We start from the raw sequence: 57,671 nt of genomic DNA, 5'->3' as shown, positions 1-57,671 counted from the left end.
CAATGACATCACATGATTTTCACGCAGTGAATCTATAGGAGGGTTAGTCACTTGTGCAAATTGTTGTCTAAAATAGTCATACATAGTTCGTACTTTAGATGACATAACTGCCATTGGCGTATCATCACCCATGGAGCCGACTGCCTCTTGACCATCTTTAGCCAAGACTTTGATGACCTGCTGCATTTCTTCATAGCTATAGTTAAAGAGCTTATGATAAGTATCCATCTTTTTGTCATCAAATACGCGTACACCAATTTCAACAGCGTCACATTCTTCAATCGGCTTCAGCCTTTCGATATGCTCCTCTAGCCATTTAGAGTAAGGGTGACGGCATTTCAGTTCATCATCTATTTCTGTAGAGCGCCATATTTTTCCAGTGTGAGTGTCGACCGCAAGCATTTCGCCCGGCCCAACTCGTCCTTTCTCCAGCACATCTTCGTCTGCATAATCCCAAATACCAATTTCAGACGCGAGTGTAATAAAGCCATTTTTAGTCATTACGTAACGAGCTGGACGCAAACCATTACGATCCAAGTTACACGCCACATGGCGGCCGTTTGTCATCACAATGCCAGCAGGGCCATCCCAAGGTTCCATATGCATCGAGTTAAACTCGTAAAATGCGCGTAACTCTGGGTCCATGGTGTCATTATTTTGATAAGCGGGCGGCACTAGCAAACGCATAGCTCTGTAAATATCCATACCACCGGCTAAGAACAGTTCTAACATATTATCCAAGGAACTAGAATCAGACCCTTGCAGATTGACATAAGGTGCGGCTTGTTTAAGGTCGGGTATAAGAGGGGTGGCAAATTTACTTGTACGTGCTATTGCCCATTCTCTATTTCCTTTGATTGTATTTATTTCACCATTATGGGCTAAAAATCTAAAAGGTTGTGCCAGTGGCCATTTAGGCAGAGTATTGGTAGAAAAACGTTGGTGAAAAACACAAATAGACGAAGTTAAGTCTGGGTTTGCTAAATCCAAATAGAATTTAGGCAAATCACGTGGCATAACTAGCCCTTTATATATCGTCACAAAGTTAGATAAACAAGCAACATAAAAGTCTTCGTCAGCTTCTAATTCTTTTTCAACTCGACGCCTCGCCATATACAATCGGCGTTCTAAGTCAGGTGCAGACCAACCACTTGGGCAATTAACAAACACTTGTTCTATTTGTGGCACGCCTGTTTTAGCAAGGTCGCCCAAAACACTGTGGTCTACCGGCACAACGCGCCAACCCAAAACTGATAGCATCTCTTGTTCTAATGATTGTGCGAGTGCTTCACGTGATTGTTGAGCTTTAATCGGATCTTGCGATAAAAACACCATACCAACAGCATAGTTGGTGCTTAAACTCCAACCATTTTCGTTCGCTACTTTTTTAAAGAAGTCGTCGGGTTTTTGTAATAACAGACCGCAACCATCACCGGTTTTGCCATCGGAAGCGACACCGCCTCGGTGCTGCATTCTATCAAGGCCTTCAATGGCAGTGCTGACCAACTGATGGCTGGATTGCCCCTCGGTGTGCGCTATTAGGCCAAAGCCACAATTGTCTTTTGAATCAGATGAATGGTAAAGACCCATGCATTACTCCTTCTCTACGTAGTTGCCGTCACGCAGGTATTTATCGCCCAGATAACCTTAGGCATTGTTGTGCAAAATATGCGTTAATGTATTTGGTGGCTAATAAGTAAAAACACTGTTTAATGGTTAGCCCCTCATTTTATTATTATTATGTCGTTAGCTGACTGTCGATACTCGGTCTAATGCCTTTTTACATATCGAATGTTTATTCATTTCACTAAGCGGGGTACTGAAGGTACATATTTATGGGTCAGAAATCAATTATCAGTTTGGCGAATATTGCCATTCATTAAATCAATGGCATATAACTTATTGTTTATTAATAATTTATTTTTTTCGCGTTTACACTGTTATTCAGAGTAATTTTTTAGCCGAGCGTTAAGCATCTGTAAAATTTAGTTGTTTTCGCAACCAATATTGCAAATTTGATGCAATGTATTGGCATAAATAAGCATTTTTTTGATTTAAAAGTGTCCTTCAAAGAATAAGTCTCTTTTGAGGAAGCTAAAATCCTGATAGCATGCGCTGTTCTTACAAAACCATCATACGTCAGTTATTTATCCAATGTTTTAACGGGAGCATACTTTGATAAAAACACCACCTGAATCTTGGGCCATAAAATTTGCAAAATTTGTGGATAAAATTGGTCCAATTAAAGTTAGTGTTCTTTTTGTATTGTTTACTTTATTTGTTACAACTGCAGGCTCTTTTGGTGTGCGCATTGCGTTAGGACGTGAATTTGAATCGGAAGACTTTATCAGTTCGATTGTACTAGTGTTAATAACGGCTCCTTGGGTCCTTTATTTCTTTAGTGAATTAATTAAGCAATTAGAGCATTCGCGCACTAATTTAGGTGAAGCTGTTGAGCAACTCGAAAGACTCCGGCGTCACGATGTTATTCTTAACCGCGAGCTACAAAATAATATTCGGCAATTAAATTACGAAATTGAGCAACGCAAAAATGCCCAACTCGAACGGGAGTCAATGTTTGCCAAGTTAGAACAAGAAATCAAAGAAAAATCTGAACAAGAAATACAAGCTAGACGTTTGTCAACTCTGACAAGGTCTATCATCGATGCGTCTCCCGATTTGATTTATTACCGCAACGAAGAAGGGCGGTTTGCAGGTTGCAACACAGTGGCAGAAGATCTTGTTGGGCGATCTGAAGAAGAACTGCTAGGCCTAACGCCTCACGAAGTATATGAAGAGGATCTGGCCAGTCAGGTAGCAGCCTCTGATCATGAAGTATTGGAAACAAATGCGCCTATTACAGAAGAGTTATGGTTGAAATTTGCTGATGGTAGAAGACGCTATTTTGAGATGCGAAAAGTGCCATTTTTCGATAAAGACGGACATCGTCTGGGGTTATTGGCGTTTGGTCGAGATATGACCGAACGTAAACAGTCACAGCTTGCAGTTGAACAAGCGAGTAAAGACAAGACTAAATTTATTGCTACGATATCTCACGAATTACGAACTCCTCTAAACGGCATAGTAGGGTTGTCGCGAATGCTCCGTGATACGAACCTAAATAAAGAACAACATGAATGGATCAGCACCATATATGCAAGTGCCATTACCTTAGGTAATATTTTTAACGATATCATTGATTTGGATAAACTTGATCGTGAAAAAGTAGAAATTCAAATAAAAACTGTTACCACGATGAGTTTTATCAATGAAATATCGAGCATTATTAAGCTACTAGCGTCTGATAAAGGTTTAACATTTAATTACAAAGTGATCGAACCGGTACCGGTAACTTTTGAGGCTGACGGCACTCGTTTGCGACAAGTCCTATGGAATATGTTGTTTAACGCAGTAAAATTTACACCTAAAGGTTCTGTGTCGTTGACAATGAGTTCTGTTATTCATAGTGAAAGCCAAGCCGAAATTACATTTACCATCCAAGACACTGGAATAGGCATTGAAAGTGCTCAATTAGACAAGATTTTTGCTATGTATTATCAAGTACAAAGAGAAGATTTTCAGGCCGCAACCGGCACAGGTATTGGCTTAGCGATTTGTAAGCAAATGGTGGATAAGATGGGCGGTGAAATCAACGTAAACAGTGTTTTGAATGAAGGCACTTGTTTTGAGATTAAGCTTCCCGTTACTGTGACTAACAAAAGTCCCGATGTGGAAGAGTTAAGAGTAACCGGCCTTAATGTATTATTAGTAGAAGATATTGAATTGAATGTAATGGTAGCAAAAGCCTTACTTGAAAAATTAGGTCAGCATGTATCGGTAGCAATGACCGGTCAAGAAGCCATAGATATGGTAAAAGAAACCACTTACGACTTAATACTACTCGATATTCAATTACCCGACATGTCGGGATTTGATGTGGCAAAAACCCTATTAGAAGCTGACTTAGTATTAAGTACCCCCATTGTTGCACTAACCGCTAATGTGATTAAAAAGCATGACGAATATATTCGCAATGGAATGGACGATGTTATTGCAAAGCCTGTTAAGAAAAGCCGCATGATACGCGTATTTAACGAACTGTTCGCCAATGATATTTTGGTTGATGAAAGCATTGAAAATGAGCCACAAGCGATGAGCCCTGTAGTAATTGGTAAAGTGGAAAAAGATGTTTTGGATGCTGACCTATTGACCATGCTTGTTGAAACTATTGGTGAAGGTATGATTGCGGCTAGCCTACAGGTCTTTGAACAAAAAATACCCGAATATATGGAACTATTAAATGTCGCTTTAGCCGCCGACGACAAAGATGAAGTATGTTCTCAGGCACACAAAATTAAAGGAGCTGCAGGGTCGGTTGGCTTATCGCGAGTGCAGTCGACGGCGAATTCTATTCAACAAGGTGATCACCCCGCGTGGTGGGAAAATGTGCATGAGTGGGTTGAACAACTTAACCAAGCAATAGATCAAGACGTACTTGCCTTACACGAGTGGATTAATCAGAATAAAATTGAAGATTAAATTAGAAATAGGGTGGCGGTGCCTAAAAAGGCAAAAATACCGACGACATCGGTAATAGTGGTTAGGATAACGCTACCCGCTAGCGCAGGATCTATCTTCATTCTTTTCATAATAATTGGCAGAGTTGCTCCTGCTAACCCCGCTGCAATCATATTCATCATCATGGCAAATGCAATGACCGCTCCCAGCATATAATCCTGTTTCCAAATAGCAATAACAGAAGCTATAAGTGCTGCCCAAATGAGTCCATTAAAAAAGCCGATGGCTAACTCTTTTCTTACTAACCAAATAGAGTTTGTAGTGGAAACGTGACCCAAAGCCATGCCTCTTATGACTAGTGTTAAGGTTTGGTTGCCGGCGACGCCACCCATACTAGGCACGATTGTATTGAGTATTGCTAAAACAGCTAATTGACTTAGCGTTGCCTCAAACATATCACTTACCGCGGCAGCCAAAAGGGCGGTTATCAAATTTACCCCTAACCAAACAGAACGGCGTTTAGTCGATTGACCTACTGGCGCAAACGTATCTTCTTCGTCATCTAAACCAGCCATGCTCATCATTGAGTGTTCTGCGTCTTCGCGGATGATGTCTACAACATCATCTATGGTGATTCGGCCTTGCAAAATACCCTCATTGTTTACAACTGGTGCTGATAACCAATCGTAGCGTTCAAACATGCTAGCAACTTCGCTTTCTTGCATGTCTACTTTTATAGAAATAGGTTCATCATCCATAATTTCTTCAACACTCACATCGGGGCTTGAGGTGAGTAGTCGAGCTAAAGAAACGGTTCCGATTAATAAGTCTTGGCGATTGACTACATATAAGGTATCGGTGTTTTCCGGTAACTCCGACTTTAAACGAAGATATCGAATGACAACATCAACCGACACCTCGTGCCTAAGAGTAATCGTGTCGGTATTCATAATGAAACCAGCAGTTTCTTCGCCGTACGACAAGGCTTTTTCAGCACGCAAACGGTCTTGAGTGTCCATAGACTTAAGAATACTGTTGAGTACATCTTCGGGTAGGGTACTGAGAGTCTCTGCTAAGTCATCAGTATCCATGTCTTCAAGGGCATCGACCACACTTGAAGGCATCATTTTGCCAATAATGCCGTTTCTTACGTCTTCACTGAGCTCTTCTAGCACATCAGAATGAAAATCTGCATCTAGCATTTGCCATAAATCATCACGTGTTTTAGTGACTGAAGATTCAAGCAACAATGCAACATCGCCAGCAGGAATATCGTGCAGGAGCTTGCGCACTCGCACGAATGCACCAGCGTTTAGATACCTGTTGATAGATAACAAGCGTGTTTGTGTATCTGAATTGTCGATAATTTCTGACATTGGATTAAACCCAACAGTAACCATAAACATGGAAATTTGGCTAAATAGTATAACACTAAGTCGTCAATAATTCAGTGAATTCTTGTTAATTCAGTGGCTTATTCACCTTCGTCGAATTTATTGGCGATTAGATTTTCGATTTCAGACATTGCGTTTTCAGCATCCACCCCACTGCATTCAACCGTTACTTGTTTACCTTTTCCACTGCCCAGCATCAATAAAGCAATCACACTATTTGCCGGTGCTGCTTGGTCATCTTGCGAAATAATAATGTCACTTTGATACTTTGAAGCAAGTTCCACGAGTTTAGTGGCTGCTCTCGCATGCAAACCAAGCTTATTGAGAATGGTTAAGGTTTTAGTAATCTTCACGCTTTTTGTCACATTTTTAGTCGTTATTATTGATAGGTTTAAAATTGCTTACAGTGGTATCGTCATTAAGCAGATTTTGAGTACTAGGCGTGTTTTCTATTTTGGGTGTAATTCGTTTTAATTCTCTGTGCTTAACTTGTGCATCACCATGACTATTTTTAAAAGCTTCATAGAGGGCCTGTGCCACATAAACTGACCTATGTTGCCCACCCGTACATCCAATAGCAATAGTGACATAGCTTCTGTTATTGCGCTCCAAATGTGGTAGCCAAGTTGTGACAAAGCTTTGTACTTGCCAAATGAGCTTCATTACCAGGGGTTGCCCAGATAAAAATAGCTCGACGGGTCCATCTAAGCCGGTTAAAGGGCGTAAGTCAGGTTCCCAATGTGGATTGGGCAAAAAGCGGACATCAAATACATAGTCACTGTCTTTTGGCAGGCCATATTTAAATCCAAATGATTCGAATACAATGACCAAATCAGAGCTTTTTTTACCCAAAACACGTTCTCTAACTAGTTCGGCTAAATCGTGGACTGATAATTGATCAGTATTGATATGAAGGTCGGCTTTCTCAGCTACAGGAACCAGAATTTCTTGCTCGGCGCTAATAGCATCAATCAAGGAGTTACTTTGTTTAAAAAGAGGGTGTAGTCGCCGAGTTTCACTATAACGCTTAATCAGTACGTCATCGCTGGCGTCTAAAAATATAATAGTGATATCCCAAAATTCAGGGAGATATTCGAGTAACTCACTAATTTCATTTTCTGTTTCGGGCATGTTTCTAACATCAATACTAACCGCAACAAGCTCGTGCTGTTCAACTACTGTATGTGTTAGCGTGGGCAAGAGTGAAACCGGAATATTATCAACACAATAATAGCTCAAGTCTTCTAAAGCTCTTAAAGCGATTGACTTTCCAGAACCTGAACGCCCACTTATTATTAACAGTTTCATGATGTTTATTATGCCAAAGCTGCCACTATTTGGTTTTTAGTTTCTGCTTTTCGGATGGCTTTTACAATATCTTTATTACTTAATTTGCGCGCGATACCTGAAAGCGCTTGTAAATGTTGGTCTGTTTGCTCGTCTGGTACCAAGATAGCAAAGAAGATATCGACTGGATGACCATCTATGGCATCAAATTCAATTGGGTGATTGCTTGTCACAATTACAGCTATCATATTGGCCAGGCCTTTTATCCTGCCATGCGGTAACGCGATGCCATTGCCTATGCCAGTACTGCCCATTTTTTCGCGGCTAATTAAGCTACTTAACACTTCAAGTTGGTCTAATTCAGGAGATTGTTTCACAGCAATTTGAGAAATGATTTCAAAGATGCGTTTCTTACTGTTGCACTCAACCGAACATTGAGTCCGGTCGAGTGAAATGATGTCGTTTATTATCATTGATATTTCTTAACGATGGTTAGTATATCGTTTATTCTTAAAGGAGCTTAAAAGTATAGAGCTGGCATTTGAGTCGCTCTAGTTAATGTCGTTTTAACTTTTCTTTATGCTTAATAACCTGTCGGTCTAGCTTGTCTATCAAGCCGTCAATGGCTGCATACATATCGGTATGTTCATTGTTGGCGAAAACTTCACCACCGTTTAAATGCATTGTAGCTTCAGCTTTTTGACTCAATTTCTCGATGTTTAAAATTACATGTACGTTGTTGATATGATCAAAGTGCCTCTCTAATTTTTCAAACTTTGTATCAACATAGTTGCGTAATGAATCGGTGATTTCTACATGATGACCTGTCAGGTTAATTTGCATATAAATAATCCTCTTTTGCTCGTTTACACGAGACTTTTTCGCTGATTGGAAGGGGGAATGTTTAAAGACTCCCGATATTTTGCAATTGTTCGCCTAGCAACGTTTATGCCTTGCTCAGCGAGCATTTGTGCAATTTTGCTGTCACTTAATGGTTTATGGGATGGTTCGTCAGCGACCATTTTCTTAATAAAGGCTCTAATAGCAGTAGACGAACAGTTTTCACCTGAGTCTGTTGACACATGAGAAGAGAAAAAGTATTTCAGCTCAAATATTCCCCTAGGGGTATGCATATATTTTTGTGTGGTGACTCGAGAAATGGTCGACTCGTGCATATCTACCATTTCAGCAACATCATTGAGTACCATGGGCTGCATTTTTTCTGGACCTTGCTCAAAAAATTCTCGTTGCTTTGCGACAATACAATGCGACACTTTGAGTAATGTTTCGTTACGACTTTCTAAACTCTTTATAAACCATTTTGCCTCTTGTAAGTGAGACTTGATATATTGAGAATCGTTCGGATTTTTTGTCGTTTTTGACAACTGAGCGTAAGTTTCGTTTACGGATAAAGCCGGCAATGCTTCATTATTTAATTCTACCGTCCAAATTCCTTTTTTCTTGTAAACGTTGACATCGGGTATGACATATTCAGGTTCTCTCGCAGAAACAACGCTACCAGGACGGGGATTTAGGGTTTTTAGTAAACGCATGACTTCGCGTAATTGGTCTTCTTTAAGCCGTGTTTTACGCATCAACGTACGGTAGTCTTTGCTGCTAATTAAATCGCTATGTTCTTCAATTAAAGAGCGTGCTTGTTCCAACCATGGTGTATTCTCGTCAAACTGTTGCAATTGTACTAACAAGCATTCTTGTACCGAGCGAGCTGCAGCGCCTACTGGGTCAAAACGTTGAATTCGTTTGAGCACGCATTCTACTTCGTCAAGTTCAATTTCGGCGTCATCTAAGCTCTCTAGTATCTCTTCTGCACTCACTGTCAGGTAACCTGATTCATCCACTGAATCAATAATAGCGATGGCGATAGATTTATCTGTTTCACTAAAGTGGGTCATTTCTGTTTGCCACATTAGATGGTCTTGAATGCTCTCAACAGTTTCACCTTGATAAATAAAATCGTCATCGGGATTGGTGCCCACCATTTTAGTAGGCGCTGAACTGGAGCCTAGGTATTCGTCCCAAGAGGTATCTACTGGCAGGTCGTCGGGCAATTCTTTATTTTCTAAAGCCTCATGACTGTCCATTTGATCAGAGCCATCTTTCTCGCCATTGATTTGTGTTTCGGTATTTTCTGATGCACTTGCCGACGCGCCCGCTGTTTCAGAATCGGATTCGCTTTGGTTGCGGTCATCACGACTCTCGTTTTCGAGTGACTCTAACAAGGGGTTAGAATCGAGGGCTTCTTGAATTTCTTGTTGTAAGTCTAATGTGGAGAGTTGCAACAACTTAATCGCCTGCTGCAACTGTGGCGTCATTGTTAGCTGTTGACTAAATTTAAGCTGTAAAGAAGGTTTCATTACATTCCTATCACTACAAACGATTCACACATATTAGCTATAATCACCTATAAAATTAATTTGTTTAACAGTCTCGTATCGCCTTGCTTATTCTCAATATAACATATTCTTTTAATGTACTTATATTAAGTGTTCCTCAATTACTACATCGACAAACACCGTCCATTCTTTTGCATGATTATTTAAATAATCGAATAAAGTTTACTCAAAATAACTACAAAGAAAATTGCTCACCTAAGTATACATCTCTTACTGTTTGATTTGATAGTACTTCTTGCGCATTTCCAGAAGCAATTAATTCGCCATGACTAACAATATAGGCTGTTTCACATACATCTAGGGTTTCTTTGACATTATGGTCAGTGATCAGTACTCCTATACCGCGCTCTTTTAATTGGTATATTATCTTCTTTATATCATTTACAGAAATTGGGTCAACACCTGCAAATGGTTCGTCTAGTAAAATAAATTTAGGGTTGGCTGCAAGCGCTCTTGCTATTTCCACCCGTCTTCTTTCGCCACCAGACAAGCTCATGCCCAAATTATTACGTATATGATTGATATTAAAGTCGTCGAGTAATTCGTCGGCTATTTGTTCCCTCTGGTTATTTGAAATATCTTTGCGTGTTTGCAAAATAGCCATCAGGTTTTCATAAACACTCAATTTCCTAAAAATGGATGCTTCTTGTGGTAAATAACCAATACCTTGCCTGGCGCGTTCGTGCATTGGTTGCATGCTCACATTTATTTGATCTATAAAAATATTACCTTTGTCTAAGGGAACCAAGCCTACGATCATATAAAAGGTCGTTGTTTTACCCGCGCCATTAGGACCAAGTAAACCAACAATTTGGCCAGTGGAGACTTCAATACTAACGTCTCTAACGACTTGTCTCGATTTATATGATTTTGCTAAGTTTTTTGCGCAAAGTGTACTGTTCACGACTATTCGTCTTCCTCGTTTTCATTCTCTTTACTTTTATCTGAGGGTGTACTATTTGAAAATGCACCAGGGCTCAGTACAGTGGTAACTGGGCCGCTGCTATCTGCTGTACTAGATGCGAGAATTTGTTCCTTTGCCATATCAAAAACGATGGAATCACCAGTAACCTGAATTTCGTTTTGTACAATAGATGCCACACCTTTGAGTGATATTGTACGAGCTCCGACTTCGTATACTATTTCGTTAGCTCGTGCTTCAACCATAGTACCGTCTTCTAAGCGTTGTTTATAGCTGGCAGGGTTGCCGCTGGCCATAATGATTTCTTTGCCTTTACCGGCGGCCGCATCGGCTTCTACTCGTTGTGCCAATATTTCCAAGCTACCTTGTCTAATCACTACATTATCAATAAATATAGAGGTTTTCTTTTTGCCATCGAGTGTTTGACTATTCGATACTAAGGTAACAGGTAAGTTAAAGTCAGTACTGATGGCATCGACTTTTGAGGCTGTAGCACTTTCATCTTGAGCCGTGCTTTGTTGATTTTGCATGGCGTGCGCCACCTGAATTGAAGCTAACAAGACAGATGTCGCGATTATTTTACAAGCTAGGCTTAAATTGTGTTTGTACATGATCTTTTAACTCGTATTGTTGGGTTGTTAAATCCCCAAATAAACCGACACTTACTACAGAATAATCAAGTCCGCTTATTTCGACGATCTGATCGGACATTAAGGTCTTATTTTGCAAATTTATTTCTATATACTCGGTGTTGATTTCACGCACATACTCTTCGGTGCGCAGATTCACAATCTTAACATTCTTTTCTAACTGAATGCGATTATTGTCGTGCAAGGTTGCTTCATTGGCGGTTACTTGCCATGGCTCACCCGAATCTAAATAAAGCGTATAAACAGGGTTGGTGAACACGGCAAAGCCTAACTCTTCATAATGCTCCATTTGTTCTGCAGCCATTTGATGGCTTAGCTTACCCTCTTTGTCATACAATTTGCTATTTAAGTTCACTGCTTTGTAATTGGGAATAAGTGAACCATCTCTATTGTTTTCATTTAATGCGTCCTCTGGTTCCAATAGTGTGGGTAAATAAAGTGCTAACACCGCTGAGAAAATTAGCGCAATACTCCATCCTATTCGGTTCATAAGCTTGCACCATGACTAAATTCTAATTTGTTATTTACTTGCAAAAACAAATCACAAAACTCTCTAACTGCGCCCTTGCCACCGCCTAAACTTGTGATGTAGTTTGCTTCCCTTTTTACCATTGGGTGCGCATCATTTACGCTTGCTTTTATTGCACTGTGAGCAAATAAGCCTAAATCTGGCATATCATCGCCCATACTCGCTATTTGATAAGCTTTAAACCCACTTACTTCCATTAATTCAATCATTGCGGTATTTTTATCTTCGCGCCCCTGAATAATGTAATTCACGTTGAGTGATTGCATTCTCTTTTCGACAATGTTTGACTGTCGGCCAGTAATCACTGCCGTTTGGATGCCGCAACTTGCTAGGGCCTTTATGCCATATCCGTCTTTTGTATTAAATGCTTTGAGTTCTTCACCATTATTACCCATATAAATATTGCCGTCGCTGAAAACGCCGTCAACATCAAATACAACCAGTTTGATGGTTTTACACTTTTCAAAAACCGACGCAGAAACAGTGCCGTAGAGGGTTTTAATTTCAGACATTTACACTACCCCAGCTTTAAGCAGCATATACATATTAAGAGCGCCGATGGGCTGATTTTTTTGGTTTAATACAAACAAAGCGGCTATACGCTTATTTTGCATAAGATTAATTGCATCGATTGCTAAACTATTTTCTAGCAAACTAATACCGCCCTGAGTCATTACATCTCTCACTAAAGCGGTATGGATATCTATTTGTTTATCTAAAGTTCGGCGCAAGTCACCATCACTGAAGATGCCAATAAGTTTATTGTCGCCATCCACAATGCCAGTAATCCCTAGGCCTTTGGACGATATTTCCAGTAGGGCTTGCTTTAATGTGGCGCTGTCGTTAACAATAGGCATGTCTTTTCCGCTTACCATGACATCAGATACTTGCAATAAAAGACGTTTTCCAAGTGCTCCACCCGGGTGAGAAAAAGCGAAGTCCTGTGCAGTAAATCCCTTAGCTTCAAGTAATGCTATGGCAAGTGCATCACCAAGGACGAGCGTCGCGGTGGTACTGGTAGTGGGGGCTAAACCCAATGAGCATGCTTCTTTTTCAACATGTAAATTAAGCACAACTGCTGCAGCTTTGGCCAAGCTACTGGTCATATTATTACTGATTGCGACAATCGGCACGCCAATGCGTTTTATTGACGGTAATAAGCCTATTAACTCGCTCGTTTCGCCAGAATTAGAGATACCAATTAACACGTCATTTTGACTTAACATGCCAAAATCGCCATGGTTGGCTTCGCCTGGGTGCATAAAAAAAGCAGGAGTGCCCGTGCTAGCCAATGTTGCTGCAATTTTATTCGCAATATGACCTGATTTACCCATGCCACACACTACAACTTTTCCTTCGCAATTAAGCAGCAGTTCACATGCTTTTTCGAAGCTTTCATCGAGAGAGCTTGCAAGCGTTTGCAATCCTTTGACTTGAATATCGAATGTATGTTTTGCAGATTGTATATAAGTCATATCAATTCTTTACAGCTAAATTAGGTGAGTCGGGCCAATAACCTTAAACGACAATTTATTGCACCATATTAAAAATGGCTACATCCAAATAGCTAAACTAAAACAGCTAAACAAAATCAGGAAAACAACACAAATTGATAACCAATAAATATGCCTAATAAAATACTGGCTTCTATTCGATTAATGCGTCTAGTCCCTTTTAAGTTAAAACAAAAAATAAATAATAATATTGATAAGCCTAACATAACTAGCGAGTCTCTGTTAGCTGCATTGCCATCAATAACAGAAGGGTTTAATAAGCCAGGCATTGCTAGTACCGCTAAAATATTGAATATGTTTGAGCCAATGATATTTCCCAATGCGAGGTCATCTTCACCTTTTAAAACACCAGCAATACTTGCGGCTAACTCGGGCAAACTAGTACCAATTGCGATAATAGTTAAGCCAATGACAAGGTCGCTTATACCAAAGTGTCTGGCTATATGAACAGCAGATTCGACTAAAAAGTGAGCACTAAGTGGCAACAGAATAATGCCAACAATCACCCAAAAAATCGCGTTTGGCGTGGGTACATCACTAGGTACTTCAGTTTCAGTTTCGGCAATTAGAGGATCGTTTTTTTCCACTGTAAATGACAAAACTGCCATTCCGGCAATCACAAGCACAAAGAGGGTAATTAAAACAACCCCTTCAATTTTTGATAGGTGGCTGTCTGCTAAAAAATAAACGGCTATAAGCGTTACTATTAGCATAAGCGGCAGTTCGCGTTTCAAAGTAGAAGACGATACAAGCAAGGGTTTTATCAATACGGTTATGCCAAGCACTAGAGCGATATTAGTGATATTTGAGCCAAGTGCGTTGCCCACAGCAGTGTCGCTACTGCCTGCTAGTGAAGCCGTTGCAGCCACCACAATTTCAGGCGCGGAGGAGCCCATCGCGACAATAGTGAGGCCAATCATCATAGGTGCGACGCCAATATTCTTGGCTAAAGCTGAGGCACCATAAACAAAACGGTCTGCGCTCCAACTTAGAACGACTAAACCTACTACAAAAATGACAACATTAATCAATAACACAAAGGCTTCTTCTTCTATTAACAACTATAAGGTCGTTTTTCATGGGACAAAGGCACAACCCAATTTTTAATTGAGTTAATATATGCTGACCTTATAACTGGAGCAAATTCTAGCGATTTCAATAGAACAAATCACTTAAAACATAAAATAAATAAGATATATCCACAAAATGTACGTTTTGTTACTTTTTCTTACGTTAAAATCATTGAAAAGGGCTAAACTGTCACTATATTGGTCTGTCGGCATAGAATCGCCTAGTATGAATCTTAATCATTGAAAGTGAAAGATTTGTAATATATTGATCATGGCAACTACCGCCAGAGTAATAATTAAAACAAACAGTTCGTGCTTTAATAAAGTGATTGTTGGAATATATACGCTAATAATTACTGAACTTAAAATGCGGGTAAAGACTCTACTTTGTTTGAGTATGCATGCCGACAAAGTTACACGGTATGTAAGTACAACATTTATAACATGGAAAACCATTAGGTTATGCAAGACAACATCGTATCCATCAGTAACATGCAATTCTCCAGAGGAGAACGCCAAATATACAAAGATATTTCTTTGTCGGTGAAGCGTGGCGGAATTACGGCTGTTATGGGACCTAGTGGTATTGGCAAAACAACCTTATTGAAAATTATAGGTGGACAACTAACTCCATCTGATGGCGAAGTCCTGTTCCAAAATGAAAATGTGCATCAAGTTAGTCGAAATCGTCTATACGAAATGCGCCGAAAAATGAGCATGCTGTTCCAAAGTGGCGCGTTATTTACCAATATTTCGGTATTTGATAACGTTGCGTTTCCGTTAAGAGAACATACCAAGTTGGATGAATCAATCATTCATACTATCGTTATGCTTAAACTTGAAGCCGTTGGTTTGCGTGGTGCAGCTGCGTTAATGCCAAGTGAATTATCAGGTGGTATGGCACGCAGAGCTGCTCTGGCCAGAGCAATTGCACTTGATCCAGATTTGATTATGTATGATGAGCCATTTGCAGGACAAGATCCTATCTCTATGGGTGTTTTAGTGACCTTAATAAAAGCTTTAAATAAGGCGCTTGATTTGACATCAATAGTGGTGACCCACGATGTTTCAGAAGTGTTAGAGATAGCTGATTATGCATACATTTTAGCAAATAAAACAATTATTGGCGCCGGAACACCTGAAGAGATCAAGCAATCGGATTCGGCCCTTGTTCAACAATTTTTGCAAGGTAAAGCTGACGGCCCAGTGCCGTTTCATTTCCCGGCTGATGATTTATCTACACAGTTACTTGGAGCGTCTAAATGAGCCAAGTAGCCAATTATTTTGTCAAGTTAGGTCGTTCTGCGATTGACACTATTGGTGCGGTAGGGCAAGCCTCTTTAATGCTTTTTGGCGCCTTGTTTGCTTTTCCAAAGTGGAAAAACGTTCGTTTAACTATTGCACAAATGTATGTTGTTGGAGTGCAATCTCTTTTAATCATAATGGTGTCGGGATTGTTTATTGGCATGGTTATGGCCTTGCAAGGCTACACTATTTTAGTCAACTATGGTGCAGAAGGCAGTTTAGGGCCAATGGTTGCTTTATCTATACTGAGAGAATTAGGCCCTGTTGTGACCGCTTTGTTGTTTGCCGGACGAGCTGGGTCGGCATTAACTGCCGAAATTGGATTAATGAAAGCGACCGAACAGCTTAGTAGTTTAGAAATGATGGCGATTGATCCGCTAAGACGAATAATATCACCGCGATTTTGGGCAGGTGTAATTAGTATGCCCATGTTAGCTATTATCTTTTCTGCTATCGGGATTTTGGGCGGTCACTTAGTTGGTGTTGATTGGCTTGGGGTAGATTCGGGCAGTTATTGGTCTATTATGCAAGCAACAGTTGACTGGAACCAAGATGTTGTCAACGGGATTATTAAGAGTTTTGTATTTGCTTTGGTTGTAGTGTGGATTGCGCTATTTAAAGGGTATTCTTGCATACCTACCTCCGAAGGTATCAGCCAAGCTACGACACAAACCGTGGTGTTTTCGTCGCTAGCAATATTGGGTTTGGATTTTATTTTGACAGCACTGATGTTTGGTATTAACTAAGTTAATGCAATTAATAGTGTTATTTTTATTTATGGTAGGAACGTAATGACCAGCAGAAAAACAGAATTGTTAGTAGGAATATTTGTTGCCCTTGCAATAGCAGCAACACTTATACTTGCCCTTCAAGTCGCCAACAAGGGTATGAGTGGTGGTGGGGAAACTTATGAACTAACAGCACGTTTTGACAACATCGGCGGGTTAAAGGCGCGCTCTTCTGTGAAAGTCGGTGGCGTTGTTGTAGGACGTGTTGAAAAAATATATTTACATGAGACAGATCTCATACCTGTTGTAGTGTTAAGAATATCTGAAGCGTATAAAAATACTTTTCCTGATACAAGTAGCTTATCTATTCTTACCTCTGGCCTATTAGGCGAACAGTTTATTGGTTTACAGCCTGGTTTTATCTTTCCTGAGGATATCGTGAGAATATCTGAGGATAAAGTTTGTGAAACTACTGATAAATCTGATTGTCCATACCTAACAGATGGCGAAGAAATTATTGATACCAAGTCGGCTCTTGTACTAGAGGACTTGATTGGACAATTTTTATTTAACCAAGGAAGCGAATAATCCATGTTTAAAATTAAATACAAAAGCGTTGCTTTGATCGCCTTATTGGCTGTGTCATCGTTGCCTATAGTTAGCGCTGTGAACGCGCAAGAAACACAAGATTCATTGGGCGCTTCAGTTAAAGTTGCGCAAGATGACCCGTATAAGATGGTTGAACAGGTAGCGAGTAAAACATTTGCTCGGATTAAGCTTGAGCAAGAGAACATTAAAAAAGATCCAGAAATATTTCGGACAATTATGGAAGAGGAATTAATGCCTTACATTGATTACCGCTTTTCAGCCTATAAAGTATTGGGTAAATATACGCGTCAAATTAAGCAAAAAGAATTACTCGAGTTTGTCACCGTTTTTAGGGAATATTTAATAACAAGCTATGCGGTTGCAATGGGCTATTATGACAGCCAATTTGTCGAGTTTGAGCCAGCACGTGAGTTTGCCAATCGAAACGACGTGACAGTAAGGACCGTGATTAAAGATGATGTGCGGCCAGATATTAAAGTGGCTTTTAAAGTAAGAAAAGACAAGCGCTCAGGCGACTGGCAAGCATACGATATGATAGCTGAAGGCATTAGTTTACTGTCGAGCAAACAAACTGAGTTTGAGAGTATATTGCGTAAAGAAGGCATAAATTCTGTTATTGAACGTATGCGAGAAAGCATTAGGCAACCCATCGTATTGCAGAATAAAGAAGCGTAAATAGATGAAGTTGTCCCTGAATAAAGACGCCGATGAGTCCAATACGTTTAAACTTAGTATATCTGGTGAGTTAGACCGTGAGTCGCTAATACATGACTATTGGACAACAGTTTCTGCCTTGGATAAAAAAGCATTGCAATCAGCTATCCAACTTACCATCGATTTGCAGGAAACAAAAAGAGCTGATACGGCAGGTTTGGCATGGCTACTCAATTTAAAGCGTGATTTACTGAAGCATATCAAGACTGTAACCATCATAAACGTGCCGCAAAAATTATTAAATTTAGCCGATTTGAGCGGTGCTCAGTCGCTACTAAAAGAGTAACAAAATGACAAACGAAGAGATTGCAAACTTGTTGAAAACGACATTGTCGTTAACAGACGTAAACGTTAAAAGTGAAGGGACACACTTTCAAATTATTGCAATTGACGATAAATTCGAAGAAATGAGTCGGGTAAAAAAGCAGCAATTTGTATATGCGCCGCTGTCTGACTTAATAGCAGACGGTACAATACATGCAGTCTCAATTAAAACGTTCTCCCAAGCCCAGTGGCAAAGAGAAAAATTGTTTAATTAATCTTATACAGGACAGTCGAGTGGATAAACTGGTCATCAAAGAGAGCCCGCCTTTGTTAGGTACGGTCGTTATTTCGGGCGCTAAAAATGCCGCCTTGCCTGTGTTAATCTCGAGTTTGCTAACAGACGGCGCCTGTACTTTTACCAATGTACCCAAACTCCGTGATATCAATACAACCTTATTGTTGTTAAAGGATTTTGGCGCAAAAATTAATCAAACCGATACCAATAGTGTCGAAATTGACGCGAGTCAATTAGATAGCGTTACAGCTTCTTATGATTTGGTGAGAACCATGCGAGCGTCTATTTTAGTGCTTGGCCCTTTGCTTGCCAAATATGGACGAGCAAATGTATCGTTACCCGGCGGATGTGCCATAGGTGCTCGTCCAGTCAATTTGCACTTGAGTGGCTTAGAAAAAATGGGCGCAAAAGTCGACGTTGAAGAAGGTTACGTCAGGGCATCAGTAAATGGGCGATTGCAAGGCGCCAGAATATTCATGGACATGGTTAGTGTTGGAGCAACTGAAAATTTAATGATGGCCGCTGCACTTGCAGAAGGCACAACGATTATTGAAAATGCTGCCAGAGAGCCAGAAATAGTTGATCTTGCAAATTGTATTAATGCTATGGGCGGAAAAGTGAGTGGCGCTGGTAGTGACAAAGTGACTATTGAAGGCGTTGAAAGCTTATCAGGATGTGAATACAGCATTTTACCCGACCGAATCGAAACCGGTACGTTCTTAGTAGCCGCTGCTGTATCAAAAGGCAGCATAAGGTGTGAAAAAGCCGATCCAACAAGCCTTGATGCTGTGTTAAGTAAGTTAGAGCAGGCGGGGGCCACAATAGAAGTTGGTGAAGATTGGATCAGCCTTGATATGAAAGGCCAAGCTCCTACAGCGGTGAATGTTAAAACCCTGCCACATCCTGGTTTTCCTACCGACATGCAGGCGCAGTTTGTGACTTTAAATGCGGTGGCAAACGGCAATGGGGTTATTACAGAGACAATTTTTGAAAACAGGTTTATGCATGTGCCTGAACTTCAGCGTATGGGCGCAAAAATAGAGCTTGAAGGCAATAACGCCTACACACAGGGCTCTTCGACGCTTAAAGGTGCTCCGGTTATGGCGACTGACTTACGGGCATCAGCTAGCCTTATTATTGCTGGTTTGGTTGCAAAAGGTGAAACGACAGTAAATCGGATATATCACCTAGATCGTGGCTACGAGGCGATAGAATCTAAGTTACAAGCGCTAGGCGCGAATATAGAAAGAGTGAAAGAATAAACACCAAGCGGTAAATGGCGCTAGGAAGTGCTGACTAACTCCCCCACAATAGCGGTTAGTTTCACGAGCTCGTCGTTTCTTTGGACAATGAGTTCCATTTGTGTGCCGGGCTCTGTAGACGCGATGAGTGTAAGTACGGCGCGCCCATCGGTAACTTCTAAGCCATCTACAGCAATGATAACGTCGTTGATTTTAAGACCGGCTTGGTCAGCAGGTCCGTTAATGTCAATGCTTTGCACCACGATCCCTTGACCTTGTGGAAATGCTTCTCCACCAAAGCCCAATTCCCCACGCCTGACGCGGCCATTTTCAATGATTTCATCCATCACACGTTTTGCTAAGGCATAAGGAACGGCAAAGTTGACACCATCAACCGCTTGGAGTCTGCGACGATTGTCCAATGTTTTGAAATTAGCGTTAGTGATGCCAACTAAGTAACCATTAGAATCAACGAGTGCCCCCCCAGAATTACCTTGGTTCAATACCGCATCGGTTTGAATAAAATCAAAATAGTTAGCCAAATTGTTTCGACTAATTCGACTGACAATGCCTGAAGTTACGGTTTGACCTAAGTCTAAGGGATTGCCAATGGCCATGACCATATCTCCCACCCGCAAATCTGGCTCTGGAATTTGGGGTATCACTGGTAGGTTATCGTTAAATACTCTTAATACAGCTAAATCGGTCTCTTCATCAAAACCGACAAGTTGTGCTTGCACTAACACACTGTCTTGAGAGGCAACAAAAATGCTGTCAGCATTGCGAATAACGTGGTAACAAGTGAGTATGTACCCGTCATCACGCATTATAACACCTGAACCAAGGCTAGAGCGCTCTCTGCGAGACCTAAATAAACTGTTTGAGTCTTCTACAATTAAACTGTAAATATTGACGACCGCAGGCGCACTTTTACTCAATGCATCGTAATAACTCAAGCGTTCAGGTACTTGTTCTTGTTGATTTAGCCAAGATAAATTTAAACCTTTACCCTCTCTAAATTCAGGAAAAAACAATAACAACATGCCAGCAACGACAATACCCAAAATGATTGGCTTGAGCAATGCTATGAACAATTTGGAGAAAAATGACATGTGTAGTGACTTCCTTAATAAGCGTAAGGATCATAGCAAAGATAAGAGGGTAAGCAATAGCAGATGTGCTAAAAATAAAAACAGCCAAGATACTTTCGCATCTTGGCTGTTGAATTAGAGCTATTTAACGGTAGTAAACGCTATCTTATAATTACAAATAAATCGCTATTACCACGCTGGATACTAATTGCTATCACATCTTTTGAGGCTTCGACCGCTTCCGTCAACTGTGCAATATTAGCCACTCTTTTGCGGTTTACGCCAACGATAACGTCACCTTCTCTAAAGCCAACTCTTGCCGCTGGTGAATTTTCAGCTACCTCGTTAACTTCAATGGCATCATTACCTCTGCGGCTTCTACCATTGGATAAGTCTGCGCCTTCCAAAGCCGGGTGTATGTCTTTTTCTTCAATAGTGACTGAACCATCTGAATCGAGCACTACATTCACACTTTGCTTTTTACCATTACGTATAATGCTTAACTCAACTTCTGCACCAGCGCCCTTGCTGGCCACTTTTGCACGCAATTCATTAAACGAGCTGATTTCATTGTCGTCAATGGCAACAATAATATCGCCGGCATCAATCCCCGCCTTTTCTGCAGCCGAATCAGGCACTACCTCATTTACAAAAGCACCATAATTAATGTCAGAATTTACCGCTTCTGCCAATCCAGCATCAACGTCGCCCCCTATAATACCAAGCAAACCACGACGCACTTCACCAAACTCACTGATTTGGTCGACGAGGTTTTTCATCATATTGGAGGGAATAGCAAAGCCAATGCCTACATTGCCGCCATTGGGGCCAAAAATAGCGGTGTTTATACCGACTAGTTCACCGCGTAAATTAACCAATGCACCACCTGAATTACCCCTGTTGATGGAAGCATCGGTTTGAATGAAATCTTCATAGCCGCCAATATTCAGACCTGAGCGCCCCAGTGCACTAACTATGCCCGAGGTAACTGTTTGGCTCAAACCAAAAGGGTTACCAATAGCGACTACAAAATCACCTACACGGACTTTGTCAGAATTGGCTAATTTTACTTGGGTTAAATTATCAGGTTCGATTTTTAGTAACGCGATATCGCTTTGTGCGTCGGCACCAAGTTTTTCAGCCTCAAATTCACGGCCATCCGACATTTTGACTAAAATAGAATCTGCATTGTCGACCACATGATTATTAGTAACGATATAGCCTTTTTCTGCATCAATAATTACGCCCGAACCCAAGCCTCTAAATTCACGTTCGCGCGGCTGTTGATTAGGATTGCCAAAAAAGTATCGAAACATTTCGGGTACTTCTTGGCGAGATGTGGTTTGTGTGCCTTTGACCGCTATACTCACAATGGCTGGGGTGGTTTCTTCTAACATGGGCGCTAGAGATGGCATCTCATCATCTGAAAAGAAAGGTATTCCCGCAGATGCTGAAGAAGCTCCTATCATTGCAGAAAAAACAGCTGCAATAAAGACAACACCCATTCTAGAAAAGGATAGTGGTCTAGAGAAAGAACCTTGGCAAATCGCTTTTGTCATGAAATCTAATACTCCTAAATTAAAATACCTAATACAGACCTATATTTAGAGGCAATAGTTCATATCTCAAGTCAATTGCTTGATTTTTCTCCTTCTTTAGAATCATTTGTCACGGTTTGCCCGACAAATAAACCTGAACCATTATTCGCAAAATCTTTAGGTTGTGCATCGGATGACTCTTCTGGAATGTACTTATTGTCACTCTTAGTACTATTACGCAAAAAGACGCCCGCATGTTCACCATAAAATGAAGATTGTGTATCGTCGATATCGTTTACTGTTAATGCGTTTTCGTATTGCGTGACAGATGCTTTTAACAGATTCAACTCTTGCTCTAGTTTTAACACCGACTGCTGCGTCTGTGAAATATGAGAATGTGCTTGTTGAGCGAGCAGGGTTTTAAGCTCGGCTTCGTTGGATGAATTCAGCGCTTGGTTCTCTGTAGAATTTGTTTTGTGCCAGATAACAGCAGCGAACACACCCAATAATATTCCTATAATGACACCAAGCAGTAATGTTATTACGTCCATAAATCAATTCCGACAAAGTTGTTTAATAAACTATGGATATGTTACCACAGAAGATTCGATATATATGAAAATTTATCGTGTTTTGATGTTGTGAACGCCTATTCAATAACGCTATAGCCTTGTATACTTATGCCAAAGATTGAATATTTATCAAGAGATAGAAATTTGTATTGTTTGCACCTATTGCATCAAAAAGAGTTTATCCAATGACTCCTTGGGAAAAATACCAAGACGACCTGTCTTTAATCGATTTCCAGTACGACGAGGCACAAGAAAATGCTGTAAAAGAATTACAGCGTTTGTACGATGAACTCACACAGCCACAAAAAAAGCGTACATGGCGCATGAACCTTAAAGCCAAGTTCAGTCGCAAATCTGCCAATATGAATGCTAATAGTATTCAAGGTATTTATTTTTGGGGAGGGGTCGGCCGCGGCAAAACGTATTTAGTCGATACCTTTTATGATTGTTTGCCTTTTGAGAACAAAATGCGAGTGCATTTTCATCGTTTTATGCATCGTATACACAAAGAAATGCAGGCGCTAAAACAGCAAGAAGATCCTTTAAAAAGCATCGCAAAAAAAATTGCTGCTGAAACGCGTATTATTTGTTTTGATGAGTTTTTTGTATCAGATATAACCGATGCCATGATACTCGGGACGTTAATGCAATATTTGTTTGACCATGGCATTGTACTTGTAGCTACCTCAAACATTGAGCCCGACGGCTTATATAAAAATGGCTTGCAAAGAGCCAGGTTTTTACCGGCAATAGAGCTAATTAATGAGAATACGCGCGTAGTAAACGTCGATAGTGGCAACGATTACCGTCTGCGCACACTAGAACAAGCCGAAATCTATCACTATCCTCTCGATGACGACGCCCAAGCAAATCTTGATCGTTATTTTGATAAACTAGCGGCAGAAAACTTTCAAGAAAATGTTGCCGTTGAAATTGAAGGCAGAGACATCACCTGCATGAAAAAGGCCGATAGTGTCGTTATGTTTGATTTTTTGGCCTTATGTGACGGCCCCCGCAGTCAAAACGATTATATTGAGTTAAGTCGTATTTATCAGAGTGTATTGTTAGCTAATGTAAAGCAAATGGATGCTAGTAAAGATGACATTGCTAGGCGCTTTATCGCCATGGTTGATGAATTTTATGAACGCAAAGTTAAGTTAATTATTTCGGCTGAAGTTGACGCTGAAGAATTATATGTGTCGGGTCGTTTGTCGTTTGAATTTCAGCGTTGCTTGAGTCGTTTACAAGAAATGCAGTCTCGTGAATATTTAGCTTTAGCACACTTAGCTTGAAACGCTTCCAATACTCGCCATTTTCGCGCAGACATAATGCTGTTCGGATAATCGAATCGTCTTTTCTGCAGATGCAGGAATTCCCTAATTCAACAATCGTTGCTCCAGAAATAACCAGATTCCTACCTTCGTAACAAAGACGAAAAAGGCAAAGCAAAAAGAAGCTTATAGTTTATTCTTGAAGCAATATCATTAATCGGGTGCTGAAGTATTAATATTTGGGTACAATAAAAGCAACACGAAAAAACCTTAATACCAAAATAATAAATAAGAGTAAGAAAATGGGAAGAAAATTCGAAGTTCGTAAAGTTTCTATGGCTAAAACAGCCGCCGCTAAAACCAAGGTATACTCAAAGTATGGCAAAGAGCTTTATGTTGTCGCAAAAAATGGTGGCCCCGATCCTGAAGCCAATCTGTCGTTACGACGCTTAATTGAAAAAGCAAAAAAAGACCAAGTGCCGGCTCACGTAATTGAAAAAGCGATAGACAAGGCCGCCGGTGGCGCGGGTGAAGACTTTTCTCCGGCGCGCTATGAAGGATTTGGTCCAGGCAATTGCATGGTGATTGTTGATTGTTTAACTGATAACGTAAACAGAACCATTACTGACGTTAGAAATTGTTTTACTAAAACCGATAGCAAATTAGGCGCGCAAAACTCTGCTGCATTTATGTTTGACCATTTGGCGGTGTTCGGCTTCAAAGGCGATGACGATGAAATTATTCTCGAAACACTTATGGAACAAGACGTTGATGTGAGCGATGTGGAAGTCGAAGACGGTGAAGTCACTGTGTTTGTCCCCCACACTGAATTTTATAAAGCAAAAACAGCCTTGCTCGACGCTTTTCCGTCTTTAGAGTTTGATGTTGAAGAAATTTCATGGGTGCCACAAGACACTATTGAAATCAGCGAAGAAAACATGCCAATGTTCGAAAAATTTATGGACATGCTAAACGACTGTGATGATGTGCAAAACATCTACCATAACGCAAACGCTTAATCATAATGAGCAGGTAATAGCCTCAAGCTTGCCTGCTGATTTCTTTTTGTTTATCACGTCGATGCTCAGCCAGTAATGCGTCAATCTCTCGAAAGTAAAGCTGCTGGCGCAGCTACCACGCCAAGCGAAATAATTGCGCTGTGTTATAAAAATGAATATCCCAAACTTATCGCTACGCTCCTGAAGCTGCTCGGTTCACATCAATTTGCCTTAGCGCAAGACATCGTGCACGACACATTTAATAAGGCTAGCACCAAATGGGTTGACCCTGCGCATGTGCCAACATTGCCAGCAGCTTGGTTGATGACGGTGGCAAAGCGCAGAGCCATTGACCATTTGCGTCAACAGTCTAAATTTGAACATTATCCGAGTTCGCATGATATAGAGGCCTTGGATGATGCTCACAATCAAGTAGACGATACTTATGTCGACGACTCGTCTTTACTACTGTTAAATTGGATTGCGAATAGTGGTTTAAAACCTGAATTATTAATCCCCTTGTTGTTAAAAGTAGTGGTGGGATTAAATAATGAACAAGTATCAAGAGCGCTTGTTATATCTGTTGAAAATGCAAGAAAGCGAATATATCGAGCGACTCAACTTCTGCAAAAATCGGGTATTTGTTTTGAGTCTCTTTACAGCGATGTCTGTGAAAGCGGCAAAGGGCTCAAACACGACGCAGGGTCCAATATAACGTCCAATACGGTGGCAAAAGACTGCGTCCATAAAACACTATATTTACTGTTTAATGAAGGTCTAAATGGCAGTTTGCAAGCATATGAAAAACAAAGTAGTCATGATTTACTATTAGTAGAAGCCTTAAATTTGGCAAAAAGTGTGTATCAAACACCGAGTTTGAAAAGCAATGAGTCGAGTGCGTTGTGTGCAGTCATTTTGTTTGGTTTAGCACGACAAAGCTCACGTATTGATGAAAGCGGTGCCTTGATCCCCATTAATATGCAAGACAGAAGCTTATGGAAAAATCGATATTTGGCCGCAGCGGTAATGTATTTGACAGAAGCGCTAAACGAAATAGACAACGGTGCTATGCCAAGTGAGTATCTATATGAAGCATTAATCGCGAATGAACATCTAAGAGCAAGCGATTTTGTTCATACAAATTGGGCGAATATTTGTCAGCATTATCAAAACTGGTTAGTCCATACGGATTCGGGCATGGTAAAAATTAACTATGCGATTGCCATGGCTCACAACGGAAATATTGACAAGGCTTTAGGTATATTGGCTTCCTTGAGCAACGATAAGCAACTAGCTAAAACACATCATCTGCCTGCAACAATGGCTTTTATCTATGCGCTGGCAAATGATCTACATACTAGTAATGTATTTCTATTGAAAGCCAAACAAAGCGGAGCTAGTGATAGAGAACTTATCAATTTACAAAAACAAATTGAACAGTTCTCTAATAATTAACGCAGTAAGGCATGGTGTAGCTTAATACAGTTCCGTGAGCTACATTGCCAATATTTCTCGTACTTGCACTTTAACTGCGGTATCAAAAAAGATAGGACATGTTTTCGCAATTTCGGTGGCTTCTTGTATAGTGTTGGCGGCAACTATTGAGTAGCCGCTCACTAAATCCTTAAATTCCGCTGCCGCAATATCGGTGGCAGCGCCCGTTACATCTACTCTTACACCACCATTATGCAGGGGGTCGCCACCCGCTACTAGCTGACCCTTTTCGGCCAACCTGCCCATCCATTCTTCCCATTTTGCCATTTGGGCTTGTAAATCTTCTGGTGAGCTTTTTGCGTGCCAATCGGGATCGCCACCTTCGTAAATAAACATAAAATTTTTCATAGTTGTTCCTTTTATTCAATAAAACATCACATGATGCATCTATATGACGAATCTAAATGCTGAAGTGGGACAATTAATGTATATTTTTTTAGCGACATGTGCACACTTAGTTTATACTGCTCGCCTGAGTTGACCAGACAATCGCCGCTTGAACTTTATGTTTGGGGGGAGGAAAGTCCGGGCTCCATAGGGTAAGGTGCCAGATAACGTCTGGGCGGCGTGAGCCGACGACTAGTGCAGCAGAGAGAAGACCGCCTTTTATAACCTTTGGTAATAAAAAGGTAAGGGTGAAAGGGTGCGGTAAGAGCGCACCGCGTTGCTGGTAACAGTAATGGCAAGGTAAACTCCACCTGGAGCAAGACCAAATAGGTTCCCTAATGGCGCGACCCGCGTTGGGAACGGGTAGGTTGCTTGAGCTATTGAGCGATTGATAGCCTAGACGAATGATTGTCATTTCCGTAAGGAAATACAGAACCCGGCTTATGTGGTCAACTCAGACTTTTCTTTTTTTCCGCCTATATCAGTCAACAAATCAATATCTTATTTCATACCTATGTATAAATTTTGCGCTGGGGACTAGATCTTTGGTCTAGTGAGTGGTACTAATAAGGTGTTCTGTTCAGGCGCTAATCGTGTTTCGTAGTGTATAAAATCGCATACTAAACGGTCAGTTAATGATAGGGAAACAGTACGGTCGTATTCGGCGATTAAATTAAATTTGTAAGAAGGAATTATAATAAAATGAGTGCTTATATAAAAAAAAGCATAGGGGCGTTGGGTGTATGTCTAGCTTTAAGCCCACTAGCGACAGCAAGCATACTAGGGGCAGATAACGCAGCTGAAATTGATGCACAGGCTGTTCCAGTGATTGGTGCGGGCAATGGTGATTTTGGTGTATTCAATCGAGCACCTTTGGTACCAGAAGGTGATTTTACTGGTGTAGTAAGTATAGAAATTGCTACACCCGATGGCTTTGGTCTTTGTACCGGCTCAGCGATAAGCAAGCGTCACATTATCACGGCAGCACATTGCGTAGAGGATAACTCAGATACCGGTAGAAAAATCAACATTTCGGAAGATGGATTTGGGGTAAGAACAGTCTTTACAGACGGTGGTAATCTTGTATCTGATTTCGACAGTTCGGTACTTACTGTTTCAGGAATTGATATTCACCCAGATTATAGCGGTTTTGGATTATGTGATGTTGGTGAAGCCTCAGGCTTCAGTGGCGGTTGTTTAAATGACGATATTGCTATTTTAACTCTTGCGGAAGAAATTCCCGACGGAGTAGAAATATATGATTTTTATACGGGTCCACAACTTCAAGAAGGCACTATGCTAACTATGGTTGGTCACGGTACAACAGGTGACGGATTCAACGGATTCGAAGCAAACTCATCGAGTTTTTTCGACAAAAGATTCGGCTTTAACATTATGGAGCTTTTTGACTGTAACGACGGTTTTTCAGGCAATGTAAACGGCCGTAGTGGTGGTTTTAGTGATGCTGACATATGTCAAAACGCCTTTGGACAAGATACCGAAGTTTGGTATGCAGATTTTGACGGTTATGATGCGTTCTTAGATTTGATAGATGGTGCTGGCGACGGTTTTATTGACACGTTTTGTCAGTTTGGTATTTGTGACCGTGGTTTCGGTGATGTTCTAGCAACAGAAGTTGATCCTATTAATGGCTTGTTTGAAGCTGTTATTGGTGGTGGTGATTCTGGTGGTCCATCATTTGTATACGATGCTAATGCAGATCGCTTCTTGTTAGCGGGTAATAACACCTTTGGCCTTCCTGGAACTGGTCCGTTCGGCATCCCTGGTGCGTTTGGTGACATATTTGGTGGGAACTTATATGCGCCTTACATATCTTGGGTTAATGACAACTTCTTAGCAACTCCTGCACCGGCAGGCATTGCCTTAGTGTTAGGCTCAGGCCTTTGGATGGGCTTTAGGCGTCGTCGTTAATCAAACTTTAAATATACTAGTTTGTGTTCAAGCTAGTAGTTAAGAAAACGCTAGTTGATTTTATGTCTTCTAGCGTTTTTTTTTAACTTAAAACTTGACGTATATGCCACTAATGTCGGTAGATCATTTACTGTTTTATTTTATGTAAGTGATTATACTTCTACTCAGTAAAATTTATTCTTGTTCCATATATTTAAAAATCTAGGAAAATACCATGAGTCTGAATCAGGTAGTTGTGTTAAGTGCAGTGCGTTCTGCAATCGGTACATTTAATGGCGGTTTAAAAGGCATTGAGCCATCTGAGTTAGCGGGTCAAGTGCTAGCACAAGGTATTAAGGCATCGGGGATAAGCGCTGACCAATACGAATCGGTGATTGTTGGAAACACTATTCCTACTGAATCACGGTTTCCGTACGTCGCGAGAGTCGCTTCGATTCAAGCTGGAATGTCACTTAATTCTACGGCAATGGCATTAAATAGGTTGTGCAGTTCAGGCCTCCAGGCTGTTGTTAGTTCTGCACAAGGCATTATGCTGGGCGATCACAATTTAGCAATAGGCGGTGGCGTAGAAAACATGTCAAGAGGAGGCTATTTGTCAGCAGCAATGCGTTCAGGTGCACGCATGGGAGACAGCTCAATGGTCGACATGATGGTGGCGGCATTGACCGACCCTTTTGGTGTAGGGCATATGGGCATTACTGCTGAAAACCTTGCTGCAAAATGGGATATATCCCGCGAACAACAAGATGAGTTTGCCGCTCTTTCTCATGCAAGAGCGGCAGCGGCTATTGATGCCGGCTATTTTAATGAGCAAATAGTACCTGTGGAGCTAAAAAGCAGGAAAGGCAGTACATTTTTTGAAACCGACGAACATGTTAAACCGGGCACAACTGCAGAGAAGTTAGCGGGTATGAGAACAGCATTCAAAAAAGATGGCACAGTTACCGCAGGCAATGCTTCAGGTATCAATGACGGTGCGTCTTTCTTAACTTTAGCAAGTGAAAGCTACGCTAATAGTAACAATCTTGCCCCTATTGCAAGAATTGTCTCTTATGCACTTGCTGGTGTGCCAAATGATGTAATGGGTGAGGGTCCAATACCGGCATCTATAGCGGCACTTAAAAAAGCGGGCTTAAAAATTAGTGATATGGACGTCGTCGAATCTAACGAGGCGTTTGCTTCGCAAGCACTAACGGTATCCAAAGGTTTGGATTTGGATCCAAGTAAAACTAACCCCAATGGCGGGGCAATTGCTTTAGGTCACCCAATTGGTGCTTCGGGCGCAGTGATTGCTACAAAAGCAATACACGAGCTACGCCGAATTGGCGGGAAATACGCTCTAGCGACCATGTGTATAGGTGGAGGCCAAGGTATAGCGGTTATTTTTGAACGCCTTTAGATAATTAATTTAAAACAGGTTTTTCCTATTTGCTGAGCGGGCGTCAAGACTAATGGCTCCCGCTCCAAATCCGCTCAATACCATTAAGCCTGCAAAAATCCCAAGGTTCTTAACAAAATTTTGGGTTTCGCGAGCCACATCGCCACCTTCTGGTAAACTCCAAAAATTATGCATGTAAAAATTAATTATTAGGGTCAATATTGCCAAAGAAAAGGCAAATACTTTCACTTTAAATCCGCTAATCAGGGCTAGCCCAGCCACTATTTGCAATACGAGTGTTATAACTAACAACATCTGCGTAAATGGCACTTCATGTCGAGTCATATAGGCTAGCATGGTGTCAAATTGGAGTACCTTTTGGATTCCGGGCAATAAAAAATATAGCCCTAACAATACTCGTCCAATCAATATAGAAATATTTTCTAAGCCGCCATTGTTTGACTGATAAGCCATAATGCTTACCTCCTTTAAGTCTTATTTTTTTACCCTATCATCTATACGTGCAAATTGCTCGTAATAACACTATCGTTATTATTGCAAACTAGCTTGTATGCGAGCTTGCAAGTTATCACTATCTCAAATTTTAGCTAAACTACTATAATACTTATACTCACCTTCATGTTTTTGAATGTTTCGGTATTCAAAACCCTGGGAAGCAAAGGAAAACTAATGACAATAAAGCAAAAAGACACCTTAACCCCACAGCAAATTCCTCAGCAAGCATTCGATTGGTACGATGAATATGCGCACGGCGATATAAACCGCCGTACCTTTTTATCCCGCATAGGCACGCTGTCGGTAACCGGTTTGTCTTTGGGCATGATTTCTAGTTCACTTATTCCAGATTACGCGAAAGCTGAGCAAGTGAGTTTCAATGACCCAGAAATAAAAGCAAGCTACGAAAGTTTTGATTCTCCTAAGGGCCATGGAAAAGGTGAGGGCTATTTAGTCGTGCCGCGCAACCTTTCACATAAAGCGGCTACGGTTTTAGTGGTTCACGAAAACCGAGGATTAAATCCTTACATTAAAGATGTCGCTCGTCGACTTGCAAAAGCCGGCTTTATTGCATTTGCACCCGACGCTTTATTTCCTTTGGGAGGTTATCCGGGGAACGATGATGAAGGCAGGAAAATGCAAAGAAGTTTAGAACGTAATAAAATTGAACAAGACTTTATGGCAGCCGCAGCTTGGTTAAAGGGCATTGACGGCGGTAGTGGTAAATTAGGCGTGGTTGGTTTTTGTTTTGGTGGTTATATTAGTAATTTGTTAGCAGCGGCCATGTCCAAGCAAATTGATGCTGCGGTTCCCTATTATGGTACCCCTGCAAATGCAGACTTACAGCAAAAAGTAAAAGGACCAATAATGATACATTTTGCTGAACAAGATAAAAGGGTTAATGCATCGTGGAGCGCATATGAAGCGGTTTTAAAAGCTAACAATGCGTCATACATTGCACATACTTATGCGGGTGCGCAGCATGGTTTCCACAATGATTCGACAAGTCGCTACAGCCCTAAAGATGCAGAGCTTTCTTGGGAGCGAACACTAACATTTTTTAACAAGCACTTGGCGTAATTGTAAAAACAACGATTTCCATATTATATACGTAGAATCTGCACTTTATCTGCACCTATGTTTAATACTATAGGGCACTCAATCAGCTTATTGGTGTGCCCTATGTTTAGAACTTTTATATTTTCCCTTTTTATTCGACGAACTATCCTATTACTATTGACTGGCTTGTATTTAGCGGGTTGTTCTAGCGATGGTGCTAACTCAGAAATTGAAGAACAAGTTATTGATTCTTCATCCGAAGACAATACAACAATTCAACCGGAAGTAGACCCTTTTGCCTTTGCTAGTGGAGCATTGTTAGATAGTGTGGTTGAAGTGTCTTGCACGCTCAATGATGGTAGCGAAACCAGCTGTTATGAATTTGTGATAGTAGGAGCGCCATCAACCCATGAAGTAGGTAGTTTTTGCCCGGTCGATATTTTTGCAAGTGCAGACGAAGTGGGGATTTGGTTTGATGGGGACGGTGAAGTATATGATATTGACGGTCAGTTTATCCAGAATCTTCCTACGCTATACAATGACAGCAATTGGCAGTTATACGACCCTGATACTGGCTTGGTCAATGTAACCGATACACTTGAAAAGTGTGACGGTGCTGCACGCCCTAATGTAGCAGCTGAGTTGCAAAATCATTGTGTAGAATGTTCTTTAGACTATGTCGATGGAGGCATATCACAAACCTATACAATTCCCATTCAGCCAGTTCTTGCTGAGTCACCAACAAGTATTGGAAGAGATGACGTTGGGCTTAGTCTAAATGGTGTGGCAATTGCTCCCCCAGCCCCAGTTGACGCTATTTTAGGCGCATATACGATTGCTGCATTTGACGACTGTGCAGGTCATATTAATCCAGTTGCGGGTTATCATTATCATGGTTCAGCAGGTTGTAGCGAGATTGAAGCAGAAAGCGATGGGCACGCTGCAAAAATGGGATATGCGCTAGATGGTTTTGGTATTTACGGTATGTTAGACCAACAAGGTAACGAATCATCAGACTTAGACCAATGTCGTGGTCATACTGATGATGTGCGTGGTTATCACTATCATGCGGCCAGTGTTGAAGAAAATATGTTCATTGGGTGTTACAGCGGTAAGTTAGCTAATTAACGCATTTATTAGGAAGCGATCATGAAAAAATTTATATCCTCTACCAACTTATCAAGTAGAAACTCAAGCAATAGATCATGCAGTAAATCATGCAGTAAACTAAGTCTACTTGTTGCCTTATTGCTAGTGTCTGCAGCAGCAGTGTGTCATGACGGCCATCATAATAAGCTTGCATGGCAGGCGTGCGATGAAAAGAAACAACAAGCAAGTTGCAGTTATATTTTGAAAACGAATCGTTTGCATCAAGGCTTTTGTCGTGAAGTAGCAGAAGATCTAATGTGTGTTCGCACTCAACCTATTCGTACCTTGTCTGATAATGAATTAAGTGTGTTCAATCCCACAAAGGGCGTAACCAGCATTGAGCCAAGTAAACTAAAAAACGAAGCTGACACAAAAGCTAATAATTAATACTCACATAATGCCTAATTCAATCGCTTTTAGCACTGCTCGGGTGCGGTCACGCACCCCTAATTTGCTTAAAATACTCGAGACCTGATTTTTGATCGTTCCTTCTGATTTAAATAGACTCTCGGCCATTTCGCGGTTAGAACACCCAGCAGCCATTAGTCTCAAAATTTCAGTCTCTCGCTTACTCAAAGGTTCTGGCATTTCAGACGCTTCAAACTCACCCTTTTTACCTTGTAAACCTTGGATAAGGCGCTCTGTAATTGCTGGTTGTATAAGTGTTTCGCCTTTATGCACAGTTTCAATGCTGTCGACTAGTGTTTCTAAAGACACGTCTTTCAACAAATATCCTTTAGCACCCGCTTTTATCGCCTGCATAACCGATTCGTGATCGTCAAAAGTGGTTAGCATAATAACCGGGATATCTATTTGTTTTTCATTAAGCTCCATGAGTGCTTCAATACCCGTCATACTGGGCATACGAATATCCATAAGAACAAGGTCTATTGCATTTGCGCAGCTTTCATCTTGTTCAAGCAGTATCTCTAAAGCTTGTAAACCATTTTGCGCTTCACCTACTACGGCTACTTGCTCGGATAAGGCCAACAAACTACGAATACCCTGGCGCACTAGCGTTTGGTCGTCGACCAAAAGTACATTAATCATGTTGCATGACCGGAATTTGGATAAGCGTATAAAACTTACCTTGTTTTAAGATAAATTCGACGTTACCTTGAATCGCATTTACGCGCTCTATTATTCCTTTTAAACCATTTCCGAATGTAATTTCTTTTGGCATTTTACCATCATTTTCAATTTCAATATGCAGATTAGTTTGTTTCTCGCTATCAAAATGAATATCCACCTTTACATTTTTACCCTGAGCATGGCGCATTGTATTGGTAATACTTTCTTGAATACTTTTTAATATAGTGTCGGCAATTTGAATATCAGTAATTGCCATATCATCTGGATAAGCCAGTGCAACGTCTAAATCAGGAAGTTTTTCTAGCATTTGTTCAATACTGGCTTTTAAATCAAGTTGGCTCTTTTCACGTATATCACTTACAGCTTCTCGTACATCGCTTAATAACAGTTTTGCCAATTGATGACATTGCTCTACAGACTCTTTGACTTCTCCGCTAGACTTATGTGAAGCAACCTGCAAGTTAATGGTTAGTGCAGTTAAGTGATGCCCCAACAAATCATGAATATTTCGCGCAATTCTCACGCGTTCACTTTGTTTAACTGCTTCGTTTAACAACGATTGCGTAGCTTTCAGTTGGCGGTTAGATAATTCAACCTGCATACGAGCTTCACGCTCTCTAAGCGTGGTATTTACCATGACTAAAGCAAAAATATTGAAGGTCCAAAATAGCATCGCACTTAACAAAGAACCTGATTGTTGCCAGTAAAACTCGAATATTAAAAATTGAGGTAAAGCCCAAAAGGGAGAGAGCATTAATGCACGCTTGATGCTCATATAATAAGGAGTGATAGCACTAAAAATCACCATGAAGATTGCAACAAACGGAAAGGGAACCAAAAAATAAATAAGGATAACGGAGAAAAATAACAATATAGTGCAGGAAAGACGAAACAAGGGTTTAATCGATTCGCTGTGACTAGTAGCAACTAACCACAATGCCATATAAAGGGAGCAAGCGAGAAACGTAAAAAAAGCATATAGTGCACTAAAATTACTATTGCTAACAAGAAAATAAATACTGATACCGGTGACAATTGCCCAGGTTGCGATCGCAGATGAATTCTCTAGTGAAATGATCGACTTTTTATCTTTAGTGCCCATGTTTTATTTCCCTAGAGTTAATACTGTACACATCAATTTGTGTTGGTTTTGTTTGTAAGCTTATCAGTAAACCTCAATTGTGCAATATAGGCCAAAAGTCACTTTTACAAAATGTGACATCTAGCACTAATGCTTTTTTGTATAGTGGTTTAAGATGACCTTAAGTTAAGACTCAGCTCAAAAAAGGTTTAACATGACTTACTTACACTCCAGCTTATTTATTTTACACATTATATTTGGTAGTACCGCTTTAATATTATTTTGGGTACCGATGTATACCAAAAAAGGACAGTTAAACCATAAGAAATTTGGGCGATATTACCGAAATGTTATGTATGCAGTTGCAGGTACAGGTGCCATTATGGCGGCCTTAGTTTTAGCAATACCGTTAACGATTAAGCATGAATATGCAGATCGAGAAAACGCAGCTGAAATAGCCGAAAGTATTCGCTACTTTTGGAGTTTTTTACTTTATTTGGCATTACTCAGTTATACCTCGACAAAACACGGTGATGCGGTTTTGCGGGCCAAAGAGAACCGCGCTAAATTACGGACATTTGCTTATGTTGCGCCAATTGCCTTGTTATTCGCTTGTGGTCCTCTGTTTATTGGTATAGGCATTGTACGCTCTAATATATTACATACTGTATTCGGTATTTTAGGTATGTTAATAGGCGCTGGTATGTTGCACTATATCTACAGAAAATCAGTGGGTGTACGTGCATATATTTTAGAACACGTAGGCAGTATGATAGGTTCAGGTATAGGTGCCTATACTGCGTTTTTGGCCTTTGGTGGTCGCCAATTTTTAGATGCCGCAGGCAGTTACCAAGTGATTTTTTGGATAGCGCCCGGTGTTATTGGGAGCGTGCTCTCTTTTGCACTGTGTAAAAAATACGGAAAAATATTTAAGGTAGGCGATGCTAATTCGGCGGTGTCTGTAGATGCGCAATCGAAACTTGCTAAGCAGTAAGAATCAGTTGCTATACCTAAGAAGCTATACCTAATATGCTTAAGCGACAAGGCCCTTTGCCAAGACTCTATTAGAAAGTAATGATAATAGTTCGAGTTCATCTTCACTTCTGTTACCGTCAACTTGTGTAATAGCCATCGCCATTTCTAGTGCGGTGGCAGGGTCGTGGTTAAGGCCAGCACTTAAACTAAATAAAAACTCTTTTGTTTCATATTGGTCAATAGCTAAACGGCTTTGATGAATAGCGTCGTTTATAAAGGCTTCTAACGAGACTCCGTTATGCCAATCCATGTTGTTGACTAAACTCTCGAAATAATCTTGTTCAGAAAGTGTTACTTTGCCGTCAATTTGATAAAGCAAAACTGCCAGCTTAATCAAGTCCTCATTAAAATTTTGTGCATCTTTCAAGCCTAGTACTCTTCGTTGTTCCATACCATTGTTTTTTGTAGGTGTTTTTTTGGCAGCAACTGCAGCAGTATTTGAATTACTATTAGACTCTAAATCTGACATATTTGCGCTCACTCACATTAATACGAATTGTATAGACGCTACTAGGTGTTATTAGTTCACTTTTTTGGTGTAAAACCCGGTGCCAGTTGAGGGCTCTCGATACTGGCTAAAACTTCGTGATTTTTTAAAGCCAACTGACAGCCTTGATTGAGTATTCGATGTTCAAAAGAACAGTCTACTTGCCAGTATCTAAGCACATAGGCTGCTAAGGCGGCTCGTACTTGCATTACTCGCTCACCGTTTTGCATGCCATAGTCCATCTCAATGGCTTGTGTATGGCTAATATCTGGATGAACCATGAGTATAAGTGATACCAAACGATTGAACTGTTCGTCGCTGCGAGCTAGCTGCTTGGGAAGAGCGGGCGTTTCTGTGCAATTTACTTGAGTAAATCTTGTGCAAACAAAGTCGCGGAATGCCCCAGACTTTTGGTCAAAGGCGCGCACATGCCATCTATGTCCATTATTGATAATAGAGTGAGGTACAATTATGCGAGTACTTTCACCTGAACTGATGGATACATATTTGACTTGGCAGGCAAGCCGATTATGAATAGTCCGCATGAGTGCGGCGATAATATGTACATTAGGATGTATTAACGACACAGCGTCAAAGCAATGTTCAGAAGGTTGTGAAGGAGCAGTAATACCATCACTGAATCCTTTGCTAACCGATTGTAAAATGGATTCTGCGGAAAATTGGAACACGGGTTCAAATTGTGGTGTACGCCAATAATGTTTGGTGCTGTGATCAAGGTTCAAATTGTTTTTGGCAATATCACGATAAGCCGCAAAATCACGTGTACTGGCGGCCAAACCGGTTTTAAAACGACTTATTAAGTCACTTCGTGAGATTTTGCTAAAAAACTGCAGGTTAAAATCAATAAACGCCAAACGTTCTTTCTGAGACGTTGATAAGCTTTCAATAAAAGGTTTTGACTCAGCGTACACTGCACTAATTTTCATAGTAAATATGTTCCGTTATTGGTTAAATAGAGAACTGGTTAAATAGAGAACTACTGTAAATATATACAGATTATAAAGTGTGGTGAGCTATGATGCAATCATTTTGATTGCCAAAGTCAAGGTGAAATGAAATTTATGGTGGCCTAAGGCATTAAATTACCTTAGCGGCCTTAAAAAGTTGTATATGCGCGTCGACTAGAGCATCAATATCTCTTTGGTAACCACCTCCGATAACGGCTGCAATGGGTAATTGTTTTTCTTCGCAAATATCAAAAACCAGTTGGTCACGTTCAAAAACACCTTGAGTTGAAATATCTAAGTGTCCTAAATCGTCGTTGCTATGTATATCAACACCTGCATCATATATTACGGCGTCTGGATTGCAGTAAGTAAACGCTAAGTTAAGTGCCTGCTCTACAAGCTCTAAATAGTCTTTGTCTTGGGTACCTTTTGCTAAGCCAAAGTCGAGATCAGATTGTTGTTTTCTGTAAGGGAAGTTTTTTTCACCATGGATGGATACTGTGTAAACGGCATTATTATTGGCCGCGAGTTTAGCGGTGCCGTCACCTTGGTGTACATCACAATCAAAGATTAATACCTGCTCAATATTGTCGTTTTGCAACATACTTAACGCGGCCAAATATAAATCATTGATCATGCAAAAACCTGAACCAAAATTAGCAAAAGCGTGATGGTATCCACCGGTTAAATTGAGTGCTTTACCGTGCTTTAAGGCTAAATTCGCGGTAAGTACAGTGCCAGATGCAGCGGTTAACGTCCGGTTCACTAATTGTTCTGACCATTCAAAACCGATTCGACGCATTGCTTTACGATCCAAAGTACCGTTTACTAATTGATTAATATACGTAGGGTCATACACTGAGCTAAGTTCTTGCTGCTTGAGTGGAGAGGGTTGATAGAACTGTTTTTCAGATACTCCTTCTGCGATAAGACGATCTTTTATCCCTTGATATTTTTGTATTGGAAAACGATGTTTTGTGGGTAAATCGAGCTGGCTGTATATGGGGTCAAATACTAAAGGAATAGACATATTCAATCTAGACTTAGTAGGCATTTTTGTCTAAGAAGCCTTTGAAAACGGTGGCGATTATAATTTTTAAGTCAAGCCAAACCGACCAGCGATGAATATAATCTAAATCGTATTCTACGCGCTTTACCATCTTATTCACGGTTTCTGTTTCGCCCCTAAAACCATTTACTTGAGCCCAACCTGTAATACCGGGTTTGACTTTATGACGTAGCATATAGCCCTCGATAAGTTTACGGTATTGTTCGTTGTGCGCGACTGCATGTGGTCTTGGTCCAACTATCGACATTCGACCTTGTAATACGTTTATAAATTGAGGTAATTCGTCTAAAGATGTACGCCTTAAAAATCGACCAAAAGGGGTGATGCGCGCATCACCTTTAGTCGCTTGTTTTACATCAGGACCATTGTCTTGAGCGGTCATTGAACGAAATTTGTAAACTTTTATTTTTTTACCGTCGAGGCCATATCTAAACTGCTTAAAAATAACAGGGCCTCTGGACGTGCATTTAATTCCAATGGCAATGCACAACATTGGAATGCTAATAATCAACAAAATCAGACTGCCGAGCACGATGTCTTCAATGCGTTTAATAGTGTTACTGGCTCCTTGAAAGGGTGTATCGAAAACACTCAGCGTTTGCACTGAACCTACCGACTGCCAGCGTGCATTTAATAGGTTATATATGAAAAAGTTAGGGATAATATAAACGTTACAGGTAGTGTCGCTACATTGGTTGAGAATTTCCATAATGCGGGTTTCCGCACTCATAGGCATAGCAATATAAATGTAGTCAATTTTTCCTTCTTTAGCGGCAGCTAGCACATCGGCTATGTTTCCAGCTATTTGATTGTGAAATTCGTGGGGTAAACGGCTTGGCGCACGGTCATCGAATAATCCATACAATTGAATCCCAAGTTGGTCGTTTTCGAGTAATTGCATACATAAATTATATCCGCTTGCGGTAGCGCCAATAACAGCCGCTGAACGACTATTGTGGCCGCGCTTTCGCTGAATGAACAAGATTTCTCTGAAAACCATTCGCCACAGCATTAAAGCTGGCATTACCGCAAATAAAAACAGCCAAAGCGTTTGGTCGTCAAATGTCACTGCACTAGGAAAAAAATAAGCCCATAGCAAAACTGCCAGGCTACTTATACCCCACGTAACAATGGTCATGCGTAATAAAGAGGTATTTGACTGGGTGCGCCAAGACCGATAAAGGTCTAAGGCTTCAGCCAGTATGTTAAATGAAATAATACTCACTAGTAAAGTGAGCATTATTGATTGTTGAATCAATACATCACGCGAGTAGAGCACCAGAAAGAATATTAGCGTAATCGTGACAATATCGACCAATCGATAAAGCGTTGCAAAACTGCTTTTATTCGACTGGATAATACCATTACGATTATCTTGATTAACTCTACTTTTTTTTGCCACTTTTGATTATTGCCTATTGTGTTTGTAGTGAATCGTGCAACTTCAATATTTTACAAACTTCATTATTATTGTTTTTATATTTCGTACTTTATCTGATGTTCAACAAAAACACCAAGTTACTTTTTATTATAAAGCTTAGTTAATGATAAACAAAATTAGAAGTACATAAAGTAATAATTGATAATTTTACGTGGTTTAATAAAAGTTTAATGCAAGATGTGTAAAACTAGTACTTAATTGTAAATTTTATACTAAAAAATCATACTTAAGTGTAAAAATTGTAAGCGATTTTGTTTATGTAAGGCCATAGTGTATAATCGTTTGTAGTTTTTATTTGTGAAAAATGGCGATGTAGCTTGCTTTTTGCCACTCAGCTTTAAAAATCATTGATAACCCCCGTTTGTGTTAGCAAATTGGTGGGTACTCGCTTAATGCTCCTTGGCATAAGTTCTGCTTTGCTAAAGCAATATCACGAAAAGTAAGCGCTTAAGCACTAAGTTTGCGCAAATAAAGGGGCAAACACACAACATTTATGCACTGAAGTAGTGCATTTTGTGTGTGGCTTTAGTAAAATCGCGCACTCGCGAGGCCGCGCCAGCAAGTTAAGCTAATTGGTTAGGATACAAAAACAGGATTTTGAAACATGTTTAAAGTTATTATGGGATACAAGGCAAAAAAAATCACAAGTGCAATAGCATGTTTTTTACTTGTAAGCACGGGCAGTACAAGTGCATTAGCGCAGCAGTTTGACGATGCAGCGAGTGTCCAGTTTGGTGGGTTTGAAGTGATACCAACCGTCGATATTGGCGTAAAGTTTGACGACAATGTGAGCCAACTTGCCAGCGATGAGATTAGCAGTTGGTCAAGAATCGTCTCTCCTCAGGTCAGTATGATTAGCAGCTTGGGTGCTAGCCAAGTCGATTTTGGTTACCGTATCAAGAATGAAGATTTTTTTAGTAGTAAAGAAGACAATTACACTGACCATTTTTTAACGGCCGGTGCTGATGTTGAATTAAGCGCCAGACATCGCGTTAATGCGAGATTAGATTTTGAAGATGGCCATGATGCCAGAGGTTCAGGCTTTTCAATTGGTAATGGTGATTTAATCAATGAACCAGACCAATATAAACAAACTCAATTAGATTTTCTCTATTCTTACGGCGCATTTAATTCACAGGGACGCATTGATGTCAATTTTAATGTAAGAACCCTCGACTATGATGTATCTACCCCAGAATATTTAGTCAGGGATAGACGCATTTCGCGTATTGGTGGTACATACTATCATCGTATTGGCGCAACTACTGATCTGACATTCGATATCATCAGAGAAACCGTCAGTTATAAAACTCCCGCAGTATCAACAAACCCCTTAGACAGTCGCAATATGTCATATTTAGTTGGTCTGAGTTGGGAGGCTACCGCTAATACATCTGGCTTTGCAAAAGTGGGTTACCAAGAAAAACGATTTGACTCAGCTTTGAGAGATGATTTTGATGGTTTTGATTGGGCGGCAGGGGTTCGTTGGGAACCAGTTGAATATGCAAGTGTCGAAATACGAACAAGTGCCGATACAAATGAAACAAACGGTGAAGGTAACTTCATCAGAGGTCGCACTCATACCGCAGTATGGCGTCATGAGTGGTTAGATAGGGTTCGCTCTCGTGCAGCCGTTGTGTGGAATAATAACCGTTACGAAGGCCAGTTGATTGATGGGCTAAGTATACGAAGCGACGACAATTTGGGTTTTCGTGCCTCGGTATATTATCAGTTTAGACGCTGGATAAATTTTGAAGTGGGTTACCGCTTTGACGAGAGAGATAGTAATCGAAATGAAATCGACTTTGATCGGAACCAATTTATTTTTAATGCACTTGTTACCCTGTAATTAAACATTAAAAAGGTAAACGTATTGGAATATTTGAATACTACTATGCAGAAAAACGCGAACAAAAAGCTAAATGTCAGATTCATTTTGAATATGACATGGGTGCTCAGTATGCTCATTGGCTTATTCCCGATGACCGCATATTCGCAATTTGTGGAAGAGCAATATACTTTAGGATCAGGCGACGAAATCAAAATTACGGTGTTCGGACAAGAGGATCTCACTGTCGAAACGAGATTATCGAATATTGGTATTATTCGTTACCCCTTTCTAGGTGATATTGAGTTAGTGGGTAAAACAGTTAACGAAGTTGAGCAACTTATTGATATTGGTTTGCGTGGTGATTATTTAATTAATCCTTCTGTGTCGGTTACCGTTGTTGAGTATCGTCCATTTTTTATAAACGGCGAAGTTAACAAGCCCGGGGGTTACCCTTATCAACCCGGCCTTACTATAGACAAAGCTGCAGCATTGGCCGGTGGTTATACCCAACGCGCAGACAAAAATGACGGAGAGTTCTTAGTTCGCCGAACAGTAAAAGGTTCTGAAGTGAATCTTGAACTCAATGCAACTAGCATTGTTTTGCCAGGCGATATTCTAACCGTTAAACCAACATACTTTTAAGAGTTAATTGATGGTAGACCCAAACTTAGAAAATAGAGAGACCCGGCTTTTTGATACCGATATTATCGATTTTGCCCAGTATTTTAATACCTTAAAGCGCTATTTTTGGCGTATTTTTGGACTAGCGTTCTTTCTTACCATACTTTCTGTTTTGGTTGTTTTAACAATAACTCCGCAGTACATCTCAAAGGTCTCAATTCTTATTGAAGCCGAACAAACAAACGTGCTGTCTATAGAAGAAATTTATGGTCTAGACTCTAGCAGAAAAGAGTACTTTCAAACTCAATACGAGGTTCTTCGTTCCCGGCAAATAGCAGAACGAGTGGTGGATCGCATGAACCTGCAAGAGAATGAGTTTTTTAACCGAGACACTGTGCTAGAAAATAGAAGTGCCCTGACCAAATTTAGCGAAAGTGCAAAAGCATCAATCAAAGAAGCTTTGCCTTTTTTACCGCAAAAAGAAACAAAAACATTTACCGAAGAACAAATTGAAGCAGGTCTTAAAAGGTACGCAACAAGCTTATTAATGCAAGCAGTGATTGTAGAACCAGTTAAAAATACACAAGTTGTCAATGTGATTGTGCAAACCCCTGACCCAATATTAAGCGCTGATATCGCGAACAACATTGCTGATATTTATATCGAAAGTTACCTCGAAGCTAAGTTGGAAATGACGGAAAAAGCGACATTGTGGCTAAACCAGAGCTTGGAAGGTTTGCGCACTAAACTTGATGAAGCGGAAGCAAGATTAGCCGCCTTTTATGAAGAAGAGCAATTAGTCGATATTGATGGCGTAGTGGGGCTTGCTTCTGATGAGTTACAACAATTAAGCGACCAATTGATTAATGCGCAAGTAAGTTTGCAGCGCAATCAGGCTATTTTTGCACAAGTCAACAAGCCTGGTGTTACCTTAAATGAATTATCTTCGGTCCCAGAAGTGTTAAACCATCCTTCTGTACAGCAAGTCAAGCGTGAGGAAGTGCTCGCCGAAAGTAAAGTATCAGAATTGCAAGAAGTCTATGGACCCAAGCATCCGGTAATGATAGCAGCGAATGCTGAATTAAATTCAATACGGTCTAGCTTACGTCGACAAATTAGTAATTTGGTATCAGGGATTACCAGCGAATATCGCACCAATGAAGCTAAGGTACGTGCATTGAGAGTAGACGTGGATCAAGCAAAAGCAAGATTTCGTGAACTTTCAAGTTTAGAAAACAAACGCAAAACCTTCCAAAGGGATGTGGATACCAACCAACAACTCTATGATTCATTTTTTACCCGATTAAAAGAAACCGACCAGTTAGGTGGTTTTGAGTCGGCAAACGCAAGAATATTAGATTCGGCAAAACCGCCTTCTACTGCTGCGAAACCCAAAAAGGGTCTTATTGTCGCGGCGTCTTTTGTCATAAGTTTTGGATTTGGTGCATTTTTAGCACTGTTACTCAACGCACTAAATAGCGGTATTCGCTCAGTAGACGACGTTGAACGTAAGTTAGGTCAGCGTATGTTGGGTATTATTCCTTGGCAGCCGCACAAACGGAAAGAAAATTTACCGCTTCGCCACTTTTTTGACGTCAATCACCATCTGTTTAGCGAATCGGTTAGAACATTGCGAACAAGTTTACAATTGTTAAATATTGATAAGCCTTCACAAACTATATTGGTTACATCTAGCGTGCCAAAAGAAGGAAAAAGTACGGTTTCTTCTAACTTAGCTTTCGCTATTGGCCAATTGAGTAAAGTACTGTTAATTGACGCGGACTTAAGAAAACCAACCATTGCTAAGCGCTTTGAGTTGCCTGGCTTTCAACCCGGATTAGCAAACGCCGTTGCTGGCACCCATACCCTCGAAGAGTGTATTGTAAGTGATGAAGAATCCAACATAGATATTCTTAGTGCAGGAACAATACCTCCTAACCCTCAAGAATTACTTGCTTCAGAAAGCTTTGCTGAGCTTATGGCCGCATTGCGTGGAATTTATGACTATATCATTTTAGATAGTGCTCCTACCCAAGCGGTAAGTGACGCTATTGTGGTATCAAAGCACTGCGATTCATTGGTATATGTTGTCAAATCTGACAGCACTAGTGACAAAGTCATCAAGAATGGGCTAAGTCGCTTCGTTCAAATAGGCCATCGAATAGACGGAATCGTGCTTAATCAAGTTGATCTGAAAAAGGCGAAAAAGTCAGGGGAATATGCAGGTTTTTATGATCAATATGGGTATACTAGTTATTCTGAGGAAAAATGACGATAACCCGTGATTGATTTACACAGCCATATTTTACCGGGTATTGACGACGGCGCAAGAACCGCGGACGATACTGTTGCAATTGCTAAAAATTCATTTGAAGCTGGTGTTACTCACATTATGTGTACCCCACATATCCATTTGGGTATTTTTAATAACAACACCGAAAGCATTGCTAAAGCCTTCTTGATTGCACAAAAAGCAATTACACAAGCGAGCATACCAATTAAGTTATCGGTTGCTTGCGAAGTGCGTATTTGTCCCGAAATTATCCCGCTCGTTCAAAATAACAAATTGCCTTTTATCGGCGAATGGGACGGAAAAAAAGCGTTATTATTAGAATTACCTCATAGTCATGTACCTGCTGGTGCAGAAAACTTAATAAAATGGTTAATAAAAAACGATATTCAACCTGTTATCCCTCATGTTGAAAGAAATCGAGATGTGCTAGCACAGTATAAAAAAGCGGCTTATTTGTTTAAATTAGGATGTCTTTTTCAAGTAACAGCGGGTGCATTTGTAGGTAGGTTTGGCAGTGACGTCGAAGCCACTGCATGGCAATTACTAAATGATGATATGCTATGCTACGCAGCATCAGACACACATAATGTGCATAAGCGTCCAAACGATATGCAAGTGGCATACGAAGCTGTTAAAGAGCGAGTAGGCAAACAAATAGCTGATTCAATGTTTATTAACATGCCAACACTAATTACCCAAAAGGTTAATTGGAAATGAATATATTTTTAAAGTTTCACAGCAAGTTGTCAGAAGGCGGAAAAACAAATCGCGTTCTACTTTTATTTATGATTTTAGTGTGTGTTGTGGGGATTTTTAATGCGTTTCGATTTGGCGCGGCTAATTTAGATTATTATTCGGTTAGAAACTCTATCGATTTATGGAGTGAAAATGGCCAAACGCAAACCAAAGAAGAGTACGAATCAGCAAAGCGGGCTATTAAAACAGCAAGGATCCTGCATTCATCAAATCCATTGTATATTGAGTTGACTGGCCAGATTACGGAATGGGGTCAAGTATCAGGTTTAGATGCAGACAAAAGTTTGCTTGATGCTAAGGCTGACTATTTAAAGGCAACTACCTTAAGACCTATGTGGCCTGTTTCTTGGGCTAATTTAGCAATGTTGAAATGGCGTTTGCAAGAATTTGACGATGAGATGTTAGGGTATCTTGAAAAAGCTAACGAACTCGGTCCTCAGTCAAGAGAAGTACATTTATTATATAGCCAACTAGGCCTTACCTTATATAAGGCAAATCATCCTTTTTATATTAATATTAACAAGGTGGCGCGTGAAAGGGTGGTATTGGTGTTAAAAACACACAGTTCTCGCGACCAATTTCGAGATTTCATTAATGCCAACGGTCATTTAGTAACGGTTTGTCGGTGGGTAAAAATAGACGCGCCTGCAGTCGCAAAAAACTTTCTTTCATGCAAATCATAATGCAATGACAAGACGCTGAAAGACAGTTTGGCGAACGATCTATCGTAATCGATTCTTGTTTTTCTGGGGACGCAATTTGAGGCTATTAATTATCATACACAAGGCAATAAATACGACAAAATAAGCGGCGTTTGCATACCCCTGAAGAGGAAAGTCCACCGTCATATGCACGCACATGCCAATGAGAGCCATTAAACAAGCAAATGCAGTCCCCTTAAAGATAGAGTTTTTTCGTTTGTACATGGCTCTTACCGCTTTGTAAAAACTAAATAGCAAAATGGTTGATAATATAAACCCACCAAGAATGCCATATTCAATTAAAAATTGTAGATAATCATTGTGCAAATGATCATAAAAAACATCCACACTAGCTTCTTGGTAACTGGGAAATGTTGAATAAAAGCTTCCGCCACCAGAGCCAAATAAAGGGAAGTCAGCTAGCATAGGGTAAGCATCAGCAACAACTTCATCTCTGCTCTCTTGTTGCAGAGAGGTTTGCGCTAAGCGTTCTTTTACTCGTTCTAAACCAAAATAGGCACTTACAATAAATAGGTCTATGATGAACATACTAATTACTAGTACCGACAAACCTCTGCTTTTGTCTCTAATTATTACTAGCGCAAGCCCACCAACAACGGCCATAGACATGAAAAAAGCTGTGTTACCCATACGTGAACGAGACATCACGAGTCCAATTACCATAACGGCAATACAAATTCTAACAATCGCTTTACTGCTGAGTAAGGTCGTTGCAAACGAGCGCATAAAATCTTTGGGAGTCGACATCTTAGATTTTTCTAAAGAGGTGACTAACAAACCAACACCAGCTGCTAAACAGAGCATAAGAAAGTTTGCATAATGATTTTTGTAAACAAATGAGCCTGTCGCCACATTGCTAACATCAAGTCCAAATATTAAGCTTGATTCTAATCCTAATAATATTTCCAAACTACCATATAAGGCTTGTACTGTCCCACTTGCCACCATTGTGTACAAAACCAGTTTAATACGTCGTTCAGTGTCAACTAAGCTCAGCGTACACATTAATAAGCAGAAAAAGCTGAGTAATTTAATAAAACTCGTTGTGCTTTGCGATGGATCGACAGATAAATAAAAAGCGGGTGCGCCAACTGACAAAAACGCTTCGAGCGAAGTTGGTGAAAGTGCCGCTACTATAAATTTGGGTAAAGCAATAATTTGTAAGGAACTAAAGATGATAAAGGCTAACCATAAATAAATTTGTACTGTATAGCTTGCAACGCCCATAAATGTCACTTTACGGTTTCGCCACACAACAAAAATAGTCAGGGTGAAAATGCAAATTTCAAAAAAACTCCAAGCCCATGGTCTATTTGCACCAAGAGGTATTGGCAATAAAAATAAAATTGCCAATAAACCATAAAATGTTTTATCTGTTTGTGAAGTTGAAGAGCTGATTTTTTATCTCGATTTTAATTAGTTAATCTTTCCCCGTTATTATGCATAGATTCAAAGCAATAAAAAAGCCCCAATATTGGGGCTTTGTCGAATCAATTTAATAACTAGTTGGTTGATGCCGTTGTGTCACCGCCGCCTGTACCACCAGCGCCAATACCTGCACCCAATGGAGTAACCGCAATATTTGTGTTTGCGTCACCGCCAATAGCAGTTGGGTCAGACACCGTTGTCGCATCTGCGCCAGCTTGTAAAACAGCCACCAAGATATCTTCAGGCGCCATTACACCGCTTAAAGCTGCACCGTCGAATACTTCTTGGGCAAAGTCTGGATACAATACTGTACCCAGCGTAATAACATGAATGGCCTTACTTGCATTTTCTTCAATCAATACTTTTGTTACTTCGATAAGACTATTAACGTCAACCATTTGCACGTAAAACTGTTCAGCCAAAGGAATATCAAAAGCCACCGCTGATTTAGCTTCGCCATTTAATGAATTGTCAGCATCGGTAAGAGCCACTTTTATCGCATCAACAATTGCTGCGTTTTTGGCTTCGCCATTTGCCATTTTAGCGGCAATCACTTCGTGTAGCCGATTACCTGGCTGCTCATCGTCACCAAATAAGCTGGGTGATGCTGGCGTTTGTGCGATGGCAACAACGCTAAACAAACATAAAAAAAGAAAACTAACTGATAAACGCTTCATCATAACTCATCCTATTAATTGCCTAATTTATCTTCCCAGCGCTTCACATATTAATGTTAAAACGCCGCAGATATTGACCGGCAACCTACTACTGATATCTTCTATTTTAAACCTTGTCGAAAAAACAAGCAATCAATATTTTCCTCTAGGCCAATATTATAGCGGGCTAGGGCTTATTTTGGGCTAGGCTTTTCAATAACGAAACCTTGGATGTAATCTACATTATTGTTAATTAACCATATTTTATCTGCTTCCAGTTCGACCATTTCAGCTATTACTTTTATATCCAGCCCGTGAGAAATACTCGTGAGTGTTTTAACAAATAGCTGATTATCGTTTTCTTGCGAGATATTATGCGTATATCGTCCGTCTATTTTTACAAAATCAGGCTTTGTTTTTTGTAAATGTTGCAAGCCAGCGAGTTGTGCACCAAAATGTTCAATCGCTATTTTTACGCCTAAGGTTTTTAGTTGCGCGCTTGTTTGCGCAATTTTATGAATATCTTGAATAAGTGCTCGTTCAGGAATTTCTAACACTAATTTGCTCGCGTCATTACCCAAATGCTCTAACTCGGTAAAAAACCACTGCATAAATTCGTCATTGAACAAGGACTGTCTAGAAATATTCAGACCAACACTATGGTTAATCGTTTCGATTTTTTGAATAAGCGTTTTCGCAATCAAGCGATCAAGGTCAACACTGTAGTCTAATCTAACAGAAGCCGGAATGAGTTGCCCCATCGGTAAAGCTTGTTTGTTTTGATCTATCGATAGCCGGGCAAAGCACTCCTTGTAGATAGATTCTCCTTTAGCATCTACAACTGCTTGTTGAGCAAACTCACAGTGATCTTTTTGTAAAATGCTTTGTAAGTCTTCGCGCCAATTGGCGTTAGATTGAATAATGTCTAAGCTGTCTGCAAATTGCCATGTTTTGTCACTGTTTTGTGCCACTTTTAGTGCGCTGTCGGCTTGTTCTAATAAGGTGCTAAGTTTATGATTTTGAGCAAATACCGTAAATCCTACATGAGCGATACCTGATTTATATTCTGATTTATTGTGTTGGCTAAATAAAGTATCGAGTCCGGAGGCAAAATCATGCACTTTTTGTTTTGAGGTGTTTTCGATTACCAAAGCGAAATCAGCGCCTGATATTCGATAAAGGTGTTTTGTATCGAAGCTCTTATTGCTCAATGTGGAAATAATATCAAGCACTGTCTTGATATAATTATCGCCTTCTTGTGGGCCGCATGTATTGTTTACATTAGCTAAGCTAGAGGCTCTCACTAGGCCAAAATATGCTTGCTGAGCTTCTTCTGTGTTGCGCAATATCTGTGTTATCGCTAATTCAAAGGCACGTCTATTGCCAATGTTGGTTAAACTGTCGGTATATGCAAATTTTTTGTAGGTGTCGGATTGTTCGTCAAGGCTTTTAAATAGTGTAGAAAGTTTTGCAGCCATATAATTAACAGCGGTAACAATATTGCTAAGTTCGAGCGTTTTGGGAATGGTGCTGATTTGCTCAAAATTGCGTTGACCAATTGACACTGTTTGTTCAATAACCTGCCCAATCGGTTGAGTAATAATGCGTTTTACTAAAAACCAAACAAAAAATTGTGAAATAATTAATGCCACTAGTACGACCCAAAATGCACTTAAGGCATTTTCCCACAACTGCAGGTAAGCAATTCCTGGGTTGCTGACAACAACCAATTTACCATGTTGCATCCAGCCATCGTTTAAATCGCTTTGTGCTACAGGTGGAGTAATTGGAAACAGCTCACTAAACCAACTTGGTACTTTTTCGTGTTTACTAGGGTTGGTCTTTAATAATACTTGCTCATTATTTAAGTCGACTAGTTCAATACTGCTGTAATAGCCACGATCGAAAATAGCGTTAGCCATAGTATCTACAATGGCTAAGTCATCTTTATTTGCTAAATATGGTGTGATTGACAAACCCAAGGATGTTGCCGTGTCTTGTGCATGAGAACTTAATTGGCGTTCAATAAAATTACGCGTGTTTTCAACACTGGTAAACAGAATCCCTGCAAATACAATTAGTAACACAGCAAAAAAGGCTAATCCAAGTTGCTTAGCGAGTGACATAATAAGCCCCTAAATATTTTGTGTATTTTGTAAAGTGTGATTTAGTAAGCATAATATATCAAAATCCTTGCTGCATTCTTGAATTTACATCGGCCCATAACTTATTGTTGCCGCCCTTTTGTAGTTGTCTACCTCGTCCCTGCTCTTTAGCTTCCCATAAACCTTCACCATTAAAGCTATATATAGGAATAAGGTCACGTCTTTGTGAAGCGAGAAGTATTCGTTTATTCAAATTGTCGAGCACCAAGGGTATAGAGGAGGGCGTTTCGTAATATGCCAACACCATATGTGCTTGGCGGGGTCGCGTGGCCGTTACATACATCAGTTTCAATTTGGTATTTTCTACACCCATTTCTAATAGCGTAAAATATTTTGCAATAGTAAAATCTTCACAATCGCCCGCATCTTTGCCTAAAAACTCAAGAGGTGTGGCCCAATAGTCGACTTTTCCCCAATGCTTGATGTCGTCTTCAAAAGACATTCGATTAAAAAATTTATTAGCTTCGTATAGCTTGTCTTCAATAGGTACGTTTTGATTAGCAAGAATAAGTCGCTGCCAATCCCGGGCACGTTGCTCGGCTTGTGCATCGTATTTTTCACGCATGTTTGCAAAGACTTGTTCGCTGAATTCTATGTTGGAAAAAACACTCACAAATAGGCATGTAAGCATCAATGCAAACATGATTTTATGTGAGAAGTTCAGAGCCATATATGTGCGAAAACCTTAAAGTAGAGAATAAAGAAAAACACTGCTATTAAGTAATCGCACAATTGCCCGTAAACCTTAGCCTTTTTGGTGTTTATGGCATGTTTTTCTGTTCGTAAAGACCTTCAAATTTGTAACAATAATTCAACAAACACCATTTTTAATTTCTGGTATTATCATTGCATCAAAATATTCGACATTTTTTAATAAAGAATATATGCCATTAGTTACCGTATACATCACTACGTACAATCGTTTAGAGCTACTCAAAAGAGCGGTTGAATCAGTGCGAGTCCAATCTTATAAAAATATAGAAATTATTGTGGCTGATGATGGTTCAAACGATGGTACTCAAAGTTGGTTGAACGAGCAGCAAGCTGAAGATGTTTTGCTGGCGATAATCAATACGACAGGTGAGTCTAAAGGTGCTTGCGTCGGCAGAAATAAAGCAATTAATATGGCTAAAGGTGAGTTTGTGACGGGTCTTGATGACGACGATTATTTTGAACCCTGGCGCATTCAAACATTCGTAGATAAATGGCTCGATTTACAAGCTCAAGGTAGTGATTTTGCCGGTATATTTGACAGTATCGTAGAGCATCGCAAATACGGTGTTGTAAAGTGTTACGATGCACCATTAGTGACCTTTGATGCACTAAGAAAAGAAAACGCGATAGGCAACCAAGTGTTTACCTCAAAGGAAAACTGGTTAGGAATAAATGGTTTTGACGAAAAAATGCCAGCATTACAAGACTGGGATACTTGGTTAAGGCTTAGCAGCAAATTCGGTGTATTGTACAATTGTTTGAGTTATTCCTATGTGCAAATTCATGATCATGGTGGTGTTAGAATTTCAGAAAAACCTGAAGCAGTAGTTAGGTTTGCATTTGAACGCCTTATTGACAAAGTGGCGCCTCTGAGTTTCAGTGAGAAACTTGCTCTTACTTATCGTTTGTATAGTTACGGTCAAGTAAAACCACGCTTCAAAGAACTATTTATTTTGGCGATTGGATTTAAGTTGCGTCGTATTGCGCAAGTTTTGAAAAGAACGGTGTTGAAAAATCAGTAATAAATATGAGTAGTTCATATATTAGACTGGGTTCATTTATGAAAATTGTTGGAAGGAAATTTAGTGAATATCACTTATTTTGTTAACCATTACCCTAAGGTAAGTCACACCTTTATTAGGCGAGAAATTCAAGCTCTTGAGCAAGAGGGCTTTACAGTCAGCCGTGTCTCGATTCATAAAGATGATATTACTGATACAAATAATCCCGATTATGCAGAAATACCAAAAACTCAATATATTTTAAAACCAAGTCCAATTGTTTTAATAAAAGCTCTATTGTCGTTACTTTTAACAGAGTTTAGCAAGACCTTAAGTGCGTTTTTCTTATGTATAAGAATGATGAAAACTTCAGATAGAAGCGTGTTAAAAAACCTTGTTTATTTTCTTGAAGGACTTCGGCTTGCTCAAATTTGCAAAACCAACGGCACGCAACACATCCATGCGCATTTTGGAACCAACTCAACAGACGTTGCAATGTATTGCTCTTTGGTTACTAATATTCCATACAGCTTTACGGTGCATGGTCCCGAGGAATTTGATAGGCCACTATCAATAAATTTAACTGAAAAAATAGTTAGGTCTCGCTTTGTTTTTGCAATTACAAAATTCTGTAAAAGTCAGTTGCAACGATGGGTCTCACATGACCAGTGGGATAAAATAAAAATAATTAGATGCGGTCTTGACCCTAGTTTCTTTGACGATCAATTGTCAATTGAAAAAATAAATAGCGAAAAAATTAGCGCTTTATTTATTGGGCGCCTATGTGAACAAAAAGGACCACTAATCGCTATGGAAGCGTTAAAGATGCTTCGTGAGTCTGGTGTGCCAATTGAAATTATTTTTGCAGGCGACGGAGAATTACGCAGTGATGTTGAAAGGTACGCTCAAGAGAACGGTTTGCAAGACAGCATTAAAATTACTGGCTGGGTTGACTCTAGTAAAATAAGGGAATTACTTTTGGACTGTGATTTTATGCTCTTGCCTAGTTTTGCCGAAGGTTTGCCAGTCGCAATTATGGAAGCTTTGGCATCAAAAGTGCCGGTAGTAACGACTCGTATTGCAGGTATTCCCGAGCTTGTAAGGCCGAGAGAAACTGGCTTTATTGTTGCTCCGGGCTGCGCTATAGAATTAGTCGAAGCTATCAATGAATTATTAGCCTTAAATCAATCTGCTTATACGGCATTAATAGAAAACGCTTATGCAGCGGTTAAACTAAATCATGACGCGTCAATAGAGGCTAAAAAGATTGCGCAATATTTTAGAGAAAATGCTACATGATCATCATAGCCTTTGAATTTGTGCTGGCAAGTACAGTCGGATTACTATCATTTTTATTATGTGTAGAGTTGATAGTTGGAGCACTCTCATTTTCTCAAAAGCGACGGCGGATTTGTAATTTAGAAGCTGTCAAAAACGTTATTCTTATTCCTGCACATAATGAGTCACAAGTTATTGCCAAAACAATAAAGAATCTAGAACAGCAAAAACTTGAGAACGATGTCATTGTTGTGGTTGCCGACAATTGCAATGATGATACATCTTCTGTTTGTCGCGCTCTAGGTGCCAAAGTGCTAGAAAGATTTTCCGAAAAACAAAAAGGCAAAGGCTATGCTTTGGATTTTGGAACCAAATGGATTTTAGACAACCTAGAATTCGATAACCTAGTATTGTTTGATGCTGATTGTCTTTTCACGGACGGTAGTTACAAACAGCTGATTTCAAGCGTAATCGAAGAAAAATTAATTTGTCAGGCCGTTTATTTAATGAAAGCGGTTGAAAGTGAGCCAAAGACTAAGATAGCAGAATTTACTTGGTGGTTAAAAAATGCTGTGCGGGCGAAAGGTTTAGATACGCTCAAAATTGGTTGTCATATACAGGGCTCTGGTATCGCATTTCCTCGGAAAGTATTAGCGAGTATCAATTTCGCATCGGGCTCTATAGTCGAAGATCTAGAATTAGGTTTGAAACTGAGCATTGGTAAAAATAGGGTTAAATTTGCGCCAAACAGTACAGTCATTAGTCATTTTCCAGCTAGTAATGAAGGCTTAAGCGAACAACGAAAGCGTTGGGAACATGGCCATATGGATACGATCACTAAAAGTCCTACTTTTTTTATTAGTGCATTTAATAGTAAATCATTTAGAGCTGTTTTCTTGATTTTAGACGCAGTTATCCCTCCTCTATTTGCCTACTTAATAATACTGATATCGCTACTTATCACTGGCTATATACTTCAATTTTTCGGCTATACGGTTTTGTGGCTTTCAATGTTAAGCAATAATTTATTTGTATTGTTATCGTTAACAATTGTTTGGTTAATTAAAGGGCGAACTGTGTTAAAACCAACAGACATCCCCAAAATATTTAGTTTTATTCTCGATAAAATAGGTGTTTATTCTTCATTTGCGAAAGGTCGACAAACTACTTGGGTAAGAACATCAAGGGAAGATGAAAAAGATGAAAAAAATAAAGACTAAATTAGTCGAACTTCATGACTTGAATTTGGAGGAAAGTCTTGATTGGGTCATTGATAACTCTGAAAACAACAAGTTCAAATATGTTGTAACGCCTAATATTGACCACCTAGAAAGACTTGTTAAAAATCGAGAAGGCTTTTCATATCTTTACGAACAAGCTGATTTGTGTTTATGCGATAGTCGCATATTGAAGGTTCTATTGAGCATTAAAAGTACGCCTATCGATTCTGTTGTTCCTGGCAGTGATTTAACAGCAATGCTGTTTGATTCCCCCAAATTGTCTAATAAAAAAGTTCTCATTTTTGGAGGGGATGACGCGATTTTCAAGCAATTACAAGATACTCATGAAAGACTAGATCTAACACATATCAATCCTTCTATGGGATTCATTAATAAACCTGAAGAAGTTAAAGAACTTGTTGCTAGCATAAAGTCTTTAAAACCTGATGTGTTGTTTCTAGCAGTTGGTTCTCCACAACAAGAAAAATTTGCCATTGCATTAAAGCAAGAGCTCGAGCACGGCGTTGCATTATGTATAGGAGCTTCAATTTTATTTATTACTGGTGAAGAGAAGAGAGCACCCATAATTTTTCAAAAATTACATTTGGAATGGTTTTTTAGAATGATAGTTGCACCCAGACTAATAAAGCGGTACTGGCAGAACTTTCTGTCATTGCGACTTATATACAAAAGTTTGTAATTCATGTTTCTGCTGTCAAAGAAATCATTTTTCACACGTAAATACTTTTTACTTTTGATGTTTTTGTTGTTGGGCTGTACTAAATGGGGTAGTTCAGCTATCAAGAAAAATCAAATCTTATGGGGTGGGGGAGGTGCTTTTACCAGTGTTGTAGAATTTAAAAACGAATTGTATTTATCGTCAGATGTTGCGGGTGTTTGGAAGCAAGAAGAGGGTAAATGGCAACCATATATTAATAACCTAGCTTATTATAATGTAACTGCTCTAGCACCTTTTGGAGAGCGCTTGTTTGCCATTACTGCAAAAGACCTATTATATACAGATGGTAATGGTAAATGGTATCACACAGGCATAGAGCTCGATACATACAGAAGCATAACAGACCAAGCTTATACAGTTTCTGACGACGGGAAGTTGATGTGTATTGCTAGTCGTAGTGACACAATAAAATGTATTGACCACGAACTAACTGTGCAAGAAATTTCATCACCTATGTCACTTAAAGCAGGTGTGTTTTTCAATCCTAATATTCATAATGAATTACTGTATTTTGGCACTAAACGCTTATATGTCTTTGATTTTTTGAGTGAAAAAAACACGTTGTTACACGAGTTTGAAGAGCGTGTTGTTGCATTAAAGCGCACAGGAAATAGAGAAATAGTCGTTACTGAAAAAAATATCTACGACCTTAAAGATCTTATAAACCCTCTATACAAGGCTTCAAAGAAAAGCATAGTGAGCGCAATTGCAGATCCAAATAGCGACAGTTTAATTGTCGGTTTAGGCAATAGGTGGAATATAGCTCTACATAAATTAACCCTAAACAAAGATAGGTTTGAAAGTGTAAAAGTTATTGAGCCAGTTTTTGACGATTCGTTGCCGCATAGAAGTGAACAGCGCACTTTAACGAAGATTTTGAGTAGTAGTTACATAAACGACCTTTTCTATGTAACGGATTATTGGGGTGTATATCAACTAAAACCTAACGCTGATAACGAGTTAAAGGAAGTATCGGGCAATGCTTTTAACATTGTCGCAACTGGTCTCGAAATCGGTAACAACCATATTTATCTGAGTAGCATGGATGTTGGTATAGTAAAAATAAGTAAAAAGATTACAGAAGACAACAAACGCGAAATAGAAAGCATCTCGTTAGATAAAATTAAAGGTCATGCATGGTCGATGACTTATTTTAACAGCACCCTATATGCTATTTTTTCACCTTGGGAAGAACCAGATGATTATTTATACAGTTATTCCGAAATAGAAAACTCTGAAAAAACTATAAAACTCACTAATTATGAAGACCGAAGTGGTAAAGGCAGTTTTTGGGGTAAAAGTTACTCGAGAGGTCTTTCATATTACCATGGGTTAGTGTCATTTCGCGATGGACACAAAGGCGGTCTAGTATTGTCAAAAGCTTCAAATATAGATAAAGATCTTGAGTTTTCGTTAGGTAAACAAAACAAGGTATACCGAGCGATAGAAGAACATAATGGTTTACTTTATATCGCTACCTGTGAGGGTCCAGCTACTGTCGTTACCTTGAACAAAGCGCTTGAGACCAAGTTTTCTATTCGATTGCCATCAGGTTTTTGTGCATTCAATTCATATAAATTTGATGGTCGACTATTCTTGCTAGGTTCTAGGAAGGGCAATTCAGTCATCTATGAGATAAAGGGTAAAAAGGCATATAAATTTTATGAAAATGAAAAAGGTAGCGCTTTTTACGCAATGGTAGCTGACCCAAAGGATCCAAATAACATAATGTTAGCAACAATTACTTGGTCGTATCGGCCAACAAGTAGCTTTTTCGTCTCGACTGATGGCGGTGAAACATTTACAGAAAAAAGTTGTGCTTTAACACACTTTAATGGCGTTGTAGATATAGCAATAGATAGCGTTGAATCAAAAACATATATATTACAAAAGGTGGGTGGTTTACTAGAACTACCGACAAAACAGTTATTTAAAGACTCATTATGCGATTGATAAAACGCTATGAAAGTAAGGTAATAAATTGAATGAATAAGTTTAGGGCAGATATACAGGGATTGCGTGCATTCGCAGTTTTATCTGTAGTCCTGTTCCATTTCAATCCAGCCTGGCTGCCAGGTGGCTTCATTGGTGTTGATATATTTTTTGTTATTTCCGGCTATTTAATGACTTCGATTGTCATGAAAGCAATTGCTGCCAATACTTTTTCTCTATCTACTTTTTATATTGCAAGAATAGCCAGGATATTACCTGCTTTGCTAATGCTCTGTATAACGA

The 57,671-nt window shown here is 39.8% G+C and carries 56 protein-coding genes and 1 other RNA gene (2 of these 57 only partly in view); 29 read left to right on the top strand and 28 right to left on the bottom strand.

Features of this window, described 5'->3' with window-relative positions:
* Nucleotides 1–1,590 carry the 5' end (the start) of a glutamate synthase large subunit gene (gene gltB, locus RM552_RS14195; RefSeq protein WP_311369515.1) on the bottom strand. It extends 2,874 nt beyond the left edge of the window, so only the first 1,590 of its 4,464 coding nucleotides appear in the window; its start codon is at nt 1,588–1,590; its stop codon lies off the left edge, out of view.
* Between the two features lie 585 nt (nt 1,591–2,175).
* Between gltB and arcB the strand changes: the two genes are divergently transcribed.
* The gene (gene arcB / locus RM552_RS14190; RefSeq protein WP_311369514.1) at nt 2,176–4,539 is read left to right on the top strand and encodes an aerobic respiration two-component sensor histidine kinase ArcB; all 2,364 of its coding nucleotides are present in this window, start codon (nt 2,176–2,178) and stop codon (nt 4,537–4,539) included.
* Here arcB and mgtE read toward each other — a convergent pair.
* From mgtE to RM552_RS14130, 12 genes are all read right to left on the bottom strand, one after another.
* The gene (gene mgtE, locus RM552_RS14185) at nt 4,536–5,894 is read right to left on the bottom strand and encodes a magnesium transporter (protein WP_311369513.1); all 1,359 of its coding nucleotides are present in this window, start codon (nt 5,892–5,894) and stop codon (nt 4,536–4,538) included. The genes arcB and mgtE overlap by 4 nt on opposite strands.
* Before the next feature lie 98 nt (nt 5,895–5,992).
* Nucleotides 5,993–6,265, bottom strand: coding sequence for an HPr family phosphocarrier protein (locus RM552_RS14180; RefSeq protein WP_311369512.1), 273 nt, complete (start codon nt 6,263–6,265; stop codon nt 5,993–5,995).
* 16 nt (nt 6,266–6,281) lie between these two features.
* Nucleotides 6,282–7,220, bottom strand: coding sequence for an RNase adapter RapZ (gene rapZ / locus RM552_RS14175; protein WP_311369511.1), 939 nt, complete (start codon nt 7,218–7,220; stop codon nt 6,282–6,284).
* A gap of 8 nt (nt 7,221–7,228) precedes the next feature.
* Nucleotides 7,229–7,672: a PTS IIA-like nitrogen regulatory protein PtsN gene (ptsN, locus tag RM552_RS14170; RefSeq protein ID WP_311369510.1), complete on the bottom strand. Its 444-nt coding sequence runs from the start codon at nt 7,670–7,672 to the stop codon at nt 7,229–7,231.
* An 82-nt stretch (nt 7,673–7,754) separates the two neighbouring features.
* Nucleotides 7,755–8,042 carry a ribosome hibernation promoting factor gene (gene hpf / locus RM552_RS14165; RefSeq protein ID WP_311369509.1) on the bottom strand — a complete coding sequence of 96 codons (288 nt, stop codon included), beginning with the start codon at nt 8,040–8,042 and terminating at the stop codon, nt 7,755–7,757.
* Between the two features lie 23 nt (nt 8,043–8,065).
* A complete protein-coding gene (locus RM552_RS14160; RefSeq protein ID WP_311369508.1) occupies nt 8,066–9,574 on the bottom strand; it encodes an RNA polymerase factor sigma-54 in 1,509 nt (502 codons plus the stop codon).
* Nucleotides 9,575–9,788: 214 nt separating this feature from the next.
* Nucleotides 9,789–10,517: an LPS export ABC transporter ATP-binding protein gene (gene lptB, locus RM552_RS14155; protein WP_311369507.1), complete on the bottom strand. Its 729-nt coding sequence runs from the start codon at nt 10,515–10,517 to the stop codon at nt 9,789–9,791.
* A 2-nt stretch (nt 10,518–10,519) separates the two neighbouring features.
* Nucleotides 10,520–11,065, bottom strand: a complete 546-nt coding sequence (gene lptA / locus RM552_RS14150) for a lipopolysaccharide transport periplasmic protein LptA (protein WP_311369506.1) — start codon at nt 11,063–11,065, stop codon at nt 10,520–10,522.
* A gap of 49 nt (nt 11,066–11,114) precedes the next feature.
* Nucleotides 11,115–11,675, bottom strand: a complete 561-nt coding sequence (gene lptC / locus RM552_RS14145; protein ID WP_311369505.1) for an LPS export ABC transporter periplasmic protein LptC — start codon at nt 11,673–11,675, stop codon at nt 11,115–11,117.
* Nucleotides 11,672–12,226 (bottom strand): 3-deoxy-manno-octulosonate-8-phosphatase KdsC, encoded by a 555-nt coding sequence (gene kdsC / locus RM552_RS14140; RefSeq protein WP_311369504.1) that lies wholly within the window; start codon nt 12,224–12,226, stop codon nt 11,672–11,674. Before kdsC ends, lptC begins: the two co-directional genes overlap by 4 nt.
* Entirely contained in the window at nt 12,227–13,189 is a 963-nt protein-coding gene (locus RM552_RS14135; RefSeq protein WP_311369503.1) for a KpsF/GutQ family sugar-phosphate isomerase, read from the bottom strand.
* A gap of 116 nt (nt 13,190–13,305) precedes the next feature.
* Nucleotides 13,306–14,289, bottom strand: a complete 984-nt coding sequence (locus RM552_RS14130) for a calcium/sodium antiporter (RefSeq protein WP_311369502.1) — start codon at nt 14,287–14,289, stop codon at nt 13,306–13,308.
* Nucleotides 14,290–14,760: 471 nt separating this feature from the next.
* Between RM552_RS14130 and RM552_RS14125 the strand changes: the two genes are divergently transcribed.
* Genes RM552_RS14125 through murA form a run of 7 tightly spaced genes read left to right on the top strand, consistent with a single transcriptional unit; the run spans nt 14,761 to nt 19,475 of the window.
* Nucleotides 14,761–15,564 (top strand): ATP-binding cassette domain-containing protein, encoded by an 804-nt coding sequence (locus RM552_RS14125; RefSeq protein ID WP_311369501.1) that lies wholly within the window; start codon nt 14,761–14,763, stop codon nt 15,562–15,564.
* Nucleotides 15,561–16,349: a lipid asymmetry maintenance ABC transporter permease subunit MlaE gene (gene mlaE / locus RM552_RS14120; RefSeq protein WP_311369500.1), complete on the top strand. Its 789-nt coding sequence runs from the start codon at nt 15,561–15,563 to the stop codon at nt 16,347–16,349. Before RM552_RS14125 ends, mlaE begins: the two co-directional genes overlap by 4 nt.
* 45 nt (nt 16,350–16,394) lie before the next feature.
* Nucleotides 16,395–16,919 carry an outer membrane lipid asymmetry maintenance protein MlaD gene (mlaD, locus tag RM552_RS14115; protein ID WP_311369499.1) on the top strand — a complete coding sequence of 175 codons (525 nt, stop codon included), beginning with the start codon at nt 16,395–16,397 and terminating at the stop codon, nt 16,917–16,919.
* 3 nt (nt 16,920–16,922) lie between these two features.
* A complete protein-coding gene (locus RM552_RS14110) occupies nt 16,923–17,615 on the top strand; it encodes an ABC transporter substrate-binding protein (protein WP_311369498.1) in 693 nt (230 codons plus the stop codon).
* Nucleotides 17,616–17,619: 4 nt separating this feature from the next.
* On the top strand, nt 17,620–17,940 hold the full coding sequence (locus RM552_RS14105; protein ID WP_311369497.1) for an STAS domain-containing protein: 321 nt from the start codon (nt 17,620–17,622) through the stop codon (nt 17,938–17,940).
* A gap of 4 nt (nt 17,941–17,944) precedes the next feature.
* A complete protein-coding gene (locus RM552_RS14100) occupies nt 17,945–18,193 on the top strand; it encodes a BolA family protein (protein WP_311369496.1) in 249 nt (82 codons plus the stop codon).
* A 19-nt stretch (nt 18,194–18,212) separates the two neighbouring features.
* Nucleotides 18,213–19,475: a UDP-N-acetylglucosamine 1-carboxyvinyltransferase gene (murA, locus tag RM552_RS14095; protein ID WP_311369495.1), complete on the top strand. Its 1,263-nt coding sequence runs from the start codon at nt 18,213–18,215 to the stop codon at nt 19,473–19,475.
* Nucleotides 19,476–19,495: 20 nt separating this feature from the next.
* Here murA and RM552_RS14090 read toward each other — a convergent pair whose 3' ends face one another.
* The 3 genes from RM552_RS14090 to RM552_RS14080 form a co-directional block, all read right to left on the bottom strand.
* Complete coding sequence (locus tag RM552_RS14090; RefSeq protein WP_311369494.1) at nt 19,496–20,566, bottom strand: trypsin-like peptidase domain-containing protein; 1,071 nt, start codon at nt 20,564–20,566, stop codon at nt 19,496–19,498.
* Nucleotides 20,567–20,706: 140 nt separating this feature from the next.
* The gene (locus RM552_RS14085) at nt 20,707–22,050 is read right to left on the bottom strand and encodes a DegQ family serine endoprotease (RefSeq protein ID WP_311369561.1); all 1,344 of its coding nucleotides are present in this window, start codon (nt 22,048–22,050) and stop codon (nt 20,707–20,709) included.
* 125 nt (nt 22,051–22,175) lie between these two features.
* A complete protein-coding gene (locus tag RM552_RS14080) occupies nt 22,176–22,634 on the bottom strand; it encodes a ZapG family protein (RefSeq protein WP_311369493.1) in 459 nt (152 codons plus the stop codon).
* Between the two features lie 206 nt (nt 22,635–22,840).
* Here RM552_RS14080 and zapE point away from each other — a divergent pair, with 206 nt between their 5' ends.
* The 3 genes from zapE (at nt 22,841) to RM552_RS14065 (ending at nt 26,379) form a co-directional block, all read left to right on the top strand.
* Entirely contained in the window at nt 22,841–23,947 is a 1,107-nt protein-coding gene (zapE, locus tag RM552_RS14075) for a cell division protein ZapE (protein WP_311369492.1), read from the top strand.
* A gap of 281 nt (nt 23,948–24,228) precedes the next feature.
* Nucleotides 24,229–24,945, top strand: a complete 717-nt coding sequence (locus RM552_RS14070; protein WP_311369491.1) for a YebC/PmpR family DNA-binding transcriptional regulator — start codon at nt 24,229–24,231, stop codon at nt 24,943–24,945.
* 75 nt (nt 24,946–25,020) lie between these two features.
* The gene (locus RM552_RS14065; protein ID WP_311369490.1) at nt 25,021–26,379 is read left to right on the top strand and encodes a DUF6596 domain-containing protein; all 1,359 of its coding nucleotides are present in this window, start codon (nt 25,021–25,023) and stop codon (nt 26,377–26,379) included.
* 39 nt (nt 26,380–26,418) lie between these two features.
* On the opposite strand, the gene RM552_RS14060 is transcribed toward RM552_RS14065, so the two are convergent.
* Nucleotides 26,419–26,766, bottom strand: a complete 348-nt coding sequence (locus RM552_RS14060; RefSeq protein ID WP_311369489.1) for a YciI family protein — start codon at nt 26,764–26,766, stop codon at nt 26,419–26,421.
* A 125-nt stretch (nt 26,767–26,891) separates the two neighbouring features.
* Here RM552_RS14060 and rnpB point away from each other — a divergent pair.
* From rnpB to bktB, 3 genes are all read left to right on the top strand, one after another.
* Nucleotides 26,892–27,266: RNase P RNA component class A (gene rnpB, locus RM552_RS14055), an RNA gene on the top strand.
* Nucleotides 27,267–27,507: 241 nt separating this feature from the next.
* Complete coding sequence (locus RM552_RS14050; RefSeq protein ID WP_311369488.1) at nt 27,508–28,737, top strand: trypsin-like serine protease; 1,230 nt, start codon at nt 27,508–27,510, stop codon at nt 28,735–28,737.
* Between the two features lie 214 nt (nt 28,738–28,951).
* Nucleotides 28,952–30,136, top strand: a complete 1,185-nt coding sequence (bktB, locus tag RM552_RS14045; protein WP_311369487.1) for a beta-ketothiolase BktB — start codon at nt 28,952–28,954, stop codon at nt 30,134–30,136.
* A gap of 9 nt (nt 30,137–30,145) precedes the next feature.
* On the opposite strand, the gene RM552_RS14040 is transcribed toward bktB, so the two are convergent.
* On the bottom strand, nt 30,146–30,589 hold the full coding sequence (locus tag RM552_RS14040) for a DoxX family protein (protein WP_311369486.1): 444 nt from the start codon (nt 30,587–30,589) through the stop codon (nt 30,146–30,148).
* A gap of 216 nt (nt 30,590–30,805) precedes the next feature.
* On the opposite strand from RM552_RS14040, the gene RM552_RS14035 reads away from it, so the two are divergent.
* The 3 genes from RM552_RS14035 to RM552_RS14025 all read left to right on the top strand — a co-directional run bounded on the left by RM552_RS14035 (nt 30,806) and on the right by RM552_RS14025 (nt 33,226).
* Nucleotides 30,806–31,711 (top strand): dienelactone hydrolase family protein, encoded by a 906-nt coding sequence (locus RM552_RS14035; RefSeq protein WP_311369485.1) that lies wholly within the window; start codon nt 30,806–30,808, stop codon nt 31,709–31,711.
* 102 nt (nt 31,712–31,813) lie between these two features.
* On the top strand, nt 31,814–32,818 hold the full coding sequence (locus RM552_RS14030) for a YHYH protein (RefSeq protein WP_311369484.1): 1,005 nt from the start codon (nt 31,814–31,816) through the stop codon (nt 32,816–32,818).
* A gap of 21 nt (nt 32,819–32,839) precedes the next feature.
* On the top strand, nt 32,840–33,226 hold the full coding sequence (locus tag RM552_RS14025) for a hypothetical protein (RefSeq protein WP_311369483.1): 387 nt from the start codon (nt 32,840–32,842) through the stop codon (nt 33,224–33,226).
* 3 nt (nt 33,227–33,229) lie between these two features.
* Here the strand turns inward: RM552_RS14025 and RM552_RS14020 are convergent, their stop codons facing one another.
* Together RM552_RS14020 and RM552_RS14015 are read right to left on the bottom strand one after the other, a co-directional pair.
* Entirely contained in the window at nt 33,230–33,889 is a 660-nt protein-coding gene (locus RM552_RS14020; protein WP_311369482.1) for a response regulator transcription factor, read from the bottom strand.
* A complete protein-coding gene (locus tag RM552_RS14015) occupies nt 33,882–35,033 on the bottom strand; it encodes a sensor histidine kinase (protein WP_311369481.1) in 1,152 nt (383 codons plus the stop codon). Before RM552_RS14015 ends, RM552_RS14020 begins: the two co-directional genes overlap by 8 nt.
* Nucleotides 35,034–35,226: 193 nt before the next feature.
* Here RM552_RS14015 and RM552_RS14010 point away from each other — a divergent pair, with 193 nt between their 5' ends.
* Entirely contained in the window at nt 35,227–36,006 is a 780-nt protein-coding gene (locus RM552_RS14010; RefSeq protein WP_311369480.1) for a hypothetical protein, read from the top strand.
* A gap of 39 nt (nt 36,007–36,045) precedes the next feature.
* Here RM552_RS14010 and RM552_RS14005 read toward each other — a convergent pair whose 3' ends face one another.
* The 4 genes from RM552_RS14005 to RM552_RS13990 all read right to left on the bottom strand — a co-directional run bounded on the left by RM552_RS14005 (nt 36,046) and on the right by RM552_RS13990 (nt 39,973).
* Nucleotides 36,046–36,516 carry a TerB family tellurite resistance protein gene (locus RM552_RS14005; RefSeq protein ID WP_311369479.1) on the bottom strand — a complete coding sequence of 157 codons (471 nt, stop codon included), beginning with the start codon at nt 36,514–36,516 and terminating at the stop codon, nt 36,046–36,048.
* A gap of 56 nt (nt 36,517–36,572) precedes the next feature.
* Nucleotides 36,573–37,481 carry a WYL domain-containing protein gene (locus tag RM552_RS14000; protein WP_311369478.1) on the bottom strand — a complete coding sequence of 303 codons (909 nt, stop codon included), beginning with the start codon at nt 37,479–37,481 and terminating at the stop codon, nt 36,573–36,575.
* Between the two features lie 151 nt (nt 37,482–37,632).
* Entirely contained in the window at nt 37,633–38,556 is a 924-nt protein-coding gene (locus tag RM552_RS13995) for a histone deacetylase family protein (protein ID WP_432277227.1), read from the bottom strand.
* Nucleotides 38,546–39,973 carry an undecaprenyl-phosphate glucose phosphotransferase gene (locus RM552_RS13990; RefSeq protein WP_311369477.1) on the bottom strand — a complete coding sequence of 476 codons (1,428 nt, stop codon included), beginning with the start codon at nt 39,971–39,973 and terminating at the stop codon, nt 38,546–38,548. Before RM552_RS13990 ends, RM552_RS13995 begins: the two co-directional genes overlap by 11 nt.
* A gap of 643 nt (nt 39,974–40,616) precedes the next feature.
* Here RM552_RS13990 and RM552_RS13985 point away from each other — a divergent pair.
* The 5 genes from RM552_RS13985 (at nt 40,617) to RM552_RS13965 (ending at nt 46,196) form a co-directional block, all read left to right on the top strand.
* A complete protein-coding gene (locus RM552_RS13985) occupies nt 40,617–41,861 on the top strand; it encodes an outer membrane beta-barrel protein (RefSeq protein ID WP_311369476.1) in 1,245 nt (414 codons plus the stop codon).
* A gap of 111 nt (nt 41,862–41,972) precedes the next feature.
* Complete coding sequence (locus RM552_RS13980; protein WP_311369559.1) at nt 41,973–42,485, top strand: polysaccharide biosynthesis/export family protein; 513 nt, start codon at nt 41,973–41,975, stop codon at nt 42,483–42,485.
* Nucleotides 42,486–42,495: 10 nt separating this feature from the next.
* Nucleotides 42,496–44,736 (top strand): GumC family protein, encoded by a 2,241-nt coding sequence (locus tag RM552_RS13975; RefSeq protein WP_311369475.1) that lies wholly within the window; start codon nt 42,496–42,498, stop codon nt 44,734–44,736.
* A 9-nt stretch (nt 44,737–44,745) separates the two neighbouring features.
* The gene (locus tag RM552_RS13970) at nt 44,746–45,474 is read left to right on the top strand and encodes a tyrosine-protein phosphatase (protein WP_311369474.1); all 729 of its coding nucleotides are present in this window, start codon (nt 44,746–44,748) and stop codon (nt 45,472–45,474) included.
* On the top strand, nt 45,471–46,196 hold the full coding sequence (locus tag RM552_RS13965; RefSeq protein ID WP_311369473.1) for a VpsP family polysaccharide biosynthesis protein: 726 nt from the start codon (nt 45,471–45,473) through the stop codon (nt 46,194–46,196). The genes RM552_RS13970 and RM552_RS13965 overlap by 4 nt, the downstream gene beginning before the upstream one ends.
* Before the next feature lie 39 nt (nt 46,197–46,235).
* Here RM552_RS13965 and RM552_RS13960 read toward each other — a convergent pair whose 3' ends face one another.
* From RM552_RS13960 to RM552_RS13945, 4 genes are all read right to left on the bottom strand, one after another.
* Nucleotides 46,236–47,570 (bottom strand): O-antigen ligase family protein, encoded by a 1,335-nt coding sequence (locus RM552_RS13960; RefSeq protein WP_311369472.1) that lies wholly within the window; start codon nt 47,568–47,570, stop codon nt 46,236–46,238.
* A 167-nt stretch (nt 47,571–47,737) separates the two neighbouring features.
* On the bottom strand, nt 47,738–48,343 hold the full coding sequence (locus tag RM552_RS13955) for a hypothetical protein (protein WP_311369471.1): 606 nt from the start codon (nt 48,341–48,343) through the stop codon (nt 47,738–47,740).
* A gap of 170 nt (nt 48,344–48,513) precedes the next feature.
* Nucleotides 48,514–50,445: a bifunctional diguanylate cyclase/phosphodiesterase gene (locus RM552_RS13950; RefSeq protein ID WP_311369470.1), complete on the bottom strand. Its 1,932-nt coding sequence runs from the start codon at nt 50,443–50,445 to the stop codon at nt 48,514–48,516.
* Between the two features lie 58 nt (nt 50,446–50,503).
* Nucleotides 50,504–51,154: a transglutaminase-like cysteine peptidase gene (locus RM552_RS13945; RefSeq protein WP_311369469.1), complete on the bottom strand. Its 651-nt coding sequence runs from the start codon at nt 51,152–51,154 to the stop codon at nt 50,504–50,506.
* Nucleotides 51,155–51,368: 214 nt separating this feature from the next.
* Here RM552_RS13945 and RM552_RS13940 point away from each other — a divergent pair, with 214 nt between their 5' ends.
* The 6 genes from RM552_RS13940 to RM552_RS13915 all read left to right on the top strand — a co-directional run.
* Nucleotides 51,369–52,220, top strand: coding sequence for a glycosyltransferase family 2 protein (locus RM552_RS13940; protein ID WP_311369468.1), 852 nt, complete (start codon nt 51,369–51,371; stop codon nt 52,218–52,220).
* A 63-nt stretch (nt 52,221–52,283) separates the two neighbouring features.
* Complete coding sequence (locus RM552_RS13935; RefSeq protein WP_311369467.1) at nt 52,284–53,498, top strand: glycosyltransferase family 4 protein; 1,215 nt, start codon at nt 52,284–52,286, stop codon at nt 53,496–53,498.
* Nucleotides 53,495–54,697 carry a glycosyltransferase family 2 protein gene (locus tag RM552_RS13930; protein ID WP_311369466.1) on the top strand — a complete coding sequence of 401 codons (1,203 nt, stop codon included), beginning with the start codon at nt 53,495–53,497 and terminating at the stop codon, nt 54,695–54,697. Before RM552_RS13935 ends, RM552_RS13930 begins: the two co-directional genes overlap by 4 nt.
* Nucleotides 54,678–55,397 (top strand): WecB/TagA/CpsF family glycosyltransferase, encoded by a 720-nt coding sequence (locus RM552_RS13925; protein WP_311369465.1) that lies wholly within the window; start codon nt 54,678–54,680, stop codon nt 55,395–55,397. The genes RM552_RS13930 and RM552_RS13925 overlap by 20 nt, the downstream gene beginning before the upstream one ends.
* Nucleotides 55,398–55,400: 3 nt before the next feature.
* Nucleotides 55,401–57,389: a hypothetical protein gene (locus RM552_RS13920; protein ID WP_311369464.1), complete on the top strand. Its 1,989-nt coding sequence runs from the start codon at nt 55,401–55,403 to the stop codon at nt 57,387–57,389.
* A gap of 32 nt (nt 57,390–57,421) precedes the next feature.
* Nucleotides 57,422–57,671: the 5' end (the start) of an acyltransferase family protein gene (locus RM552_RS13915; protein WP_311369463.1), read on the top strand. Its footprint extends 1,640 nt past the window's final position; only the first 250 of its 1,890 coding nucleotides appear in the window; its start codon is at nt 57,422–57,424; its stop codon lies off the right edge, out of view.

Source organism: Glaciecola petra (genome assembly GCF_031846345.1).
Taxonomy (GTDB): Bacteria; Pseudomonadota; Gammaproteobacteria; order Enterobacterales; family Alteromonadaceae; genus Glaciecola; species Glaciecola petra.
This window is presented reverse-complemented; position numbering and strand designations above follow the sequence as displayed.

Excerpts from the sequence above, each read along its gene's own strand:
- RM552_RS13940 (WP_311369468.1), top strand. The coding sequence starts at position 51,369 with ATGCCATTAGTTACCGTATACATCACTACGTACAATCGTTTAGAGCTA.
- RM552_RS14100 (WP_311369496.1), top strand. The coding sequence starts at position 17,945 with ATGACAAACGAAGAGATTGCAAACTTGTTGAAAACGACATTGTCGTTA.
- mlaE (WP_311369500.1), top strand. The coding sequence starts at position 15,561 with ATGAGCCAAGTAGCCAATTATTTTGTCAAGTTAGGTCGTTCTGCGATT.
- ptsN (WP_311369510.1), bottom strand. The coding sequence starts at position 7,672 with ATGATAATAAACGACATCATTTCACTCGACCGGACTCAATGTTCGGTT.
- RM552_RS14090 (WP_311369494.1), bottom strand. The coding sequence starts at position 20,566 with ATGTCATTTTTCTCCAAATTGTTCATAGCATTGCTCAAGCCAATCATT.
- RM552_RS14005 (WP_311369479.1), bottom strand. The coding sequence starts at position 36,516 with ATGTCAGATTTAGAGTCTAATAGTAATTCAAATACTGCTGCAGTTGCT.
- mlaD (WP_311369499.1), top strand. The coding sequence starts at position 16,395 with ATGACCAGCAGAAAAACAGAATTGTTAGTAGGAATATTTGTTGCCCTT.
- RM552_RS14160 (WP_311369508.1), bottom strand. The coding sequence starts at position 9,574 with ATGAAACCTTCTTTACAGCTTAAATTTAGTCAACAGCTAACAATGACG.
- RM552_RS14030 (WP_311369484.1), top strand. The coding sequence starts at position 31,814 with ATGTTTAGAACTTTTATATTTTCCCTTTTTATTCGACGAACTATCCTA.
- mgtE (WP_311369513.1), bottom strand. The coding sequence starts at position 5,894 with ATGTCAGAAATTATCGACAATTCAGATACACAAACACGCTTGTTATCT.
- RM552_RS14020 (WP_311369482.1), bottom strand. The coding sequence starts at position 33,889 with ATGATTAATGTACTTTTGGTCGACGACCAAACGCTAGTGCGCCAGGGT.
- RM552_RS14015 (WP_311369481.1), bottom strand. The coding sequence starts at position 35,033 with ATGGGCACTAAAGATAAAAAGTCGATCATTTCACTAGAGAATTCATCT.
- kdsC (WP_311369504.1), bottom strand. The coding sequence starts at position 12,226 with ATGTCTGAAATTAAAACCCTCTACGGCACTGTTTCTGCGTCGGTTTTT.
- RM552_RS14105 (WP_311369497.1), top strand. The coding sequence starts at position 17,620 with ATGAAGTTGTCCCTGAATAAAGACGCCGATGAGTCCAATACGTTTAAA.
- RM552_RS13985 (WP_311369476.1), top strand. The coding sequence starts at position 40,617 with ATGTTTAAAGTTATTATGGGATACAAGGCAAAAAAAATCACAAGTGCA.
- RM552_RS13925 (WP_311369465.1), top strand. The coding sequence starts at position 54,678 with ATGAAAAAAATAAAGACTAAATTAGTCGAACTTCATGACTTGAATTTG.
- lptC (WP_311369505.1), bottom strand. The coding sequence starts at position 11,675 with ATGAACCGAATAGGATGGAGTATTGCGCTAATTTTCTCAGCGGTGTTA.
- RM552_RS13920 (WP_311369464.1), top strand. The coding sequence starts at position 55,401 with ATGTTTCTGCTGTCAAAGAAATCATTTTTCACACGTAAATACTTTTTA.
- RM552_RS14125 (WP_311369501.1), top strand. The coding sequence starts at position 14,761 with ATGCAAGACAACATCGTATCCATCAGTAACATGCAATTCTCCAGAGGA.
- RM552_RS13950 (WP_311369470.1), bottom strand. The coding sequence starts at position 50,445 with ATGTCACTCGCTAAGCAACTTGGATTAGCCTTTTTTGCTGTGTTACTA.
- bktB (WP_311369487.1), top strand. The coding sequence starts at position 28,952 with ATGAGTCTGAATCAGGTAGTTGTGTTAAGTGCAGTGCGTTCTGCAATC.
- RM552_RS14010 (WP_311369480.1), top strand. The coding sequence starts at position 35,227 with ATGACTTACTTACACTCCAGCTTATTTATTTTACACATTATATTTGGT.
- lptA (WP_311369506.1), bottom strand. The coding sequence starts at position 11,065 with ATGCAAAATCAACAAAGCACGGCTCAAGATGAAAGTGCTACAGCCTCA.
- RM552_RS13975 (WP_311369475.1), top strand. The coding sequence starts at position 42,496 with ATGGTAGACCCAAACTTAGAAAATAGAGAGACCCGGCTTTTTGATACC.
- RM552_RS13930 (WP_311369466.1), top strand. The coding sequence starts at position 53,495 with ATGATCATCATAGCCTTTGAATTTGTGCTGGCAAGTACAGTCGGATTA.
- RM552_RS14070 (WP_311369491.1), top strand. The coding sequence starts at position 24,229 with ATGGGAAGAAAATTCGAAGTTCGTAAAGTTTCTATGGCTAAAACAGCC.
- RM552_RS13965 (WP_311369473.1), top strand. The coding sequence starts at position 45,471 with ATGAATATATTTTTAAAGTTTCACAGCAAGTTGTCAGAAGGCGGAAAA.
- RM552_RS14040 (WP_311369486.1), bottom strand. The coding sequence starts at position 30,589 with ATGGCTTATCAGTCAAACAATGGCGGCTTAGAAAATATTTCTATATTG.
- RM552_RS14060 (WP_311369489.1), bottom strand. The coding sequence starts at position 26,766 with ATGAAAAATTTTATGTTTATTTACGAAGGTGGCGATCCCGATTGGCAC.
- hpf (WP_311369509.1), bottom strand. The coding sequence starts at position 8,042 with ATGCAAATTAACCTGACAGGTCATCATGTAGAAATCACCGATTCATTA.
- RM552_RS14135 (WP_311369503.1), bottom strand. The coding sequence starts at position 13,189 with ATGACTTATATACAATCTGCAAAACATACATTCGATATTCAAGTCAAA.
- RM552_RS14065 (WP_311369490.1), top strand. The coding sequence starts at position 25,021 with ATGCGTCAATCTCTCGAAAGTAAAGCTGCTGGCGCAGCTACCACGCCA.
- RM552_RS14050 (WP_311369488.1), top strand. The coding sequence starts at position 27,508 with ATGAGTGCTTATATAAAAAAAAGCATAGGGGCGTTGGGTGTATGTCTA.
- rapZ (WP_311369511.1), bottom strand. The coding sequence starts at position 7,220 with ATGAAACTGTTAATAATAAGTGGGCGTTCAGGTTCTGGAAAGTCAATC.
- RM552_RS13955 (WP_311369471.1), bottom strand. The coding sequence starts at position 48,343 with ATGATGAAGCGTTTATCAGTTAGTTTTCTTTTTTTATGTTTGTTTAGC.
- RM552_RS14080 (WP_311369493.1), bottom strand. The coding sequence starts at position 22,634 with ATGGACGTAATAACATTACTGCTTGGTGTCATTATAGGAATATTATTG.
- zapE (WP_311369492.1), top strand. The coding sequence starts at position 22,841 with ATGACTCCTTGGGAAAAATACCAAGACGACCTGTCTTTAATCGATTTC.
- RM552_RS14000 (WP_311369478.1), bottom strand. The coding sequence starts at position 37,481 with ATGAAAATTAGTGCAGTGTACGCTGAGTCAAAACCTTTTATTGAAAGC.
- RM552_RS14085 (WP_311369561.1), bottom strand. The coding sequence starts at position 22,050 with ATGGGTGTTGTCTTTATTGCAGCTGTTTTTTCTGCAATGATAGGAGCT.
- RM552_RS13995 (WP_432277227.1), bottom strand. The coding sequence starts at position 38,556 with ATGCCTACTAAGTCTAGATTGAATATGTCTATTCCTTTAGTATTTGAC.
- RM552_RS13980 (WP_311369559.1), top strand. The coding sequence starts at position 41,973 with ATGCTCATTGGCTTATTCCCGATGACCGCATATTCGCAATTTGTGGAA.
- RM552_RS14035 (WP_311369485.1), top strand. The coding sequence starts at position 30,806 with ATGACAATAAAGCAAAAAGACACCTTAACCCCACAGCAAATTCCTCAG.
- RM552_RS14025 (WP_311369483.1), top strand. The coding sequence starts at position 32,840 with ATGAAAAAATTTATATCCTCTACCAACTTATCAAGTAGAAACTCAAGC.
- RM552_RS14110 (WP_311369498.1), top strand. The coding sequence starts at position 16,923 with ATGTTTAAAATTAAATACAAAAGCGTTGCTTTGATCGCCTTATTGGCT.
- RM552_RS13945 (WP_311369469.1), bottom strand. The coding sequence starts at position 51,154 with ATGGCTCTGAACTTCTCACATAAAATCATGTTTGCATTGATGCTTACA.